The organism is Acidovorax sp. GW821-FHT10E03, from assembly GCF_059415205.1.
Genome location: NZ_JBWKMU010000001.1, coordinates 392,871 through 448,039, shown reverse-complemented (window position 1 = coordinate 448,039; position 55,169 = coordinate 392,871). Strand labels below are relative to the sequence as shown.

Annotated in this window: 50 protein-coding genes and 1 riboswitch (2 of these 51 cut by a window edge); of the genes, 13 read left to right on the top strand and 37 right to left on the bottom strand. The window is 69.4% G+C overall.

Going from position 1 to position 55,169, the window contains the following annotated elements:
* On the top strand, window positions 1-1,026 hold the 3' portion of the coding sequence (locus AC07OD_RS02090) for a DEAD/DEAH box helicase (RefSeq protein WP_494594854.1). 237 nt of this gene lie to the left of the window's left edge; the window shows 1,026 of its 1,263 coding nt (coding positions 238-1,263); its start codon lies off the left edge, out of view; its stop codon occupies window positions 1,024-1,026.
* 58 nt (window positions 1,027-1,084) lie between these two features.
* On the opposite strand, the gene AC07OD_RS02085 is transcribed toward AC07OD_RS02090, so the two are convergent.
* The gene (locus tag AC07OD_RS02085; RefSeq protein ID WP_218294190.1) at window positions 1,085-1,438 is read right to left on the bottom strand and encodes a DUF6172 family protein; all 354 of its coding nucleotides are present in this window, start codon (window positions 1,436-1,438) and stop codon (window positions 1,085-1,087) included.
* Window positions 1,439-1,527: 89 nt separating this feature from the next.
* On the opposite strand from AC07OD_RS02085, the gene AC07OD_RS02080 reads away from it, so the two are divergent.
* Window positions 1,528-2,814, top strand: a complete 1,287-nt coding sequence (locus tag AC07OD_RS02080) for a sensor domain-containing diguanylate cyclase (protein ID WP_494594852.1) — start codon at window positions 1,528-1,530, stop codon at window positions 2,812-2,814.
* Between the two features lie 36 nt (window positions 2,815-2,850).
* On the opposite strand, the gene AC07OD_RS02075 is transcribed toward AC07OD_RS02080, so the two are convergent.
* Window positions 2,851-3,054, bottom strand: a complete 204-nt coding sequence (locus AC07OD_RS02075) for a hypothetical protein (protein ID WP_218294188.1) — start codon at window positions 3,052-3,054, stop codon at window positions 2,851-2,853.
* Window positions 3,055-3,069: 15 nt separating this feature from the next.
* Window positions 3,070-4,725 (bottom strand): methyl-accepting chemotaxis protein, encoded by a 1,656-nt coding sequence (locus tag AC07OD_RS02070; RefSeq protein ID WP_255594564.1) that lies wholly within the window; start codon window positions 4,723-4,725, stop codon window positions 3,070-3,072.
* A gap of 387 nt (window positions 4,726-5,112) precedes the next feature.
* On the opposite strand from AC07OD_RS02070, the gene AC07OD_RS02065 reads away from it, so the two are divergent.
* Both AC07OD_RS02065 and AC07OD_RS02060 read left to right on the top strand, forming a co-directional pair.
* The gene (locus AC07OD_RS02065; RefSeq protein WP_218294186.1) at window positions 5,113-6,642 is read left to right on the top strand and encodes a CYTH and CHAD domain-containing protein; all 1,530 of its coding nucleotides are present in this window, start codon (window positions 5,113-5,115) and stop codon (window positions 6,640-6,642) included.
* An 82-nt stretch (window positions 6,643-6,724) separates the two neighbouring features.
* Window positions 6,725-7,411 carry a 3'-5' exonuclease gene (locus AC07OD_RS02060; protein ID WP_218294185.1) on the top strand — a complete coding sequence of 229 codons (687 nt, stop codon included), beginning with the start codon at window positions 6,725-6,727 and terminating at the stop codon, window positions 7,409-7,411.
* 63 nt (window positions 7,412-7,474) lie between these two features.
* Here the strand turns inward: AC07OD_RS02060 and AC07OD_RS02055 are convergent, their stop codons facing one another.
* Window positions 7,475-9,538, bottom strand: coding sequence for an oxidoreductase (locus tag AC07OD_RS02055; protein ID WP_494595126.1), 2,064 nt, complete (start codon window positions 9,536-9,538; stop codon window positions 7,475-7,477).
* Between the two features lie 95 nt (window positions 9,539-9,633).
* On the opposite strand from AC07OD_RS02055, the gene AC07OD_RS02050 reads away from it, so the two are divergent.
* Window positions 9,634-10,266, top strand: coding sequence for a TetR/AcrR family transcriptional regulator (locus AC07OD_RS02050; protein WP_218294184.1), 633 nt, complete (start codon window positions 9,634-9,636; stop codon window positions 10,264-10,266).
* Between the two features lie 9 nt (window positions 10,267-10,275).
* On the opposite strand, the gene AC07OD_RS02045 is transcribed toward AC07OD_RS02050, so the two are convergent.
* Together AC07OD_RS02045 and AC07OD_RS02040 are read right to left on the bottom strand one after the other, a co-directional pair.
* Window positions 10,276-10,503 carry a SlyX family protein gene (locus AC07OD_RS02045; RefSeq protein WP_218294183.1) on the bottom strand — a complete coding sequence of 76 codons (228 nt, stop codon included), beginning with the start codon at window positions 10,501-10,503 and terminating at the stop codon, window positions 10,276-10,278.
* A gap of 7 nt (window positions 10,504-10,510) precedes the next feature.
* Window positions 10,511-11,701: an aminotransferase-like domain-containing protein gene (locus AC07OD_RS02040; protein ID WP_218340824.1), complete on the bottom strand. Its 1,191-nt coding sequence runs from the start codon at window positions 11,699-11,701 to the stop codon at window positions 10,511-10,513.
* Between the two features lie 125 nt (window positions 11,702-11,826).
* Here AC07OD_RS02040 and AC07OD_RS02035 point away from each other — a divergent pair, with 125 nt between their 5' ends.
* A complete protein-coding gene (locus AC07OD_RS02035) occupies window positions 11,827-12,303 on the top strand; it encodes an AraC family transcriptional regulator (RefSeq protein WP_218340823.1) in 477 nt (158 codons plus the stop codon).
* Between the two features lie 21 nt (window positions 12,304-12,324).
* Here the strand turns inward: AC07OD_RS02035 and AC07OD_RS02030 are convergent, their stop codons facing one another.
* Window positions 12,325-13,308, bottom strand: a complete 984-nt coding sequence (locus tag AC07OD_RS02030) for a Bug family tripartite tricarboxylate transporter substrate binding protein (RefSeq protein WP_492255017.1) — start codon at window positions 13,306-13,308, stop codon at window positions 12,325-12,327.
* Window positions 13,309-13,386: 78 nt separating this feature from the next.
* A complete protein-coding gene (locus AC07OD_RS02025) occupies window positions 13,387-14,871 on the bottom strand; it encodes an amidase (RefSeq protein WP_494594848.1) in 1,485 nt (494 codons plus the stop codon).
* A gap of 95 nt (window positions 14,872-14,966) precedes the next feature.
* Between AC07OD_RS02025 and AC07OD_RS02020 the strand changes: the two genes are divergently transcribed.
* Both AC07OD_RS02020 and nth read left to right on the top strand, forming a co-directional pair.
* Window positions 14,967-15,914, top strand: a complete 948-nt coding sequence (locus AC07OD_RS02020; RefSeq protein WP_494594846.1) for a LysR family transcriptional regulator — start codon at window positions 14,967-14,969, stop codon at window positions 15,912-15,914.
* Window positions 15,911-16,549, top strand: a complete 639-nt coding sequence (gene nth / locus AC07OD_RS02015; RefSeq protein ID WP_494594845.1) for an endonuclease III — start codon at window positions 15,911-15,913, stop codon at window positions 16,547-16,549. Before AC07OD_RS02020 ends, nth begins: the two co-directional genes overlap by 4 nt.
* Before the next feature lie 78 nt (window positions 16,550-16,627).
* Here the strand turns inward: nth and AC07OD_RS02010 are convergent, their stop codons facing one another.
* The 7 genes from AC07OD_RS02010 to AC07OD_RS01980 all read right to left on the bottom strand — a co-directional run bounded on the left by AC07OD_RS02010 (window position 16,628) and on the right by AC07OD_RS01980 (window position 22,888).
* Entirely contained in the window at window positions 16,628-16,825 is a 198-nt protein-coding gene (locus AC07OD_RS02010; RefSeq protein WP_494594843.1) for a type II toxin-antitoxin system death-on-curing family toxin, read from the bottom strand.
* A 40-nt stretch (window positions 16,826-16,865) separates the two neighbouring features.
* Window positions 16,866-17,612 carry an aspartate/glutamate racemase family protein gene (locus AC07OD_RS02005; protein WP_492255013.1) on the bottom strand — a complete coding sequence of 249 codons (747 nt, stop codon included), beginning with the start codon at window positions 17,610-17,612 and terminating at the stop codon, window positions 16,866-16,868.
* Between the two features lie 16 nt (window positions 17,613-17,628).
* Window positions 17,629-18,390: a GntR family transcriptional regulator gene (locus AC07OD_RS02000; protein WP_494594841.1), complete on the bottom strand. Its 762-nt coding sequence runs from the start codon at window positions 18,388-18,390 to the stop codon at window positions 17,629-17,631.
* A 13-nt stretch (window positions 18,391-18,403) separates the two neighbouring features.
* Window positions 18,404-19,297, bottom strand: coding sequence for an ABC transporter permease (locus AC07OD_RS01995; RefSeq protein WP_494594839.1), 894 nt, complete (start codon window positions 19,295-19,297; stop codon window positions 18,404-18,406).
* A 40-nt stretch (window positions 19,298-19,337) separates the two neighbouring features.
* Entirely contained in the window at window positions 19,338-20,252 is a 915-nt protein-coding gene (locus tag AC07OD_RS01990) for an ABC transporter permease (protein WP_494594837.1), read from the bottom strand.
* Window positions 20,253-20,434: 182 nt separating this feature from the next.
* Window positions 20,435-21,730, bottom strand: coding sequence for an ABC transporter substrate-binding protein (locus AC07OD_RS01985; protein WP_494594835.1), 1,296 nt, complete (start codon window positions 21,728-21,730; stop codon window positions 20,435-20,437).
* A gap of 63 nt (window positions 21,731-21,793) precedes the next feature.
* The gene (locus AC07OD_RS01980) at window positions 21,794-22,888 is read right to left on the bottom strand and encodes an ABC transporter ATP-binding protein (protein WP_494594833.1); all 1,095 of its coding nucleotides are present in this window, start codon (window positions 22,886-22,888) and stop codon (window positions 21,794-21,796) included.
* A 261-nt stretch (window positions 22,889-23,149) separates the two neighbouring features.
* Here AC07OD_RS01980 and AC07OD_RS01975 point away from each other — a divergent pair, with 261 nt between their 5' ends.
* Window positions 23,150-24,283, top strand: a complete 1,134-nt coding sequence (locus AC07OD_RS01975; protein WP_494594831.1) for a GGDEF domain-containing protein — start codon at window positions 23,150-23,152, stop codon at window positions 24,281-24,283.
* Window positions 24,284-24,351: 68 nt separating this feature from the next.
* Here AC07OD_RS01975 and cobT read toward each other — a convergent pair whose 3' ends face one another.
* A complete protein-coding gene (cobT, locus tag AC07OD_RS01970; protein ID WP_492246017.1) occupies window positions 24,352-25,416 on the bottom strand; it encodes a nicotinate-nucleotide--dimethylbenzimidazole phosphoribosyltransferase in 1,065 nt (354 codons plus the stop codon).
* On the opposite strand from cobT, the gene AC07OD_RS01965 reads away from it, so the two are divergent.
* Window positions 25,415-26,206, top strand: a complete 792-nt coding sequence (locus tag AC07OD_RS01965; RefSeq protein WP_218294170.1) for a class I SAM-dependent methyltransferase — start codon at window positions 25,415-25,417, stop codon at window positions 26,204-26,206. The two genes, cobT and AC07OD_RS01965, sit on opposite strands and share 2 nt — an antisense overlap.
* 28 nt (window positions 26,207-26,234) lie before the next feature.
* Here the strand turns inward: AC07OD_RS01965 and AC07OD_RS01960 are convergent, their stop codons facing one another.
* The 17 genes from AC07OD_RS01960 to AC07OD_RS01880 form a co-directional block, all read right to left on the bottom strand.
* Window positions 26,235-27,701, bottom strand: coding sequence for a cobyric acid synthase (locus tag AC07OD_RS01960; protein WP_492246089.1), 1,467 nt, complete (start codon window positions 27,699-27,701; stop codon window positions 26,235-26,237).
* Window positions 27,702-27,736: 35 nt separating this feature from the next.
* Window positions 27,737-28,129, bottom strand: coding sequence for a DUF3037 domain-containing protein (locus tag AC07OD_RS01955; RefSeq protein WP_218294169.1), 393 nt, complete (start codon window positions 28,127-28,129; stop codon window positions 27,737-27,739).
* Window positions 28,116-28,901, bottom strand: coding sequence for a HipA family kinase (locus tag AC07OD_RS01950; RefSeq protein ID WP_218294168.1), 786 nt, complete (start codon window positions 28,899-28,901; stop codon window positions 28,116-28,118). The genes AC07OD_RS01955 and AC07OD_RS01950 overlap by 14 nt, the downstream gene beginning before the upstream one ends.
* 80 nt (window positions 28,902-28,981) lie before the next feature.
* On the bottom strand, window positions 28,982-30,031 hold the full coding sequence (locus tag AC07OD_RS01945; protein ID WP_494594828.1) for an aminotransferase class I/II-fold pyridoxal phosphate-dependent enzyme: 1,050 nt from the start codon (window positions 30,029-30,031) through the stop codon (window positions 28,982-28,984).
* Complete coding sequence (gene cbiB / locus AC07OD_RS01940) at window positions 30,028-31,020, bottom strand: adenosylcobinamide-phosphate synthase CbiB (protein WP_218294167.1); 993 nt, start codon at window positions 31,018-31,020, stop codon at window positions 30,028-30,030. The genes AC07OD_RS01945 and cbiB overlap by 4 nt, the downstream gene beginning before the upstream one ends.
* Window positions 31,008-32,594, bottom strand: a complete 1,587-nt coding sequence (locus tag AC07OD_RS01935) for a PepSY domain-containing protein (RefSeq protein WP_494594826.1) — start codon at window positions 32,592-32,594, stop codon at window positions 31,008-31,010. Before AC07OD_RS01935 ends, cbiB begins: the two co-directional genes overlap by 13 nt.
* A 28-nt stretch (window positions 32,595-32,622) precedes the next feature.
* The gene (locus AC07OD_RS01930; RefSeq protein ID WP_494594824.1) at window positions 32,623-34,692 is read right to left on the bottom strand and encodes a TonB-dependent receptor; all 2,070 of its coding nucleotides are present in this window, start codon (window positions 34,690-34,692) and stop codon (window positions 32,623-32,625) included.
* Between the two features lie 131 nt (window positions 34,693-34,823).
* On the bottom strand, window positions 34,824-35,393 hold the full coding sequence (gene cobO / locus AC07OD_RS01925; RefSeq protein ID WP_218294164.1) for a cob(I)yrinic acid a,c-diamide adenosyltransferase: 570 nt from the start codon (window positions 35,391-35,393) through the stop codon (window positions 34,824-34,826).
* Window positions 35,394-35,421: 28 nt separating this feature from the next.
* Window positions 35,422-39,657: a cobaltochelatase subunit CobN gene (gene cobN / locus AC07OD_RS01920; protein ID WP_494594822.1), complete on the bottom strand. Its 4,236-nt coding sequence runs from the start codon at window positions 39,655-39,657 to the stop codon at window positions 35,422-35,424.
* Window positions 39,654-40,040, bottom strand: coding sequence for a DUF2149 domain-containing protein (locus tag AC07OD_RS01915; protein ID WP_494594820.1), 387 nt, complete (start codon window positions 40,038-40,040; stop codon window positions 39,654-39,656). The genes cobN and AC07OD_RS01915 overlap by 4 nt, the downstream gene beginning before the upstream one ends.
* A 61-nt stretch (window positions 40,041-40,101) precedes the next feature.
* A complete protein-coding gene (locus tag AC07OD_RS01910) occupies window positions 40,102-40,569 on the bottom strand; it encodes a hypothetical protein (RefSeq protein WP_008906167.1) in 468 nt (155 codons plus the stop codon).
* Window positions 40,566-41,384, bottom strand: coding sequence for an ABC transporter ATP-binding protein (locus AC07OD_RS01905; RefSeq protein ID WP_494594817.1), 819 nt, complete (start codon window positions 41,382-41,384; stop codon window positions 40,566-40,568). The genes AC07OD_RS01910 and AC07OD_RS01905 overlap by 4 nt, the downstream gene beginning before the upstream one ends.
* On the bottom strand, window positions 41,381-42,415 hold the full coding sequence (locus AC07OD_RS01900; protein WP_494594816.1) for a FecCD family ABC transporter permease: 1,035 nt from the start codon (window positions 42,413-42,415) through the stop codon (window positions 41,381-41,383). Before AC07OD_RS01900 ends, AC07OD_RS01905 begins: the two co-directional genes overlap by 4 nt.
* Window positions 42,412-43,314 (bottom strand): ABC transporter substrate-binding protein, encoded by a 903-nt coding sequence (locus AC07OD_RS01895; protein WP_492246029.1) that lies wholly within the window; start codon window positions 43,312-43,314, stop codon window positions 42,412-42,414. Before AC07OD_RS01895 ends, AC07OD_RS01900 begins: the two co-directional genes overlap by 4 nt.
* A complete protein-coding gene (locus AC07OD_RS01890; RefSeq protein ID WP_494594814.1) occupies window positions 43,314-43,916 on the bottom strand; it encodes a bifunctional adenosylcobinamide kinase/adenosylcobinamide-phosphate guanylyltransferase in 603 nt (200 codons plus the stop codon). Before AC07OD_RS01890 ends, AC07OD_RS01895 begins: the two co-directional genes overlap by 1 nt.
* Window positions 43,913-45,274 carry a cobyrinic acid a,c-diamide synthase CobB gene (locus AC07OD_RS01885; RefSeq protein ID WP_494594812.1) on the bottom strand — a complete coding sequence of 454 codons (1,362 nt, stop codon included), beginning with the start codon at window positions 45,272-45,274 and terminating at the stop codon, window positions 43,913-43,915. Before AC07OD_RS01885 ends, AC07OD_RS01890 begins: the two co-directional genes overlap by 4 nt.
* A 142-nt stretch (window positions 45,275-45,416) precedes the next feature.
* Complete coding sequence (locus AC07OD_RS01880) at window positions 45,417-47,294, bottom strand: TonB-dependent receptor domain-containing protein (RefSeq protein WP_494594810.1); 1,878 nt, start codon at window positions 47,292-47,294, stop codon at window positions 45,417-45,419.
* Between the two features lie 84 nt (window positions 47,295-47,378).
* Window positions 47,379-47,616, bottom strand: a riboswitch (cobalamin riboswitch).
* Window positions 47,617-47,652: 36 nt separating this feature from the next.
* Here AC07OD_RS01880 and AC07OD_RS01875 point away from each other — a divergent pair.
* The 3 genes from AC07OD_RS01875 (at window position 47,653) to AC07OD_RS01865 (ending at window position 49,436) form a co-directional block, all read left to right on the top strand.
* On the top strand, window positions 47,653-47,877 hold the full coding sequence (locus AC07OD_RS01875; protein WP_218294155.1) for a DUF904 domain-containing protein: 225 nt from the start codon (window positions 47,653-47,655) through the stop codon (window positions 47,875-47,877).
* Window positions 47,874-48,239, top strand: coding sequence for a cell division protein ZapA (locus AC07OD_RS01870; RefSeq protein WP_218294154.1), 366 nt, complete (start codon window positions 47,874-47,876; stop codon window positions 48,237-48,239). The genes AC07OD_RS01875 and AC07OD_RS01870 overlap by 4 nt, the downstream gene beginning before the upstream one ends.
* 381 nt (window positions 48,240-48,620) lie before the next feature.
* The gene (locus tag AC07OD_RS01865) at window positions 48,621-49,436 is read left to right on the top strand and encodes a sulfite exporter TauE/SafE family protein (protein WP_218294153.1); all 816 of its coding nucleotides are present in this window, start codon (window positions 48,621-48,623) and stop codon (window positions 49,434-49,436) included.
* 86 nt (window positions 49,437-49,522) lie between these two features.
* Here AC07OD_RS01865 and AC07OD_RS01860 read toward each other — a convergent pair whose 3' ends face one another.
* The 4 genes from AC07OD_RS01860 to hemN all read right to left on the bottom strand — a co-directional run.
* A complete protein-coding gene (locus AC07OD_RS01860; protein WP_494594807.1) occupies window positions 49,523-51,970 on the bottom strand; it encodes a sensor domain-containing protein in 2,448 nt (815 codons plus the stop codon).
* Entirely contained in the window at window positions 51,967-53,265 is a 1,299-nt protein-coding gene (locus tag AC07OD_RS01855; protein WP_218294151.1) for a cyclic di-GMP phosphodiesterase, read from the bottom strand. The genes AC07OD_RS01860 and AC07OD_RS01855 overlap by 4 nt, the downstream gene beginning before the upstream one ends.
* A 210-nt stretch (window positions 53,266-53,475) precedes the next feature.
* Window positions 53,476-54,234, bottom strand: coding sequence for a sulfite exporter TauE/SafE family protein (locus AC07OD_RS01850; RefSeq protein ID WP_494594805.1), 759 nt, complete (start codon window positions 54,232-54,234; stop codon window positions 53,476-53,478).
* Window positions 54,235-54,239: 5 nt separating this feature from the next.
* On the bottom strand, window positions 54,240-55,169 hold the 3' portion of the coding sequence (gene hemN / locus AC07OD_RS01845; protein WP_218294149.1) for an oxygen-independent coproporphyrinogen III oxidase. 453 nt of this gene lie beyond the right edge of the window; only the last 930 of its 1,383 coding nucleotides appear in the window; the start codon falls outside the window, past its right edge; the stop codon is at window positions 54,240-54,242.

Genomic DNA, 55,169 nt, shown 5'->3' with positions numbered 1-55,169 from the left:
GTGCCCACGCGCGAGCTGGCCGCCCAGGTGGGCGAGGTGCTGCGCAGCCTGGCCCAGCACCTGCAGCAGCCGCTGAAGATCGCCATCGTGTTCGGCGGCGTGTCGATCAACCCGCAGATGCTGGGGCTGCGCGGCGGCGCCGACATCGTGGTGGCCACGCCGGGCCGCCTGCTGGACCTGGTGGAGCACAACGCGCTGCGGCTGTCCGCCGTGGCGCACCTGGTGCTCGACGAGGCCGACCGCCTGCTGGACCTGGGCTTCGCCGAAGAGCTGGCGCGCGTGCTGGCCCTGCTGCCCGCCCAGCGGCAGAACCTGTTCTTTTCAGCCACCTTTCCCGCCGCCGTGCAGGCGCTGGCCGACGGCCTGCTGAAAAACCCGGTGCGCGTGGAGGTGCCCCACACCCCGGGCAACGAGCCCGCCATCGAGCAGCGCGCCATCGCGGTGGATGCTGCCCGCCGCACCCAGCTGCTGCGGCACCTGGTCAAGGAGCACGGCTGGCCGCGCGTGCTGGTGTTCGTGGCCACGCAGTACGCGGCCGAGCATGTGGCCGAAAAGCTGTACAAGGCCGGCATTTTCGCCAGCCCCTTTCACGGCGGCCTGAGCCAGGGCGCGCGCAAGCAGGTGCTGCAGGAGTTCAAGGACGAACGCTGGCAGGTGGTGGTGACCACCGACCTGGCCGCGCGCGGCATCGACATCGCGCAGCTGCCGGCCGTGGTGAACTACGACCTGCCCCGCTCGGCCGTGGACTATGTGCACCGCATCGGCCGCACGGGCCGCGCGGGCGAGAGCGGTGTGGCCGTGAGCTTCGTGACGGCCGATGCCGAAGCGCACTTCCGGCTCATCGAAAAACGCCAGCACCTGAGCCTGCCGCGCGAGCAGATTGCGGGCTTTGAGCCCACCGAGGCCGAGGCCCCCGCGCCGGCCTCGGCCGCCGACCCCCAGGGCACCGGCGGCTTCAAGGGAAAGCGGCCCAGCAAGAAGGACAAGCTGCGCGCTGCGGCGGCCGCAGACAAAAAAGGCTCCTAGAAGGAGCCTGTCGAACACCCGCGGGGGCTCCTGGCCGCCCGCTCGCCACGGCCCGGGGTCAAGCCCCTTCGCCGGCCTCGTCCATTCCGCCGCCGTCCTGGCCGGACGGGGCCCCGGGCTCGCCCTCGGGCCGGGGCGTGCGCTTGCCGGGCCTGGCGACGATCTCCACATGGAACTGCGGGCCGCCTTCTGCCGCCACTTCGTTGATGAGCCCGGTCAAGGCCGACAGGTGCGCCACGGCGGCGTCTTCCCTGGTCCGGCCGAACTGGCAGTCAAAGTCCCAGAAGTCAGCGCCTTCGGGCAGCTCGCGGCGCCGTTCGCGCTTGATGTACTTGCGGATTTCGTGCTTGACGGCATCCAGAACGCGGTCGCGGTTCTTGCCTTCAACATGGAGTTGGAAAGTTTTTCTCATGGGCGATGGTACCGCCTGTGACAAACATCGATTCCCACCGGCCCACCCCGGTGCCACAATGGGGCATTACCTTTTGTTACGTCACGCCGATGTTCAACGACCTCCGTCTGCTGCAACTGCTGCCAGCGGCTGTACTGGTCACCCAGGGGGGCATCATCCGCTTTGCCAACGCCGCCGGCCTGGATCTCCTGGAGGCACCGGGCCCGGACAGCCTCATCGGCAGGCCCTCGGACGACTTCGTGCATCCCATGGACCGCGTGCGCTCCAACCACCGTGTCCAGCAGGTCACCGTGCCCGAGCAGGGAGGACGGCCCAACAAGCCGTCGGAGTTCCGCATCCGCACGCTGCGGGGCAACCTGCGCATGGTGCTGATCAGCAGCGTGGCGGTGGAGTGGCAGGGCGCCCCCGCCGTGCTGATGTGCGGCCTGGACATGACGCACCAGAGCGAGATCGAGGACCAGCTGCGCGAAAGCGAACAGAACTTCCGCCGCCTGTTCGAGAACATGCAGGACGTGTACTACCGCACGGACGCCAAGGGTGTCGTGCAGCACGTGGGCCCGGGCGTGCGGCGCGTGCTGGGCTATGAGCCCCACGAGATCGAGGGTCGCACCGCCGAGTCGTACTACCCGCACAGCTCCGACCGCGACGCGTTCAAGGCCGCCATCGTGGAAAAAGGCGAGGTGTCGGACTTTCCCGGCCAGATGGTGCGGCGCGACGGGCAGGTGATCGACATCTCCATCAGCAGCCACGCGCTGTACGACCATGCGGGCAACTTCGCGGGCGTGGAGGGCATCTACCGCGACGTGACGCAGCGCAAGAACCTGGAGCGCGAGCTGCAGCGCCTGGCCACCACCGACATGCTGACGGGGATGGCCAACCGCCGCGCGTTCCTGGAATGCGCCGAATCGGTGTACGCGCGCTCGCGCAGCAACGGCGAGCCGCTCGCGCTGCTCATGCTGGACCTGGACCACTTCAAGTCCATCAACGACCGCTTTGGCCACCTGGAGGGCGACCGCGCGCTCGTGGCGTTTGCCCAGGCCGTCAAGAGCCAGCTGCGCGCCAGCGACACGGTGGGCCGGCTGGGGGGCGAGGAGTTTGGCGTGCTGCTGCCGCTGACCGCGCTGGCCGAGGGCATGGAAGTGGCCATGCGCATTCTCCAGAGCATCCGCGCGCTGCGTCTGGCCGACGAGGCGGGCCACGGCTATGGCATCACCGCCAGCCTGGGGCTGGGCGCCTTCCGGCAAAGCGACCGCAGCCTGCGCGACATGCTGGACCGTACCGACCAGGCGCTGTACCTGGCCAAGCACCAGGGGCGCAACCAGATCGCGTCCCTCGACGTGGCCGCCCCGCAAGAGCCGCCACCGGCCCCGCGCTGAGAAGGCGCACCGGGGCAGCGCCCGCCTCCCGGTGCTTCACAGGCGCAGCCGCTCCTGCTGCAGGTTCCACAGGCAGGCGGCGCTTTTCAGCAGCATCTCCATCGCCATCTCCGAACCACTGCTGGACAGCTCCAGGCCGTCGATGACCATGGCCAGCTGCGAAATGGAGTCCTCGGGGCTCGAAGCGCCTCCCGTGCGCGCCACCTCGGCAATGGCAATCAGTACATCGGTCCTGTTCATGGAAAGGGCTCCGTCCTAGCGCGGCACCGTGGCCAGGCGCTTGTGCGCCGCCTGGGGCCGTGGCGGTGCCGCCAGAAGCTGCCGCGCACCGCCCGATGGTTGCGGCGCCGTCCCGTCCACCGCCGCGGCGGCGCCGTCGGGGGCCAGGCGGAACTGGTGGATCACTTCCAGCAGCCGCCGCACCTGGTGCTTCATGCCCGTGGACGCCGACGAGCTGTCATCCACCAGCGCCGCATTTTTCTGCGTCGCGGCGTCAAGCTGGCGCACGGCTTCACCGATCTGCGCGATGCCCCGGGACTGCTCCTGGCCGGCGTCCCGGATCTCGCTGATGAGCTCCACCACCTGATCGACATGCCACACCGTATTGGCCACGCGCTCGCCCGCCTGGCCGACCAGCGCCGAGCCCCGCTCGACCCCATCCACGCTCGCCGTGATCAGCCCCCGGATTTCGCGCGCCGCCGTGCTGCTGCGCTGCGACAGCCCCCGCACTTCCCCGGCCACGACGGCGAAGCCCCGCCCCTGCTCCCCCGCGCGGGCGGCCTCGACGGCCGCATTGAGGGCCAGCAGGTTGGTCTGGAACGCGATGTCGTCGATCACCTTGATGATGTCCGTGATCTTTTGCGACTGGACATGGATCTCCTGCATGGTGGCGATGACATTGCGCATCACGCTGCCGCCTTCGTTCGCGACCTTGCTGGCCTCCTGCGCCAGGTGGGTGGCGCGGTGGGCGTTGTCGGTGTTGTGCTGCACCGTGATGGTGAGCTGCTCCATGGAGGCAGCCGTCTCCTGCAGATTGGAGGCCTGCGTCTCCGTGCGGCGGGCCAGGTCTTCGGTGCCCCCCGCGATCAGCACGGCCTCCTGCGCCACCGACTCGGTGCTCTCGCGCACATCGGTGATGACGCGCACCAGCTGCTGGTTCATCTCGCGCAGCGCCCCCAGAAGCTCCGCCGTCTCGTCGGCACCGCGCACCTCGATCTGCGCGCTCAGGTCGCCTCCGGCCACCGTCCGCGCCAACGCCACGGCCTGCCGCAGCGGATGCGAGATCGACCGGGTGATGACCCATGCCATCGCCGTGCCCGCCAGCAGCGCCAGCACGGTGGCCGCCAGCATCCACACATGGATGGTTTCGCTCATCTGCCGGGCCGCACCGAACTCCGCGTCCGCCAGGCTGATCTGCAACGCCACCAGCTGTTCCACGGCATCCTGCACCTTCGCGGCCTGGGGCCGGATCTGGCTGATGTAGAGCTCGGAGCCATCGTCGTACTTGCCCGCCACCAGCGCCGCGGCCGCGGGAATCAGCCCCTTGTCCAGGTACGCGGCATTGGCCTGCGCGAAGGCCCGGGCCAGCGCCTGCTCCTGCTCGCCGAGGGGTTTGGCGGTGTAGGACTTCCACAGGGCCCGGATCCGCTCCACGTTCGCGGACAGCGCCGCATGGCTTGCCTGCAGATTGCTGGTGCCGGGGTCCATCAGCATGTCCATCACGAGCACGCGGTTGCGCTGGGTCAGGTGGCTGATCTCGGCCAGCACGCCCATGGGCACCGTGCGGTCCCCATACAGCGCCGCGCTGCGCTCCGTCAGGCGCTTGGCGCCACTGATGCCGCCAGCCGCCAGCGCGGAGATCAGCAGCAGAAGCACTGCAAATGCCAGGGCCAGCCTGGTGCCAATTTTCATTTTCTGAAGCATCTGGAATCCTCTTGAATGGCCACCGGAGACGACCTCGGGCACCCAGAAGATACTAATTGTTTCAAATGACAGAACCGTGACCAATCGATAATCCAAGCCGAAAGGGAAGTATTGACACATCCTCCACCGAAGAACAGGGCAATTCGAACACGGATATTCATGCCCCCCCTATAATCCGCCGAATCCCCGCCACATCCGGCAGCCAACCGGGAATTCGATGCAAGGCACGGGTACGCTTGATGCCACTGGGGTCATTCAATAAATTATCATGATGACCATTCTTGGATATTTCCGATTATCTCCACGCATTATTCACCGCTGCATTTTCTCTCTGCAAAAATAAAAACACTTCCACGCGCAGGCAAAATAGACCCCATGGAAATCGAATTCAAGTTCTGCATTCCTCCCGAGCGCCTGGCGGCCGTGCAGGCGGCCGCGCGCCGGGGCCCGTGCGCGTCCATCCGCATGGAGGCCCGCTACTTCGACACGCCCGATGGCGCGCTGGCGGCCCGCGGCATCGCGCTGCGGCTGCGCCGCGAAGGCGACCTGTGGGTGCAGACCGTCAAGGCCCTGGGTGACGGCCCCCTGGACCGGGAGGAGCACAACGTGGACCGGGGCCCGGCCCACGCCGCGGGCCCCGCCCCCGAGCCCCACCCCGCACTGCATGCCGGCACCCTGGCGGGCACCCGGCTGCTGCACGCGCTGCAGGGCGCCAGCGGCCCCCTGGCCGAAACCTATGGCACCGCCATGGACCGCGTGACGCGGGACATCGCCTTCAAGGGCGGCGTGGTGGAGCTGGCCCTGGACACCGGGCGGGTCATCGCCCACCGTGGCACGCCGCAGCAGAAAGAGGCGCGCATCTGCGAGCTGGAGCTGGAGCTCAAGACCGGGCCGGTATCAGGCCTGGCGGCCATCGCCGCCCGGTGGGCCACACGGCACGGGCTGTTTCTGAGCACGGTGTCCAAGGCGGAGCGCGGCGAGCGGCTGCTGGCCGCGCAATGGGCCCGGCCCGCCACCAAGGCCGCCCCCCTGCGTGCCAGCGGCCAGCGCAAGCATTTTTTGCAGGGGCGCGGCCTGCAGCGCATGGTGGTGGCGCACTGCCTCCAGCAGATCCTGGGCAATGCCAGCGAGATCGTGGAAGGCGGGGGCGACGAGGAACATGTGCACCAGCTGCGCATCGGCATCCGCCGGCTGCGCACGGCCTTGCGCGAGTTGGCGCCGTTGGCCCCCGGCGCGTTCGACCCCGCCTGGGAGCCACCGCTGGTGGAGGTGTTCCAGCGCCTGGGCCAGCTGCGCGACCGGGGCCAGGCGCTGCAGGCCATCGTCGCCGACATGCGCGATGCGGGCGCGCCTGCGCTGGAGGTGCGTGCGGCGGCGGACCAGGCTCCCGCCGCCGCCATCATCGTGCGCACGCCCGCGTTCCAGGCGGCACTCATCGCCCTCATGGCGTTCACGGCCCGGGGCCGCGATGACGCGTCGGCGGGCGGGGACCAAGGCCTGGAGGCCCGGGACACCCGCCGCCTGCTGCAAAAGCGATTGCACCGCCTGCACGCCAGGGTGCGCCAGGGGGCCCAGGGCTTTGCAGCCCTGCCGGTGGATGAGCAACACCGCCTGCGCAAGCGCCTCAAGCGCTTGCGCTATCTCACGGAGTTCGTGGCGCCTGCGCTGGACGCCGAAGGGGAATCTTTCCTCGACAGCCTGCAGCCCGCGCTGGCGGCCCTGGGCCGGCTGAACGATGAACGCGTGGCCAGCGTGCTGTATGGCGACATCGCCGCCACCGACCCGAAGGCCTGGTTTGGCGTGGGCTGGCTGGCTGCGCGGCAGGCACTGACCGTGGCTGCCTGCGACGAGGCCCTGGGCCACATTGCCGAAATGCCCCGCCTGCACAAGACGGGCAAGCGCTGAGAGGCCGGCACGCAGGCGGATGCGCCCGACCTCTGGGCGCGGGCACATCGGGGCTCCAGGGCCCGCACGGCACAATGGGCCCATGACGGCACCACCCCCTCCCCGGCACCCCCACCCGCCTTCGCGCGCCGCCCACCACGCCACCCCCGGCAAAGACCAGATCGCCCTGCTGGAACCCTTCGAGCGCCTGGGCACCGACCGCATCGCCCTCGTCTCCACCCCGGAGCAGGCCGACAAGGCCTGCGATGCCCTGGCGGCGGCCAGCGCGTGGGGGTTCGACACCGAATCCAAGCCCACCTTCGTGCAGGGCGAACAGTCCGACGGGCCGCACATCGTGCAGCTGGCCACGCTCGACACCGCCTGGGTCTTCCAGCTGCACGACCCCGGCTGCCGCGCGCGCGTGGCCGAGCTGCTGGCCCTGCGCGGCGTGACCAAGGCGGGCTTTGGCCTGGGGGACGACACCAAACGCATCCAGCACAAGCTGGGCGTGCAGCCGGCCGATGTGCTGGAACTCAACACCGTGTTCCGCCAGCGCGGCTATCGCAAGGACATGGGTGTGAAGGGCGCGGTGGCCGTGCTGTTCAACCGGCGCTTCGTCAAGTCCAAGAAGGCCGCCACCTCGAACTGGGCCAACGCCCGGCTGACGGAGGCCCAGCTGGTCTACGCGGCCAACGATGCGTGGGCCGCGCTGCGGGTGTTCAACGCACTCGAGAGTTCTGCCGCGCAGCGGGGGACATCGGCCGTCGGCCAGACACTATCAAAACAATAGCTGCCAGCGCTTTCCTATCCAGCGCTGGCGGCCTGTTTTGCTTAAAAACCGGCTTCACTCGCCTTACAAGCGCGCCGCCAGCCGCGCCGCCTGGTCGATGGCGCGCTTGGCATCCAGCTCGCCCGCCTCCAGCGCGCCGCCGATGCGGTGCGGCTTGCGGCCCGTGGCCTCCAGCGCCTGCGCCAGGCTGAAAAGGGGCACCTGTCCCGCGCACAGCACCACGGTGTCGCAAGGGATCCAGGTCGGGTCCTCGCGCTTGTCGCCGTAGGACACCAGCAGCCCCTCGTCGGCGATGCGCTCGTAGTTCACGCCGCTCACCATCTGCACTTCTTTCATCTTGAGCGTGGTGCGGTGGATCCAGCCCGTGGTCTTGCCCAGGCCCGCGCCCAGCTTGCCCTTCTTGCGCTGCAGCAGCGTCACCTGCCGCGCGGGGGGCGTGGCGCGCGGGCCCGAGGGGGCCAGGCCACCGCGCGCCTCGGCGGGGTCGGTGATGCCCCACTCGGCCTTCCAGGCCGGCAGGTCGAGCGTGGTGGAAGGGTGCTCGCCATGCGTGAGGTACTCGGCCACGTCAAAGCCGATGCCCCCCGCGCCGATGATGGCCACGCGCTCGCCCACCGGCTTGCCGTGGCGCAGCACGTCGATGTAGCTGAGCACCTTGGCGTGGTCCTGGCCAGGGATCTGCGGGTCGCGCGGCAGCACGCCCGTGGCGATCACCACCTCGTCGAAGCCCGCCAGGTCGCAGGCCTGCACCACGCGGTTCAGGTGCAGCTGCACGCCCGTGTCCTCCACCCGCGTGGCCAGGTAGCGCAGCATCTCGTGGAACTCCTCCTTGCCCGGCACCACCTTGGCCATGTTGAGCTGGCCGCCGATGGCGGGCGCCGCGTCGAACAGGTGCACCTCGTGCCCCCGTTCGGCCGCCACCGTGGCCGCCGTCAGGCCGGCGGGCCCGGCGCCCACCACGGCGATGCGCTTGCGTGCGGACGGTGTGGCGATGGGCCGGTAGACCAGTTCCGTCTCGTGGCAGGCGCGCGGGTTCACCAGGCAGCTGCTGGTCTTGTTCTGGAACACATGGTCCAGGCAGGCCTGGTTGCAGGCGATGCAGGTGTTGATGCGGTCGGCCCGGCCCTCTGCCGCCTTCTTCACGAAGGCGGCGTCGGCCAGCAGCGGACGCGCCATCGACACCATGTCGGCGCAGCCATCGGCCAGCACCTGCTCGGCCACCTCGGGCGTGTTGATGCGGTTGGAGGTGACCAGCGGCGTGGCAATGCCTGCCGCCGCGAACTCGGCCTTCATCTTCTGCGTGACCCAGGCGAACGCCGCGCGCGGCACGCTGGTGGCAATCGTGGGCACGCGCGCTTCGTGCCAGCCGATGCCGGTATTGACGATGTTCGCGCCACCGGTGGCCACGGCCTTGCCCAAGGTGACGATCTCGTCCCAGGCGCTGCCGCCGGGCACCAGGTCGATCATCGACAGGCGGTAGATGATGATGAAGTCCGGCCCCACGGCCTCGCGCATGCGGGCCAGGATCTCCACCGGCAGGCGCATGCGGTGGCTGTAGTCGCCGCCCCAGGCGTCGCTGCGCAGGTTGGTGGTTTGCGAGAGGAACTGGTTGATGAAGTAGCCCTCCGAGCCCATCACCTCCACGCCGTCGTAGCCTGCCTCGCGCGCCTTCACGGCACAGTTGACGAACGCGCGGATCTGACGCTCCACCCCGCGCGCCGACAGCGCGAACGGCGTGAACGGCGAGATGGGCGACTGCAGGCGCGAGGGTGCCACGGCCAGCGGGTGGTAGGCATAGCGGCCGGTGTGCAGGATCTGCAGCGCGATCTTGCCGCCGGCGCCGTGCACCGCGTCGGTCACCACCCGGTGGCGCCGGGCGGCACCCGAGGTCGCCAGCGTGCCCGCGAAGGGCTTGGCCCAGCCCGCGATGTTGGGAGCAAAGCCGCCCGTCACGATCAGTCCCACATCCCCCTCGGCCCGCTCGCGGAAGTACGCCGCCATGCGCGTGAGGTCGCGCCCGTCCTCCAGGCCGGTGTGCATGGAGCCCATCAACACGCGGTTTTTGAGGGTGGTGAAACCCAGGTCAAGCGGCGCGAGCAAGTGCGGGTACAAGGCGGCACCGGGCATGGATGCAGCGGCTGCAGGGGCGGCAATGGGGGAAGGATGCATGGAAATCGTGGACTAGAAGTATTTTCTAGAACTTTATTCTAGAATCGCATTCCATGGCAAGCCGCAATTCCCCGCCCTCCACCTCATCCCCGGCCGAGGCCGCCACCGACCGCCGCCAGGACATCCTGAACGCCGCCCTCGCCTGCGCGGCCGAAGGCGGCGTGGATGCCGTCACCATCGACGGGGTGCGCGCCCGCTGCGGGGCCAGCGTGGGCAGCATCTATCACCACTTCGGCAACCGCGACGGCATCGTGGCGGCGCTGTTCTTCGACATCTTTCACGACCAGTCGCGCAGCGTGCAGGCGCAGCTGGATGCCGCCCAGGGCGTCGAGGCGGGCGTGTCGGCCCTGGTCACGGGCTATCTGGACTGGGTGGTGGCACAACCCGAGCGGGCACGTTTCCTGTTCCAGGCGCGCGGCGCCGTGGCCGCAGGCCCGCGCACCGCCGACCTGGCCGAGGCGGCGCGGGGCCGCAACCAGGCGCTGGTGGCCTGGTTCGAGCCGCACCGCCAATCGGGCGCGCTGCGCGACCTGCCTTGCGAACTGATGCCGTCGCTGGTCATGGGCCCGGTGCAAAGCTATTGCAGGGCGTGGCTGTCGGGCAACGCTGCCCAGGGCGGCCTGCCCTCGCCCACCACGTACCGCGCGGAGTTGGCGGATGCGGCCTGGCGGTCCGTGAAAGCCTAGATCGCTAGATCAATAATGCGGCGGCAGCTCGTCGCGCAGGTTGCGCGGGCCGTTCGAGCCGCTCTCGGGCGCCTGCTGGCGCAGCTGGATGACCTCGTGCGTCAACCGGTCGATCAGTTGCTGCTGCTGGTAGATGGTCATGTTCAGCTGGTCCAGCAGGTCTTCGGTGAAGCTGGCCTTGATCTCCAGGCTTTCCAGGCGCTGGAGAATCTGGGCGAGATCGTTGGCGTCCGACATCGACGCTTCAGAGGGCCTGGCCGAGGCGCGCCACGCCTTCGCGGATCTTCTCCACGTCGGCCGTCGCGAACGACAGGCGCAGCGTGGCGTGGTCGGGGTTGGCGCAGAAGAAGGGCGTGCCGGGCACGAAGGCCACACCCTTTTCGATGGCGCGCTTTGCCAGCACGTTACCGTCGGCCACCTTGCCACCCGCGCCCGTGAGGCGCGCCCACACGAACAGGCCGCCCTGGGGCTGCACGAACTCGATGGCGCCGCCCAGCTCCTTGCGCAGCGCATCGCCCATGGCCTGGGCGCGTTCGGCATACACCTTGCGCACGTTCGCCAGCGTGCCGGGCATGCGGCCGGCCTTGAGGTACTGGGCGGCCGTGGCCTGGGCGAAGGTACTGGTGTGGGCGTCGCTGAACTGCTTGCACATGGTGGCTTTGGCCAGCAGCTCGGCCGGGGCGATCATCCAGCCCACGCGCAGGCCGGGTGACAGCACCTTGCTCAAGCTGCCGCAGTGCACCAGCAGCTCGCGGCTGCCGGGCACGCTGGCCGACAGGTTGAGCAGGCTGGGGGGCGGTGCGTCGCCGAAGTACAGGTCGCCGTAGGGGTCGTCCTCGACGATCAGGGTGCTGTGCTTCACGGCCATCTCCAGCACGGCCTTGCGGCGCTCCAGACTCAGCATGGCGCCGCTGGGGTTGCCGAAGGTGGGGATGAGGTAGACGAATTTGGGCTTGTGTTCGGCGATGAGCTTTTCCAGCTCGTCGGTCTTCACGCCGTTGCCGTCGATGGGCGCGCTGATGAGTTCGGCGCCGTACAGGCGAAAGCACTGGATGGTGGCCAGGAAGGTCGGGCCTTCCACGATGACCTTGTCGCCGGGACTGATGAGGGTCTTGCCCAGCAGGTCCAGCGCCTGCTGGCTGCCGGTGGTGACGATGAGGTTGTCGGCCGCCACGTCCTGGGCGCCCTTGCTGGCCATGAAGGCGGCCAGTTGCTCGCGCAGGGGGTTGTAGCCTTCGGTCGCGCCGTACTGCAGCGCGGCGCCGGGTTCTTCGGCCAGGGCGGCGTTGCTGGCAGCGCGGATGCCTTCCACGTCGAACATCGCGCTGTCGGGGAAGCCACCCGCGAAGCTGATGATGCCGGGCTTGCCCAGCAGCTTGAAAAGCTCACGGATGGCGGAGGTTTCTACATTGTTCAGGCGGTCGGCGAATTGCATGGCGTGGACAAAAATGGGTGGCAGAGGATTCCCGCATTGTCGCCAATTGCCGAGCAGGTTTCCTGCGGCTTAGACTGCAAGGCACAAAAGCGCCCTCCCTACCGCAACCCCATCCAGGACCACCCATGCCCCTCGACATCCGCCAGTTGCCCCCGATGCGCCTTGCCTACATGCGCCAGACCGGCCCCTACGGCCCGTCGCTCACGCAGCTGTGGGACCGCTTTGGCCAATGGTGCGCGGCCCATGGCCTCGCCGAGCCGCGCCCCAGGTACTACGGCATCAGCCTGGACAACCCCGCCTGCACACCGCCCGCGCAATGCCGCTACGACGCTTGCGTCCAGGTGGGCGTCGGGTTGCGCACGGGCACCGAGGCGCTGGTACAGGACTTTCCGGGCGGCGACTACGCCTGTTTGCAGTTCGTCGGCACCGGGCCCGAGATCGGCGCGGCCTGGGCGGGAATGATGGCCCCGGGGCAGATCCCCGCAGGCTGGGAAGTGGCCGCGCGGCCCGCCGTCGAGGTCTATGACGAGCACTTCGCCGTCAACCCCGCCACGGGCGCGTTTCCGTGCTGGCTGTGCCTGGCGGTGCAGCGCACGGCCTGAGCCAGCCCCTGCACCAGCCGATCAATCGACGCGAATGTCCGCCCGCGCCGCCACGGCGCGCATCAGCGGCAGTTCACGCTCGATGCGGGCGCGCAGCGCGTCGCCGTTGCCCCAGGCCGGGGTCATGCCGATGTCCACCAGCTTCTTCTTGAACTCGGCGGAGGCCATGGTGTCGGCCAGGGCCTTCTCCAGCTTTTTCTGCACCGGTGCGGGCAGGCCGGCGGGCGCGACGAACGCGAACCACGACCCCATGTCGAAGCCCGGGTAGCCGCTCTCGGCCACCGTGGGCACGTTGGGCAGCAGCGGCAGGCGCTGCGGGCTCAGCACGGCGATGGGCTTGATCTTGCCGGCCTTGATGAGCGGGGTGGAGGCCACCACCGTGTCCACCGCCAGCTGCACCTGCCCGCCCATCAGCGCCGTGAGGTTGGGCGAGCTGCCGTTGAAGGGCACGTGCATCATCGGAAAGCCCGCGGTGGCCTTGAGCATCTCGGCGCCGAAATGCACCGAAGAGCCCGTTCCGTAGGAGCCGTACGAGAACTTGTCCGGCGCGGCCTTGGCCTGGGCCACGATGTCCTTGAGCGTGCTGCCCTGCACATCGTTGTGGGCCACCAGCAGCAGCCCCATGTCCGCCACCATGCCGATGGGCGTGAAGCTGCGCACAGGGTCGTACGGCAGGTTGGTGCGGATGGCGGGGTTCATGGTGAGCGTGGTGTTGGCGCCCAGCAGCAGGGTGTAGCCATCGGCCGGGGCCTTGGCCACCAGCGAGGCCGCGACCACCGTGCCCGCCCCGGGACGGTTCTCCACCACCACCGGCTGGCCCAGCCGCTCGCCCATCGCCGTGGCCAGCAGGCGCCCCAGGATGTCCGTGGCGCCGCCGGGTGCGAATGGAACGACCAGCTTCACAGGGCGGTCGGGATAGGTCTGCGCCAACGCCACGGCGGGCGCGGCCAGCGCGAACGCGCTGGCCAGAAGGCACGAGATGAAGCGGGAGCGCGGCAAGGGCATGGGGAAGTTCTCCGGTCAAGAAAATGCGGGAAAGGCGGCAGGGGAAGGCATATAAAACGTGGAACGGAACGGGGCCCATCAACCCAGCAAGGGGCTCGCCACACGGGCGTAGCCACTGGCCCGGTCGTATGCGTGCCCTATCTGCAGCACGGCGGCATCGGCCTGCGCCGGGCCGATGATCTGCAGCCCGGCAGGCAGTCCACCAGGCCCGAAGCCGGCGGGTGCTGCCAGTGCAGGCAGGCCGGCCATGGTGGCGGGCACCACGGTTTCCATCCAGCGGTGGTAGGTGTCCATGGTGCGGCCGCCGACCTCGTGCGGCCAGTCCAGGTCGGCATTGAACGGAAAGACCTGCGCGGCCGGCAGCACCAGAAAGTCGAACTGCTCGAACAATCCGCGCAGCACCTGGTACCAGGCACTGCGCACGCGGGCCGCGTCGTACACCTGCAGGGCCGACAGGCGCATGCCGCGCTCGATCTCCCACACCGCCTCAGGCTTGAGCAGCGAGTGCGTGGCGGGGTTGCGGTACAGGCCTGCGTTGGCACCCGCCACGCTGAAGCTGCGCAGGTCGATCCAGGCGTTCCACAGCTGGGCCATGTCGAACGCGGGCACCACGGATTCCACCGTGCAGCCCACCGTGCGGAAGTGCGCAAGCGCCTGCTCGCAGGTGGCCTGCACGCCGGGCTCGGTGGGCAGGTGCCCGCCCAGGTCGCCCAGCCAGCCGATGCGCGCGCCGTGGAAGTCACGCTCCAGCGGCTGGCCCAGCAAGGCCACGTCCTCGTGCCGGCGGGTGAGCGGCAGCCGCGCATCGAAGCCCGCCTGCACCGACAGCAGCAGCGCCAGGTCCGGGATGTTGCGCGCCATGGGGCCGGCCACGCTGAACTGCTGGAAGAACACCTCCTCCGTCGGCCCGTGCGGCACCAGGCCGAACGAGGTGCGCAGCCCGTACACGTTGTTGAACGCCGCCGGCGTGCGCAGCGATCCCATCATGTCCGAGCCATCGGCTACCGGCAGCATGTGCAGCGCCACGGCCACCGCCGCCCCGCCGCTGCTGCCGCCCGCCGACACGGCCGGGTCGAAGGCATTGCGCGTGGTGCCATACACCGGGTTGTAGGTGTGCCCGCCCAGGCCGAACTCGGGCGAGTTGGTTCGGCCCACGAAGAGCGCGCCGCTGGCACGCATGCGCTCGAACACCACGGCGTCGGTGGCAGAGACCTGGCCCGCGAAGATGGGCGAGCCGCGTGTGGTGACCATGCCGGCGGCGGGCATGATGTCCTTGGGCGCCTGCGGAAAGCCGTGCAGCGGCCCCAGGCTCTCGCCGCGCGCCAGCTGCGCATCGCGTTCAGCAGCCAGGGTGTGCAGCGCATCGCGGTCGGCCAGGGCCACCACGGCATTGACCACCGGGTTCAGCCGGTCGATCTGGGCCAGGTAGGCATCGAGCACCTCGACGCACGACACCTCGCGGGCATGGATGGCGTGTGACAGGCCCACGGCCGTGCGGGCCACGATGCCGCCGGGCGGGGTGCTGGTCTGGGGGTGCAAGGGGGTTGCGGGCGAATGTGTCATTGGGAAGTCAGCATAAGCAGCCGCTTGCGTTTCGACAATCGACGATTTCTGAGGTTATCGTTGCGCTTTACGCAAACCACACACCCAGGCCTCCCATGCTCTCAAGCCGCCTGCAGGACACGGCCCTGCGCTACTTTCTGGAGGTGGTGCGCAGCGGCTCGGTGAGCGAAGCCGCCACGCGCCTGCATGTGTCGCCCTCGGCCGTGAGCCGGCAGGTGGCGGCGCTCGAAGACCTGCTGGGCGTGCCGCTGTTCGACCGCCGTCCGCGTGGCATGGCGCCCAGCGCGGCGGGCGAGCTGCTGGCCGCGCACGCGCGGCGCGGCGCGCTGGAGGCCGACCGCGTGGTCTCGGACATCCAGGCGCTGCAGGGGCTGCACACGGGGCGGGTGCGGCTGTGCAGTTCAGCCGGTTTTGCCATCGAATTTTTGCCACGCGTGATGGCGCAGTTCCGCACGCAGTACCCGGGTATCCAGTTCCACCTGCGCGTGGTCAGCCCGGCGGCGGTGACCACGGCCGTGCTCAACGGCGACGCGGACATCGGCCTCACCTACAGCCGCTCGGCCGAGCGGGACATCACCGTGCAGCACCGCGAGGCCTCGCCGGTCATCGCGATCATGCGGCCCGACCACACGCTGGCGCGCTTCCCCAGCGTGACGCTGGCGCAGATGCACCCCTGCCCCATCGCCCTGCCCGAACGCGACAACACCGTGCGCCAGCTGTTCGACATCGGCTGCAGCCAGCGCGGCCTGGTGTTCGAGCCCGTGTTGGTGTGCAACCACTTCGAGACGCTGACCCACTTCGTGCTGCACGGCGGCGGGCTGTCGATATCGGGCGAAGTGACGGTGCGCGACCGCGTGCGGCGCGGCGAGCTGCATGCGGCACAGATCCGCGAGCCCGGCATGAACGCACGCGCCGCCGAACTGCAGACGCTGAGCGGCCGCACCCTGCCGGCGGCCGTGCGCATGTTCCTGGAGTTCTTGCGCACACAGCTACGGGACAATGCAGAACCCACGCATTCCTCCAGAACAAACTCTCCCCCATGAAAACCGCGCAGATCGAACCCTTCTTCGCCACCCTGAAGGCGGCCAACCCCATGCCCAACACGGAGCTGGAATACACCACCCCGTTCGAGCTGCTGGCCGCCGTGCTGCTGTCGGCCCAGGCCACCGATGTGGGCGTGAACAAGGCCACGCGCAAGCTGTTCCTGGTGGCGGGCACACCCCAGGCCATCCTGGACCTGGGGCTGGAAGGGCTGGAGGGCTACATCAAGACCATCGGCCTGTACCGCACCAAGGCCAAAAACCTGCTGGAAACCTGCCGCATCCTGGTGGAGCAGCACGGCAGCGTGGTGCCCCGCACGCGCGAAGCCCTGGAAGCCCTGCCTGGCGTGGGCCGCAAGACGGCCAATGTGGTGCTGAACGTGGCTTTCGGCGAGCCCACCATGGCGGTCGACACGCACATCTTTCGCGTGAGCAACCGCACGGGCCTGGCGCCCGGCAGGAACCCGCTGGCGGTGGAATTGCAGCTGATGAAGCGCGTGCCCGCCGCCTACGCGGTGGACTCGCACCACTGGCTCATCCTGCTGGGCCGCTATGTGTGCCAGGCGCGCAAGCCGCGCTGCTGGGAATGTGTGGTGAGCGAGTATTGCGACTACCAGCCGAAGACACTGGCGCCCTGAGCTCGGACTGCTTCTGTTTTCATAGCTACGCGCGCTTTCTTGACAAGCGCTGGAGCCTGAAAATACTTCAAATTGACATCAACGAGCGGCGGCGTGGTCCCGCAGCCAGGCGGCGAAGGCCTCTTCGGTGATGTCGCCTGCGGCGACAGCGAGCATGGCGAGCACACACGATGCATCGTCGGCGGTGAGCGTCCATCCGTTCAGCCGCAGGAAAAGCTTGGCGGCCACGAAGCCCGTGCGCTTGTTACCGTCGACAAAAGGATGGTTGATCTCCAAGTAATTACAAACGTAATACCTGACTTTCCACCTACCTGCGTCAAACCATCCCCGCCACTCCCAAGGCCGCCATTTCCCCCGACACCCCCACCCACGCCACCTCAAACCCCGCCACTTTCCGCTCCGGCGGCACGGGGTGCGCACGCAGGGCCCAGGTCGCACCGGCCACCACGCTGTCGATCACCGGCACCGCCACCTGGGGTTGCACCGCAGCGGCCATGCCGGCAAGCCCTGCCCCGCCCAGGATGACAGCCTGCACCCCCATCTGCCGCACCACGTCGCGGCAGGCCTCCACCAGCAAAGCACGGGCGGCTTCGGGGTCTGCCGCCAGCTGGGCCCCCGTGGGCGCCACCGTGTGAATACCCGCGAGCCCGTGCGAATGCCCCAGCGCCTGCGCCAGGCGCTGCAGCATGGGGCCCCAGCGCTCGCCGCCGGTGACGATGGCATAGCGCCCATGGCGGGCGGCTTCGATGAAGGAGGCTTCGGCCAGGCCCGTCACAGGCACGGGGCAGCTTTCGCGCAGCGCCATCAGGCCCGGGTCGCCAAAGCAGCCGATCAGCACGGCATCGGGCCGGGGCCGGGGTTGCGCCAGCTCATGGGCCCAGGCGTCCAATGCGGCATGGGCTGCCACGGCATAGCTGGCCTCGCAGGCGATGTAGGGGGCGCCAAAACGTGCCGTGGCCGTGCGCACCGCCACATGCGAACCTGCGGCTGCCTGCACATGCCGCTGCAGCAAGGCGCTGACGCTGGCCGAGGTGTTGGGGTTGAGGACGAGCAGCTGGCGCATGGCAAGGTGTCGGGATTCAGGCGCCCAGCAATTGCGCCAGATCGGGCACATCGCTGGCCGGCGGGGTGAACTCCAGCTGCGTTTCGATGCGGGCCAGGTGCGTCAGCATGAGGCGCGCCGCCTCGCGCGCGTCGCGCAGGCGGATGGCATCGATCAACGCCCGGTGCTCGCGGCAGCCGCAGGCCGTGGCCTCCTCGCGTTCGCGGGCGTGGCTGGGGCTGTAGGTCATGAGGATCAGCGAGGTGCGCGAGACCAGCTCCCGCAGGATGCGCCCCAGCGTCTGGTGCCCGGCGGCCTGCGCGATGTGCAGATGAAAATCGCCCGACAGGCGAATGGCGCGGCGCATGTCGCCACTGGCGCGGGCTGCCTCTTCGTCGTCGATGCAGGCGCGCAGCGCGGCAATGTCGGCATCGGTCGCGTTGGCGATGAACAGCTCCACCAAGCGCGGCTCCAGCAGGCGGCGGGCCTCGAACACCTCCAGCGCCTCTTGCGGCGTGGGCTGGGCAATGGATGCGCCCCGGTTGGGCGTGAGCGTGACAACCTGTTCATTGGCCAGCCGCACCAGCACCGGCCGCACGCGCGTGCGCGACACGCCAAAGGCCGCCGCCAGCTTGTCCTCCACCAGCTTGGTGCCGGGGGGCAGCCGGTGGTCGAGGATGGCCGACACCATGCGGTCGTACATGTCGTTGTCGCTGAGCTGGCCGGTCGCGCCGGGCTGCACGGGCGGCTCGGTGACCGCAGCGCGTGTGCGCCGGGGCTTGGGGTTGATGGTCGTCATAAGGGTGCCGTTTTTAACCCGGACGGCCCTTGCGCCTGCGCCCCAAGGCCCATACCAACGCCAGCGTGATGCCCATGACGATGAACGACACCACGGTGGTCAGCGTGCCCAGCGCGTAGATGGACGGCGTGGTCACCGTGCTGGTCAGACCCTGCAGCTCCAGCGGCAGCGTGTTCACGTCGCCGATGGCCTGCGAGGTGCGGGCGATCTCATCCCAGCTCAGGGTGAAGCCGAACATGCCGATGCCCACGACCGAGGGCGCGATCAGCGGCAGCACGACATGGGCGAAGCCCTGCCAGGGCGTGGCGCCCAGGTCGCGCGCGGCTTCTTCGTAGGATGGGTTGAAGCGGTTGAACACCGCGAACATGATGAGCAGGCCGAACGGCAGCGTCCAGGTCAGGTGCGCGCCCAGGGCCGAGGTGAACAGGCCCAGCGAGGTGCCGTAGCCCTCCAGCGTGCTCTCCATGCCCAGCCATTCGAGGGCCGCCTTGAGGCCCGTGTCGACCAGACGGAACTCCAGGCCAATGCCCAGCGAGACGATGATGGACGGCATGATGAGGCTGGCCACGACGATGAAGAACAGCGTGTTGCCGCCCGCCAGCCGCTTGCGGAAGGCCAGGCCGGCCAGCACCGACAGCACCACCGTGCACAGCATCACCGCCAGGCCCAGGCCGAGCGAGCGCCACAGCGCCGCGCCGATGTCCACCACGCCCAGCCCTTCGGCCAGCTTATAGAACCAGTGCAGCGACACCCCCCGCATGGGGAAGGTCAGCCCGCCCTCGGGGCCCTGGAAGCTCAGGATGAAGATGACGAACATGGGCCCGTACATGAACAGCACGAACAGGCTGAACACGATGGCCAGCAGCCAGAAGCTGGCCGGGCGGGATTCGCGGATGCGGGCTTTCATGCGGGTGTCCTGTGCAGGTCGTCGGCAGCGTGGGGGGTCATCACAGCTCCTTGCGGATGTCGACGAGCCTGGTCAGGCCCCAGATGATCATCAGCACCACCGCGAGCAGGATCACGGCATTGGCCGCAGCCAGCGGGAACTGCAGGTAAGACGTCTGCACCTGGATGATCTTGCCGATGGAGGCGATCTGCTGCCCTCCCATCACGCCGATGGTCACGAAGTCGCCCATGACGATGGTGATCACGAAGATGGAGCCGATGATGATGCCGGTGCGCGACAGCGGGATGATCACGTTCCACAGCGTCTGCCAGCCGCTGGCGCCGCTGTCGCTGGCGGCCTCGATGAGGCTGCGGTCGATGCGCATCATGCTGTTGAAGATGGGCACGATCATGAACATGGTGTACAGGTGCACGAAGGCCAGCACCACCGAGAAGTCCGAGAACAGCAGCCATTCGATGGGCTGATCGACCAGCCCGGCCCCCACCAGGGTCTGGTTCACCAACCCGTTGCGCCCCAGCAGCGGCACCCACGAGATCATGCGGATCACGTTCGACGTCCAGAACGGAATGGTGCACAGCACGAACAACAGCGTCTGCATGCCCGAGGAGCGCACATGAAAGGCCAGGAAATAGGCCACGGTAAAGCCGATCACCAGCGTGATCAGCCACACGAGAAAGCTGAACTTGAGCGTGGAGTAATACGTCTTGAGCGTGACGCACAGGCCCTCCGACGCATCGCCACAGCCCGCAAAGATCGACACGTAGTTCTTGAACGTGAAGCCAGGCAGCAGCTCGTACTCGTTGAAGTCCCAGAAGCTGACCATCACGATCAGCGCCAGCGGAATAAGGAAGAACAGCGCGAACACCAGCGTGAACGGCGCGGCCTGCCACCAGGCGGCAATGCCGCGCCCGGGGGCGGCGCTGGCAGGCAGAGTCGGTGTGGTGGTGGTGCTCATGGTGTTTGCAAACAATTCAGGTATCCACTGCTCGGCGTTTCGTCTCAATCCTTGACACTGGCGCTGCCAAAGGCCAGTGCCCCCGTGCAAGGGCCGCCCCGCCGCACCGGGGGCGTCCCCCTCCCGACCCGCACAGCGGGTCGAGAGAGGGGGAAGGCGCGCAGCGACTCAGGGGGTGCCTCTTATGCCGCAACGAACTCGTTCCATTTCTGGACCATGTAGTTGTTCTCGTCCATCAGTGCGTTCCAGCAGGCGATGCCGCCCATGCGCGACTCGTAGCTGCCGCCGTCGCGCACCGCGCCGGACTTGGCCAGCACGTCGCCATTGGGGCTCTTGATGTCCTGCGTGGCGGGCTTGCCTTCCATCCAGTAGGCCCACTCGTAGGCTTCCATCTTGGACTTGGCGGTCTCCAGCACGGCGCTGTAGTAGCCCTGGCGGTTCAGGTAGGCACCCGCCCAGCCGTCGAGGAACCAATTGATGAACTCGTAGGCGCCGTCGAGCTTCCTGCCCGACAGCGTGGCCGGCAGGCCGAAGCCGGCGGCCCAGGCGCGGTAGCCTTCCTTGAGCGGCTGGAAGTTGCAGGCGATGCCCTTGGTGCGCACGGCGGTGACGGCCGGGCTCCACATCGACTGGATCACCACCTCGCCCGATGCCATCAGGTTGACCGACTCGTTGAAGTCCTTCCACAGCGCGCGGAACTGGCCCTGCTTCTTGGCCTCGATCAGGGTCTTGATCGTGAGATCAATCTCCTTCTTGGTCATGTTGCCCTTGTCGGGGTACTTGTAGATGCCCATGGCCTCGACCACCATGGCGGCGTCCATGATGCCGATGGAGGGGATGTTCAGGATCGCGGTCTTGCCCTTGAACTCGGGGTTGAGCAGCTCGGCCCAGGAGTTGATGGGGCGCTTGATCAGGTCGGGGCGGATGCCCAGCGTGTCAGCGTTGTAGACGGTGGGGATCAGGCTCATGAACTGCGTGGGCGCGGTCGCGAACTTCTTGGACTTTTCACCTTCCAGGTAGATCACCTTCTTGGGCGCGGTGCCCTGGTCACCCACGGCCTTGCCAGCCACCTGGCCGGTCGTGAACAGCGTGGTGATCTTGTCGGCATTCTTGATGCGCTTGGTGTCGAGGCCCTTCAGGTTGCCCGTAGGCACGATCTTCTTGAGCGAGAAGTACTCGGTGTCGATCAGATCGAAGCTGTTGGGCGCGGTCACGGCGCGCTTGGTCACGTCGTCGGTGGTCACGGCCACGTACTGGATCTCGATGCCGGTGTCGGCCTTGAACTTCTCGGCAATGGCCTTGTCCTGGTTCACCGCCGTGCCCAGGTAGCGCAGCACGATCTTTTCCTGCGAATGGACGGCCGGGAACACCCCGGCGGCCAGGATGCCCGCCGTGCCCTTGAGCAGCGAGCGGCGCTGCACGCCTGCAGCCTCGGTAACGACAACAGCGGGGGAATCGGCACGGGAATCATCGGACATGGGAAAACTCCTTGGGTTGCGGAAGGGGACGGGTGGAAAAAGGGAAGTTGCGTGGCAGCGCCGTCAGGCGGCAACGGCCACGGCTGGAGATGGCACCGCCGGTGATGCGGCAGCAGGCTTGGACAGCGGGTGCGCCTGCTCCGGCGTCCAGTGCAATTGCACCGCCTGCCCCACCTGGTAGGGCTGCGCGGCAAAGGCGGCCTCGGACACCATCACCGAGTACGCCGCCGTGGCGTTGGCCGACAGCGCCACGCCCTGCTTTTGCAGGCCCAGCAGCACATAGGTGCCCTGGTATTCCACGTCGGTCACCACGGCCTGCATGCGCTGGGCACCCCAGGGCAGCTCGGCGATGGCGGGGGTTATCTGCAGGTGGTCGGTGCGCACGCCGACCTTGCCCTCGGGCGTGTCGATCACGTTGTGGCCGCCCATGAAGCGCGCCACGAACTCACTGGCCGGGCGGTTGTAGACCTCGTGCGGCGAACCCACCTGCTCGATCACGCCGTGGTTCATCACCACCATGGTGTCGGCCAGGGCCATGGCCTCTTCCTGCGAGTGGGTCACGTGGATGAAGGTCAGGCCCAGCTCCTTCTGCCAGCGGCGCAGCTCGGCGCGCATCTGGATGCGCAGGAAGGGGTCGAGTGCCGAAAGGGGTTCGTCCAGCAGCAAGACACGCGGCTGGGTGATGAGGGCCCGCGCCAGCGCCACGCGCTGCTGCTGCCCGCCCGAGAGCTCGGCCGGCTTGCGCTCGGCCAGGTGGCCCATGGCCACGCGCTCCAGCAGATCGCGCGCCTTGGCTCGCCGCTCGGCCTTGGCGACGCCCTTCATCTTGAGGCTGAAGGCCACGTTGTCCAGCGCCGAGAGGTGCGGGAACAGCGCGAAGCTCTGGAACATCATGGCCGTGCCGCGCGCGGCGGCGGGCAGGTCGGTGATGTTGCGGTTCTCCAGCAGGATGTCGCCGCTGGTCACCGACTCGTGCCCGGCGATCATGCGCAAGGTGGTGCTCTTGCCACATCCCGAGGGGCCCAGCAGGCAGCAGTAGCTGCCGCTGGCGATGCGCAGGTTGATGGCGTCCACGGCGGGCTTGCCGCTGGCGTAGCGCTTGGTGAGCGCGACGATTTCAATGGCAACCGGGGGCTGGGCAGGGATGGGAGCTTGCATGGCACCCATGAACGCAAGGCCCATGCCAACTTTGTACACAATTTTTCATTGAGTTTGCGTACAAATTGCACCATCCTTGTGCCCGGCCTGTGCCGGCCCCCGCGCTGCGCGCACCATCCTTGCCGCTTCGGCTCCTTTTTCTGGTGCACGGAAACGTTTGCGGGGCCCATGGCACACGCCTGAAACATATTCGTATGGCTATACTGAAATCGCAGCAGAAACAATTTCTTACGTAGCGCGCCCTCTTCCCATTCACGCTGGATGACGAACCTCGACCCGCGCTCCATGATCGCCATGGCGGGCTTCATGTCCGCCGTCATGGCCATCGTCCTGCTTTTCATGAGGCGCTACTACCCGCCGTCGATCCAGGGGGTGGGCGCCTGGGCGCTGGCGCCGCTGCTGTGGCTGGCGTCCACGGTGCTTTTCAGCGCGCGCGGCTTCATCCCGGACTGGCTGAGCCTGGTGCTGGCCAACCAGCTGCTGGTGCTGGGCACCGTGACCTACTACATGGGCACGCGCAGCTTCATGGGCAGGCCCTCCACCTGGGGCACTTGGTCCTGGGTCATGGCGGGCACCACCCTCGTGTTCATCTGGCTGACCTACTGGATGCCGCACTACGGCCTGCGCGTCGGGTTCTTCACGGTGGCCATGGGCATCGTCTATGCCGCGCAATTGCGCTTCATGCTGCGGCACGGCGGGCGCAACTTCCCCGTGCGGCTGGTGGAGGTCGTCCTGGCGCTGCACATGGGCGTCCTTGCCGTGCGCCTGGGCTCCATCATGGCCGGGCGCGCCGGCGCGGACCTGATGGAACCTTCGCTGTTCCAGACCCTGTACATCGGCGCCTACGTGCTGACGGTGCTCATGCTGTCCATCGGCGCGGTGCTCATGGCCACCGACCGCCTGCGCACCGAGCTGGAACATCTGGCGACGCACGACTCGCTCACCCAGACACTGAACCGGCGCGCGCTGCTGCAGCGCTGCGAGGACGAGCTGGAGCGCGCACAGCGCTACGGCAACGGCCCCTCGATCATGATGCTGGACCTGGACAACTTCAAGTCCGTGAACGACACCCATGGACACCAGCACGGAGATGCCGTGCTCGTGCATTTCGCCGAACGGACGCGCCAGGTACTGCGCCGCGCGGACCGCCTGGGGCGGTATGGCGGAGAAGAATTCATGGTGCTGCTGCCAGGCACGCAGGGAGTGGCGGCCCGGAGCGTGGCGCAGCGCATCCACGCCGCGCTGGCGACGGGCCACCCGCTCGACTGCGAGGTCAGCATCGGGCTCACCAGCTGGGCAGGCCCCGGCGAGACGCTGGACGGCATGCTCTCGCGCGCCGATGCCGCGCTGTACCGCGCCAAGGAGCAGGGGCGCAACCAGACGGTCGAGGCCTGAGAGACAAATCGCACGCCGCCGGGCGCCAGGCGGTGGAAGGCTGCGCCGCAGGGGCACCGCCCCCTCGTTCAGGCTGTCTGGGTGGCGACCCCGGCCGACTCGAAGCTCGCCATCTCGCTGAGCACCGCGCACGCCGACTGCAGCAGCGGCCAGGCGAGCGCAGCGCCCGAGCCCTCGCCCAGGCGCAGGCCCAGGTCCAGCAGCGGCTCGGCCTGCATCTGCGCGAGCATGAGGCTGTGGCCGCGCTCGCCCGATCGGTGGGCGAACACGCAGCGCTGCAGCACGGCCGGCTGCAGGCGGCTGGCCACCAGCACGGCGGCGCTGGTGATGAAGCCATCCACCACGATCACGCGGCGCTCGGCCGCGGCCTGCAGCACCGCGCCCACCAGCGTGGCGACCTCGAAGCCGCCCAGGGCGGCCAGCGCATCCAGCGGGCCGGTGGCCCCGGCGTTCACGTCCAGCGCCTGCTGCAGCACCGCGCGCTTGCGCTCGATGCCGGCCGCATCCAGCCCCGTGCCGGCGCCCGTCACCTCGGCCAGCGGCAGGCCGGCCAGCCGTGCCAGCAGCAGCGAGGCCACGGACGTGTTGCCGATGCCCATCTCGCCCAGCAGCAGCGCATTGCCGGGCAGGCCGCGCACCACCTCCGCGCCGTTCGCCAGGGCCCCAGCGCACTGCGCCGCCGTCATCGCGGGCCCGACGGAAGCGTCCTGAGTGCCCAGCGCCACCTTGCGCAGCAGCAACTGCGGCTGGCCGGGCGCTGCCTCGCGCGCGGCGATGGGCTTGGCCACGCCGCAGTCCACCACCGTCAGGCCCAGGCCGTGCTGGCGCGCGAGCACGCTCACGGCGGCGCCACCGGCCAGGAAGTTCTCGACCATCTGCCACGTCACGTCGCTCGGAAACGCCGACACGCCCCTTGCGGCCAGCCCGTGGTCGCCCGCGCACACCAGCATCTGCGGCGCATGCAGTGCAGGCGTCTCGGTGCCCAGGATGAGCCCCAGGCGCAGCGCCAGGCGCTCCAGCAGCCCCAGGGAGCCGAGCGGCTTGGTCTTGTAATCGATCACGTGCTGCAGGCGGCTGGCCAACGCGGCATCATGGAGGTCATCAACGGGTGGAAGAATGAAAGGTGCGGTCATGGTGGTAGAGAACACGAAGAAAGATGCCGTGCACGCAGCGGCACAGCGGGGTTATGCGAATGAGGCCCAGACATACGCGCGCGGCCGGCCCGACTACCCGGCGGCGCTGTCGGCCTGGCTGGGGCAGACCCTGGGCCTGGGCCCCGGCCGCCAGGTGGCCGATGTGGGCGCGGGCACGGGCAAGTTCACCGCGCTGCTCGCGGCCACCGGGGCCGGTGTGGTGGGCGTGGAGCCCGTGGATGCGATGCGCGCCAGGATCGATGCCCTGCAATTGCCCACGGTGCGCGCCGTGGCGGGAACGGCCCAGGCCATTCCGCTGCCGTCCGGCGCGCTCGATGCCCTGGTCTGTGCGCAGGCCTTCCACTGGTTTGCCACGAACGAGTCTCTGGATGAATTCCACCGCGTGCTGCGCCCCGGCGGCCGGCTTGGCCTGGTGTGGAATGTGCGCGACGAATCGGTGGACTGGGTGGCGGAACTCACGGACATCATCACGCCCTTCGAGGGCGATGCGCCGCGCTTCTACAAGGGCGACTGGCGCCGGCCCTTCCCGCACCCCGGCTTCAGCCCACTGGCCGAGACCCGGCTGCCGCATGAGCATGTGGGGCCGCCACAGCAGGTCATCATGGACCGCTTCATGTCGGTGAGCTTCATCGCCGCCCTGCCCGACAGCGAGCGGGCCCAGGTGCGCGCACGGATCGAGGCACTCATCGCCCACCACCCCGCGCTGCGCGGGCAGGGCACCGTGCGCTTCCCGTACACCACGCTCGCATACCACTGCGAACGGGTGTAAAGCACCAAGGCCCGCCACCGCGGCAGCCCTACGCGGCCACCAGCGCATCCAGCACCCCGGGCGTGAAACAGGGGCCGATGGCGTGCGCCAGGCCGTCGAACACGCTGTCGAGCGTGGGCACCGGCGCGGCGAGCCGCGCACCGAACAGCGCCTGGAGCGCCGCCCCGTCCTCGAACAGGCCGTGCAGGTACACCCCCAGCACATTGCCCGCCGCATTGCTCCAGGCCAGGCCTGGCATCACCTCGTGTGCCACATCGCCCTTGGCCGCCATGGCCGGGTGCTGCGCGGTCTGGCCGTGGTGGATTTCATAGCCCGCCACCTCCACCCCCGACAGCGCCCCCCAGGCGCCCGGCAGCACACCGCAACGCGCGCGCGTGAGCCGCACCGTCTTGTCGCGCGCGAAGGCGGTGACCAACGGCAGCAGGCCCAGGCCGGGCGCATTGCCGTCGATGCCCTCGGTGTCGATCAGCGCCTCGCCCAGCATCTGCAGGCCGCCACACACCCCCAGCACGGCCCCGCCCCGCGCGGCATGGGCCGCGATGGACTGGTCCAGCCCCTGCGCGCGCAGCCAGGCCAGGTCGGCGGCCGTCGCCTTGGAACCGGGCAGCACCACCCAGTCCGTGGGCTTCAGGCCGCCCAGGTCGGCCGGGCTGCGCGCCCACAGCAGGCGCACGCCGGGCACGTTCTTCAGGGGCTGGAACTCGTCGAGGTTGCTGATGCGCGGATAGGCCACCACGGCCACGGTGGTGTGCACGGTGCCGGCCGAGGTGCTGCGGTCGTCGAACACGCCATCCTCCTCGGGCAGGCCATGGCGCCAGTGCATCGGCACCGTTGCCACGGTGGGCACGCCGGTCAGGTCCTGCAGCATCTGCGGCGCGGGCGCCAGCAGGCGGGCATCGCCGCGGAACTTGTTGAGCACGAATCCATGGATCAGTGCGCGCTCGTCCTCGGGCAGCAGCGCCCAGGTGCCGTACAGGTGCGCAAAGGCGCCGCCCCGGTCGATGTCGGTCACCAGCAGGCAGCGGGCGCCGGCATGGCGCGCGACGCGCATGTTCACGATGTCGCTCGCGTGCAGGTTGATCTCGGCGGGCGAGCCCGCGCCTTCGATCACCACCACGTCGTTCTCGGCGCGCAACGCATCAAGCGCGGCGGCGATCTGCGGCCACACCTTTTCGCTGCGGCCGCGCCAGGGCATAGCCGTGAGCTCCGCGCTCACCTGCCCCATCAGCACGACCTGGCTGTGCGTGTCGGCCTCGGGCTTGAGCAGCAGCGGGTTCATGCGCACCTCGGGCCCGGCGCGGGCCGCGAGGGCCTGGAAGTACTGCGCGCTGCCGATCTCGCCCAGCAACCCGCCGGGGCCGGGCACGACGCGCGCGTTGTTGCTCATGTTCTGCGCCTTGAACGGCGCGACCTTCAGGCCCAGGTTGCTGTAGTGGCGGCACAGCGCGGTGGTGAGCCAGCTCTTGCCGGCGCCGCTGGTGGTGCCCAGCACCATCACGCAGCGCGCCATGCGCGGAGAAGTGGATGCGTTCAAGGCAGGGGCCTCACCATGCGGTCCATGATGTGGTCGAGCGCCGCCGCCGCGTCGGTGCAGCGGCCGGTGTGCACGGGCGATGTCTGGATGACGGCGCTGCGCCTGGCGGTGAGCCAGTGAAAGCGCGAGCGGTAGGGCAGCCGCGCAATCGGCCCGCAGCCCTCGTCCCCGGCGCAAATGGCCACGATGGCCGCCAGGTGGCGGCGCACGGTGTCGATGTCGGCCCGCGGGTCGATGGCCAGCAGGCGCGCCTCGTCGAGCGCGATGGCGGCCTGCAGGAAGCCGCTGCGCTGGCACGAGAGGATCACGCCCGCGTTGATGAACTCCTCGCGCTCCACGCGCGGCACCACACGCACGATGGCGTAGTCGTACACCTCAGCCGCGTGCATCGATGGCCCCCTTCACCCAGGCCTCGCGCCCCGCGATGCGCGCCGCGAAATGGTCCACATAGGCCTGGCGATGGCTGGCCGGGGCCGACAGCGGGCCCTCGGCATGCTCGGCGCCGGCCAAGGCCAGGAATTCATCGGGCACATCCGCCAGGATGCCCGTGAGCACCTCGCGCGTGAGCAGCGCCGCCAGTTCGCCGTCCACCTCGCCAATGGCCGTGGCGCGGTGCAGCAGCACATGGTCGGCAATCGGCGCGAAAGGCCTGGCGGGCTGCGCCACCGCGCCATTCCACGCATGGTGGAAGGTGAGCGAGGCGCCATGGTCGATGAGCCAGGGCTTGCGGTGCCACACGAGCAGGTTGGTGTTGCGCGCCGTGCGGTCCACATTGGCCACCAGGGCATCGAACCAGACCAGGCGCGAGGCGAAGTCCTCGGACACCTCGTCCACCGCGGGGTCGAAGTTGAGCGCGCCCGACAGGTAGTCGAGCCCCACGTTGAGACCGCCGCTGGCGCGCACCAGGTCCTGGATCTCGGGGTCGGGCTCGGTCTGGGCCAGGCCCGTGTCCAGCTGGGCGAGCACGATCTCGGGCACGGGCAAGCCCAGGGCCCGCGCCAGGCCCCCGGAAATGAGCTCGGCCAGGAGGGCGCGCACGCCCTGCCCCGCCCCCCGGAACTTGAGCACGTACAGCCCGAGGTCGTCGCCTTCGACCACGGCGGGCATGGATCCGCCTTCACGCAGCGGCGTGACGTAGCGGGTGACGGTGATGGTTCGCACGGGGGCCGGGCCTCCTGAAGAGATAGGGAGAGGAAGATGCATGGATGAATCCGGCATGGTAGCGCCCGCGCGGCGCGGGATCAGCGCCCCCATGCCTGCAGCAAAGCCTGTTGCGACGCTGGCGGCAGCACCCCCAGCCGCACATGGCCCGGCAGGCCGAACGAGGTGCAGTCGCGCAGCTTGATGCCCTGGCCGCGCAGCCCGGCCAGCCGTTCGGCCAGGGACTGGGGATCGGGCCCGCCGTCAGGCCGGGCGCAGAAGTAGTTGGCCTGGCTGCCCGCCCGCACCGCCCAGCCCAGGCCCGCGCACAGCGCCAGCTGGCGCGCTTTCCAGTCGCGCAGGGTGGCAAGGCTGCCCACCACCCACTGCTGCACGGCGGGGTCCAGCCAGGCCTGCAGCAGGGCCACGCCGTGCGCGCCCAGCGGCCACGAGGGAGCCAGCGCAACCAGTGTGTCCACCTGCCCTTCGGCACCCGCGGGCGCCACGGCATAGGCCGCACGCACGCCGGTGAGGCCCAGTGCCTTGTTCGGCGTCCACACCTGCCAGCAATGGGCCGGGGTGGTGGCGGGCCGGCCGGTCCAGGCGCCCGGGCCCTCCAGCCGCAGCGGCGCATAGGCGCAGTCGAGCACGCGCAGGACGCCGGGGACGCCGCCATCGGCCGGCGCATGCCAAACATGCGCGGCAGGGTCTGGCCGGCCCAGGGGACTGGAAGGGTCGCAGGCCCACTGCAAGCCCGCCAGGCCCGCGCCCGCTTCGCCTGCGCGCGCCAGTGCCAGGCCCCGCGCCTGCGCGGCCTGGGCGTAGTCGCCATAGCTGTGCGCGGGCAACGCGACCTGCACGCAGCCCTGCTGCACGGCCAGCGCAGTGATGCGGTGGATGAACTCGCTGGCGCCGCCCGCCAGCACGATGCGCCGGGGGGCCACGCCGTGGAATGCCCCCAGGCCCTCGCGCAGGGCGGTGTAGGCCGGGTCGGGGTAGCGGGTGGCATCGGCCGCCCGCACGGCATGCAGCGCCCCCGGGCATGGCCCGCAGGCATTGCTGTTGGTGGAGAAGTCATGGAGCGCGGCGCCCATCGCATCCGGTCCGCCGTGCTCGGGGGCGGCCGCGCTCCAGCGCAGGGGCCCGCTCATGCCGTGCACACCATCACCAGCAGCAACTGGGCGGCCGCCAGCAGCGGAACCAGCGCCAGCACCGCGTTGCCGCCCAGGCGCGCCGCGCGCCGCGTATCCAGCGGACCGGCCGCGCGGCCCGCTCCATGCAGCGTGTACACGCCGGGCTTGGCCAGCCGCACCCCGAGCGCCAGCGCCATGGCCGCCATCGGCCAGCCGCTGTTGGGCGAAGGCGTCTTGCGGGCCTGGCGCGCCAGCGTGCGCAGCCGCATGCCGCGTGCGCCGGCCACCAGCAGCAAGGCGGTGATGCGCGCCGGCAGCCACGACAGGACATCATCGGCATGCGCGGCCCATTTGCCCGCCCACTGCCAGTAGCGTCCCCCGCGCATGCCGGGGTAGCCCCACATGGCATCGGCCGTGTTGGCAAAGCGGTACAGCGCGGCACCGGGCAGGCCCAGCAGCACGAACCAGAACAGGGGCGCCACCACCGAATCGTTGAGGTTCTCGGCCAGCGATTCGATGGCCGATTCACGCACCTCGACAGCGCTTAGGGCGCTCACGTCCCGGCTCACCAGCCGCGACAGGCGCGCGCGCCCTTCGGGCAGCGACTGGCCCAGCGCCACCTCCACCGCCAGCACCTCGTCGCGCAGCATGCGCCAGGCGAGCAAGGGCTTGAGCAGAAAGGCCAGCACGGCCGCGGCAAGCAGTTCATGCAGTGCGAACGCCGCATGCTGCAACACCGCGGAAACTATCAAAACAATAGCTGCCAACGCACACCAGACAAGCGCTGCAAGCCAAAAACATCTCCAATCCTGCGCCACGGGCACCGTGGGGGCCAGCCGCTCGCCCCCGCGCTGCAGCGCCTTGCCCATCCACACCACGGGGTGCCAGGCCGCGGGCGGCTCGCCCAGCCACCAGTCGATCACCAGGGCCAACGCGGGTACCCACACCAGCACGCGCCATGCGGCCCAGCCCGCGCCGGGAACCAGCCCCGCGACTACGCCGTCCATGCGCCTCCCGCATCGCGGGCCGGCCCCTGGGCGCGGGCGGCGCGCCGCCGTGGCACCAGCACCCGCCACGCGATCACGCACGAAGTGGCACACAGCGCGACACCCAGCAGCGAAAGCCCGACGATCAGCCAGGTGCGCAGCACAGGGCGCGCGAGCAGCGGCGCGAAATCCAGGCTGTGCAGGCCGTGGTACAGCACGCGCTGCCACGCCGTGCCCGCGTCGGTGCGCAGCACGATGCGGCCCGACGCCGGGTCGGCATACACCGCCACCCCGTCATCGGCCCAGCGCGCGCGCCACACCGGCAGCGGCCGCGTGTGCAGGGCAGCGCCGTCCTGGCGCCGCGCATAGTAAAGGTCGTCGTAGTGCTCCATCTTCTCCACGGCAGGTGCCGGTGCTTCGGGGCGCAGCATCTGCAGCCGCGCGCGCAGCATGGCGTCGGGCAGTGCCCGCGCCATGGTGGCAGACGGACCATCCGCCCGCACCAGCCATTGTGAAGGAATGCCCGCGGATTCCCGGCCACGCACCCGGTACCAGGCCTGGCCCGCGATGCGCAGCAGATCCAGCTCCTGCACGACCATGCCCTGCGCCGCCGCCAGCACCACCGCATCCCGTGGCCCCCGGCTGAGCGGGGCGGGCTCACCGGCCCACTGCGCCCGCGCCTGGGGCCCCACGGCCGCGCCGCCGAACACGCCAAACGGGTTCATCGACATCAACCCCGAGAACATCCAGGTGAGCGTGAACACCGCGGCCACCAGGCCCAGGATGTGGTGCCAGCGCATCCAGAACCTGCGGTACGGAATCCACCGCTGGCGGTTCAGGAACAGCTGCCAGACGCCGAGCACGATGCCCGTGGCGGCCAGCAGCACCCCGGGGATGGAAAGCCACACCACCACGTGGTGCCAGGCCCTGGGGAACTGCCGCAGCACGGTGGGGTAGATCCAGTGCGGCACGGCGCCCACCCAGTTCCAGAAGCGTTCGGCGCGGCGCGTGTCGCGCACCACCTCTGCCGCGCCGGGCGAGACGTACAGCTGCAGTCCGTCATCGCCGTCCAGCAGCACCTTGATGAGGGGACGGTGCACATCCAGGCCCTGCGGCACCGTCCACTGGTCGCGCTCGACCCACTCGGTGCCCGTGGCGCGGCGGCCGCTGAAGGCCTCGGCCACCCGGGCGGCCGCGTCCGGCGACAGCGGCGCGAGCAGCGTCCCGCTGCGCGCGTCCACGGTGCGCCAGCGCGGCCTGGCATCGGGCTGCGGCGCACGCGCCACGGCGCGTGCCGGCACCGCGTCTTCCGTGGCCAGCAGGCGCCACACCGGCGCATCGCCCAGCATGCCCAGGCGCGCCTCGCCGCCCACCGCAGGCCGCAGCCCCGCGCGCTGGGCGGCATCCTGCGCCGCAAGGCAGCATCCCGGGCCTTCCAGCGTCAGGGCGGGCAAGGCGGCCAGCCGCTCCGCCGCCGTGAGGCTGGGGAACGGCACGAAGTACAGCACCACCCCGCTCACGAACCACATGAGGAAGAACAGCGCCAGCACCACGCCCAGCCACTTGTGCACGAAGATGACGAGCTTCTTCAGCATGCGCCGCGCCTTGCCCGGTTCGCCGCGATCAGAACGTTGCGCGCGCGGTCAGCTGCACGGTGCGCGGCGCACCCAGCAGCCAGCGCGCGTTGGCCGTGCCGGCCAGCGCATAGTCGCGGTCGGCCAGGTTCTTCACGGCCAGGCCGAGCTTGAGGTTGCGCGAATGGTCGTAGGCCAGCGAGGCATCCAGCACCACATACGACGGCAGTTGCGTGGTGTTGGCGGTGTTGCCCTGGCGCGCACCCACGTAGCGCGCGCCAAAACCCGCCTGCCACTGCGGCAGGAAGCGGTAGGTGGTCCAGATGCTGGCGGTGCGCTCGGGCACGCCGGTGGGCGTGTTGCCATCGCGCGAGACCAGGGCGCCGGAGACCAGTTCCTTGAATGCGTCGTAACGCGCACGCAGCAAGGCGGCATTGGCGTCGATGGTCCAGCCGCGCACGGGCTCGGCCGCGAAGGCCAGCTCGATGCCGGTGGAGGACTGCTGGCCCACCTGCTGCGAGAGGTTGGGGTTGCCGGCGTCGCGCGACAGCAGGTTGCGTTTTTCGATCTTGTACAGCGCCACGGTCCACTCCCCGCGCACGGCGGGCACCGCGCCCTTGGCGCCAACCTCGACCTGGCGGCCCTTGGTGAGGTCGAAGGTGTTGCCGCCGCCCGGCAGCGACAGCGCGCCGGACAGCGGGTCGGTGCCGGTGCCGAACTGGCCGTAGAGCGACAGCGCCTCGCTGGGCGACCACACGGCGCCCAGGCGGCCGGTGACGGGCGAATACTTCTTGACCAGGTTCACGCCCGTGCGCAGGTCGGTGGTGTCAAGCTCCATGCGGTCGCTGCGCAGGCCGGCCACGAGCTTCCATTCCTTGGTGAGGTCGAGCGCGTTCTCGGCGAACAGCGCGGTGGTCTGGAGTTCGGACGCGCGGCCCGGGAGGGTGGGCACGGGGCTGATGAAGCCGCCCGGGGCGAAATTGAACGGGTCCACCGTGCTCGCCCCGCCGTACGGGGAGTTGTTGGTGTGCAGCAGCCTGGTGCGGTACCAGTCCAGGCCCACGATGAAGCGGTTCTTCATGCCGCCGAGGTGGCCGTCGAACGCGGTGTCGAGGCGGTTGCCGGTCTGCTGCTGGTCGTGCAGGATCTCCAGGTAGTCGCTGCGGTTCACGGCCGTGCCGGCGGCGTTGAAGGCATAGGCCTCGGCATTGCGCCAGTGGCGGTCGGTGGTCAGGTGGTAGGTCTCGTTGCGCAGGCGCACGCCGGCGGCGGCCTGCCAGTCGACCTTGGCGCGCCAGATGCGGTCGTCGTACTGGACCACCGAGTCGGCCACGTTGAAATTGGTGCGGCGCAGGCGCTCGTCGAGCACGCCATTGCGCAGCGGGGTGCCGAAGTAGCGCGCATCGTCGTTCACGCCACCGTCCAGCGACAGGGTCACATTCAGATCGGGGCTGGCGCGCACGGCCAGGGCCAGCGCGTAGTTGTGGCGCTGCGTGTCCATGAACTGGCGGTAGCCGTCGCTCTTTTCGGCATCGAGGTAGACCGAGTAGGCCAGCACATCGTTGATGGGGCCGCGCAGGCCCACGCCGCCCTGCACGCTGCCGAACGAACCCACGCTCAGGAACGCCTCGCGCTGCGGCGTTCCGAAGACCGGGCGCTTGGTCACGTAGTTCACGGCCGCGCCGATCGCCCCGTCGCCATAGAGCACCGAGGCCGGGCCGCGCAGCACCTCGACCGACTCCATGGGCCAGGTCGAGAACGGGTAGGTGATGGTGCCCGAGGCCACGATGAGGCGCGTGCCGTCCACCATCTGCGCCACCGAGCTGTGGCCCGCAAAGCCGCGCGCCACCAGGCTGGTGCCGCCGTTGCCGGGGGCCGGCGCCTCGGTGATGCCGGGCATGCGCACGGCCACGTCCTGCGCGCGGGTCAGGCTGCGCTCGGCGATGTCGGTCGCGCCCAGGCTGCTCACGCTGGCGGGCGTCTCGCGTGCGGTGAGGCCCAGGCGTGAGCCGGTGGTGCCAGGCAGGTCGAGCCCCAGTGTGCTGCCGGCCGTTTCACGCGGCGCCGTCACCTCCACCGGCAACAGGGTGGCTGACTCGGCCGCAGCCGGTGACTGCATGCCAACAGACCAGAGGCACAGGGAAATGGAAGTCAGGGAAACGCGCATGGAACAGGACCTTGGAAAAGCGGAAGGGCGAAAGCATAACGCAACCAAGTTGCATTATCGACGCAAAGCGACTTTGAACGTGCTCAGTCCTCGATGCCACGCTGCGCGGGAATGCCCGCCTTGAATGCGTGCTTGACCATCTGCATCTCGGTCACCGTGTCGGCCAGCTCGATGATCTCGGGCGGGCAGCGGCGGCCGGTGAGGCACACATGCACCTCCTTGGGCCGCTCGCGCAGCGTCTGCAGCACACCCTCCAGCGGGAGCCAGCCGTAGATCAGCGGGTAGGTGATCTCGTCGAGCACCACCAGGAAGTGCTCACCCGACAGGATGGCGGCGCGCGCCTTCTCCCAGCCGTCGCGCGCCAGCTGGGCCGAGTGCTCCAGGTCCTTGCTCTTCCAGCTGAAGCCGTCGCCCAGGCCCTCGATGGGCAGGCCGAGCTGCTCGAACATGCGGTGCTCGCCGAAGCGCGCGGTGGGCACCTTCATGAACTGGAAGATTTTCACGGCCTTGCCCCGGCCGTGGGCGCGCAGCGCCAGGCCAAAGGCCGCCGTGCTTTTGCCCTTGCCATCGCCGGTGTTGACGATGACGATGCCGCGGCGCTCGCCCTCGGGCTTTTCATAGCGCTTCTCGGTGGGTGGGGTTTCGATCTGCATGGTGGGGGTGCTTTCAAGAAGGGTCGATTCACGCGCGGGCCAGGCCGGGCGCGGCGGACAGTGAGAACGGACGGCGCGCCTGCCACGCAGCGCCCGCCAGCACCACCAGGGCCATGACCAGCAGGGCCACGATGCCGGCCATGCGCTCCACGGGGCTGGGTTCTTGGGCGGTGTCGGGGGCATCGCGCTCGGGCTGGCGCTCCAGTAGCACGCCCATGGCGGGCACGGTGGGTGCGGCGGGCGGGGCTTCTGCCTGGGCGGGTGGCGCAGGCAGGTCGGCAGCAGGCGGCACGGGCCGCGGCGCCGGCGCGGCAGGCGACTGCGGCGTGGCCACGGCCATCCCGGCGGGCACGGACTCTACTGCTTGCACATCCTGTGCGGCCTGCTCCACCCAGCGCCGCACGCTGGGCAGCTCGGCCGCCAGCGGGGCCGCGCGCGTGAGCTCCTGGTACATCTGCGCGAGTTGCTTTTGCGTGGCGGCATCGGCCTGCCAATAGCCCTGGCGCTGCGCCTGCACCAGGCGCTCCAGCGACTGGGCATAGGCCTGCGGATGCTCCTTCAGCCATTCGGGCAGGCCCAGCTGGTGCTTGTCGCGCACCAGCACGTCGTAGAAACTCTGCCAATGGTCGCTGCGCACCGTGTCGGGCGCCACGGCCTGCCAGCCCCAGGCGAACTGCACGGCCTTGAGCACCTGCAGCGTGCCCGAATAGCCCTCGGCCTTCTGCGCCTTGAGCCAGCCCGGGTGCAGGTAGCGCGACTGCATCTCCAGCGCAATGGCGCGCTGCGCGGTTTCGGTGGTGGGCTCGCTCACGTCCTGCAGCTGGGCCACGTGCAGCTCCAGCCCCTGCGACCGGCCGGCCACGCGGGCTGCGGCCGACAGGCCGCCCAGGTACTGGAACGGGTCGTCCGAGCTGACCATGGCGTACAGGTTCGAGCTGCGCGACAGGATGGCGGCGTCGGTACGGCGCAGGTGGGCCCCCAGCGCCTTCGCGGCCGTGCCGCCCGCAACCCCCGTCACCGGCTCGCCCTCCAGATAGGGCTGGCTCATGCGTTCGAGGAACATCTGGCCCAGGCGCGCATCGTTGGTTTGCAGGCCGTCGCTCTGCACCGCGTCGGACAGGCCGGTGCCATAGTCGCCCACCGCGTTGCCGAACGAGCGCACGCGCGCCAGTTGCTCGGCCTGCGCGCGGGGCACACCCTGCTTGCGCAGCTCCTGGCCGATCTGCTCGGTGTTGCGCGCAATCACATTGCCGGGCTCGGCCGTCGCGGCCTGGGCCACGGCGCGGTCGAGGAGCGCCATCAGCGCGGGGAACTGGTCGCGGTACGAGCCGGTGATGCTCATGAGCACATCGACGCGCGGGCGTTTGAGTTCTTCTGCGGCAATGGCCTCCACACGCACCGGGCGGCCCGAGTCGTCCCACACCGGGCGCATGCCCAACGCCACGAGGGCCTGCGCTTCCATGATCCCCTGGTGGCGCAGTGTTTCGCCCGCCCACAGCGACAACGCCATGCGCTGCGGCACCTGGCCGCCATGGCGCGCCTGGTAGTCCTTGAACCAGTCGTTGAACAGCGTCTGCGCCACGGCATAGGCCTGGCGCGTGGGCAGGCGGCTCGGGTCCAGCCCCGTGAGGTTGCGGCCCGTGGGCAGGCTCTCGGGGTTGCGGATCGGGTCGCCGCCGTACGCAGCGGTGAGGAAACGGCCCTCCAGCCCCGCCAGCAGGCCGGGCATCTCGCCTTCGGTGGCCAGCAGGCGCTCCAGCTCCTGTGCGCGCTGGGCCAGTTGCAGCAGCGCGGGCGTGTCGATGGGCTTGCGCGCGGCGCGGTTGGGCACATGGTCTTCGGCGCGCACCACGTCGGATGCGCCCGCCGCACCCGGCGTTGCAGCTTGCGCTGGCAGCACGGGGCGCAGGTCCAGCACGCTGGCGGCCTGCGCGTCGGTCAGCGCCACTTCCAGCCAGCGTGCGGGGCGCGCGGCCAGCACGGCATCGTGCTTGATGAGGAAGGCCTCGTCGATGTCTTCGCCCAGTGCCTCGATCAGCGGCTTGCGCAGCGCCTGCAGGATGGTCTCGCGCCGCTGCTCGGGAGCGGGCACGCGGCCGAACACGGCCAGGCCCTTGGGCTGCGAGCTTTGTGCGAGCTGGTCCAGGTAGGGGTGCAGGATTTCCAGGAAGCCGCTGAAGTCGGCCGCGATGCGCTCGGCGCTCCAGCCCAGGTCGCGGTGCAGCTGGTGCTCCACAAACTGCGCCACCAGCTGCTTTTCGAGCGCGCGGCGCGTGGGGCCTTCGTCCACGGTTTCCCATTCGTGCATCACCTCGTGCATGTGGGCCATGCGCGCCTCGAAGCCTGCAGGCGCGAACACGGGCGTGCGGTGGCTTACCAGCACGGCGCGGCCCCGGCGCTTGGCCGTGAGGGCCTCGCCGAGGTTGTCCACGATGTAGGGGTAGACCACGGGCAGGTCACCGAGTGGCAGCAGCGCGTCGTCGTGCACATCCAGCGCACGCGCCTTGCCACCGGCCCATTCCTGCGTGCCGTGCGTGCCGAAGTGGATGAGCGCATCGGCCTCCAGCTGCGCCCACAGGTACACCGCCAGGTAATGGTGCGACAGCGGCGCCTTGCTCTTGTGCATGAAGGGGTTCTGGCCCAGGCGCAGGGTTTCCTCACGCGGGGGCTGGGGCAGCACGGCCAGCTGGCCCACCTGCAGGCGTGGGATGGCGAACACTTTTTCGCCCTGCCACTCGACCACGTAGCGGCTCTTTTCGGGCGCGCCCCAGTGCGCGTTCATGCGCTCGCGCACGGCCTTCGGCAGCGTGGCCAGGTGCTGCTCATAGCGCGCCAGCGGCAGCGCGGCGGCCTGGCCGTTTTGCAGCAGCGCGCGCACATCGGCGCCGGGGTAATAGGCGGCCAGCAGCGGCTTGAGCCCGTCGATCCAGCCCTGTTCGGGCACCGGCTGCGTGCGGTAGCCCGCCTGGGCCAGGCCGCCAGAGACCTGCTCCAGGCTGCGCGGCACGTTGAGGAACGATGCGCCGAAGTTGGTGCCGCCCGGTGGGTAGTTGTAGACCATGGCCACCAGGCGCTTGTCGGCGGCGGGTTGGGTCTGCAGCGCGATCAGGCGCCGCGCCTTGGCCGCCACGGCCTGGGCCTGGCGCTCGATGAGGCGAAAGTCGCGGCCCTCGGCGCCGTGGGCGGCGACCAGGACCGGGTCGATGGCACCCGCCGCCTCGGGCTGCGCCAGATAGAACGGCACATCGGACAGCGACAGGCCCGTGTCGCTGGCCTCCCACGCAGCGGCATCGCCCGCGCGGTAAGGCTGCGTGCCCAGCAGGGGTGCGCCCCAGCGGGCCAGCAGCGGCTGCAGCGCAGCGGCCTGGGGCACGAGCTGGTGCAGCACCAGGGCAGAGGCATGCAGGCGGCCGGGTCCGGTGCCGCTCTCGGGGGGCAGCTCCAGCACCTCGGCCAGGGTCTGCGCCGTGACCTGCTGGCCGAACGCCGCATAGGCGAACAGGCCTTGCTGGCGGAAGCTGCGCAGCCAGGCATCGAGCCATTCGGTGCTGCCATCGACAAAATGGTGGCGGTGCACCAGCACGGCCACCGCCGGCAGGCCGCGCAGCGACGCGGGCTGGCCCTGGCGCCATGCCTCGAGCGCCATGGCGTTGGGCAGCAGCCGGGGCGCGTCGGGGTGGTAGATACCCCGGGTGGGCAGGATGTCGGGCGCGTGCAAGGCGGGCATGGCAGCACCCGCCACGGTGGCACGCGCCAGGGCGATGGCGCCCTTCAGGTTGCGCGGGCCACCCGCCTGCAGGTAGGCCACCATGCGGGCGGGCGTATCGAGCGCGATCAGGTCGGCGGCGGGCGTGCCCGCAGGCACCCAGACCACACGGCCGGGTGAACGTGTGGCACGGGCATCGAGCTGCGCCCCGGCCATGCGGCGCAGGCGTGCCTCCACGCTGGCATGTGGCGCGTCCACCCACACCAGCGCAGCGCCCGCCAGCGCGCGCTCCAGCGTCCGGGCCTGTGCTGCGTCGAGCACCGCCGGCCCGGCGAGCGGGTAGTCGATGTGCGCAAAGCCCAGGCCTGCCTCGGTGGCCAGGCGCTGCACCATGGCCGTGCGCGTGGCCGTGGTGATGTCGGAGGTGAGCCACAGCAGCACGGGTGCGGCCTTGTTGGCGCCAGCTGCGCCCTGGGCCTTGTCCGCCTGCACGGCATGCACCAGCGGCGCAGCCAGCAGCAGGCACCAGAGTGCCGCGCGCAGGATCAGCGCCTTCATGGCTTGGCGAGTGCCGGCGTGGCGGAACCACCCGCGCCACCGGCCGAAGCGCCGGCAGGAGCAGCGCCCGTTTCAGGGATGTAGACGATGTTGCCGTCTTCGAGTTGGTAGGCCACGCCCGCGCGCACGCCCTGCCCTTGCGCCGCGCTGCCCGCGCCCTTGAAGCGCACCTCCTTGCCCTGCTCGCGCACCACCACTTCCATGTCGGGCTGGCCGGGGTTGCGGATGATGGTGACGCTCTCGTTGGCGCTGGTCTGGGTCTGCACGGCCACGGCCGTGAGCAGCGCTACCACGAGCACCAGGAACACGTCCACCAGGTTCACGGCCGACAGCATTGGGTCGTCGTCGTCTTCGGCCAGCACATTGAGGTGGCGAAGGCTCATAAGACACCTCCGCGCTGCGCGCTGCGTTGTACCGCTTGCTTGGGGCGGCCCGGCGCGGCGCTCATTGCGCCACCCCACGCTCCTTGCGCACCACCAGCAGCTCGGCCAGCAGCCAGCGGCGGCGCACCGAGTACACCACCAGGCCCACCGACGCGGCGGCCAGCGCCAGCACCACGCCCGCAAACGCGCCGCTGAACACCGCCAGCGCCTGCTGGCCGTTGCCCGCCGCCACGCTCTGCAGCGCGGGGCCCAGCGGGATCATCGTGGCGATCAGCCCCAGCATGGGCGACAGACGGCTGAGCAGGCGCACGGGCTCCACCTGGCGCACCAGTTGCAACTCCAGTTCTTCCATCGACAAGCCAGGGGCCACCCGCAGCGAGCGGTACTGCGGCTGGCGCCAGCGCTGCCAGGCTTCCATCAGCGTGGCGCCGCCCGACCACAGCGCGTAGACAAACGCCAGCCCCACCAGCACCAGCACCGGCCACAGCAGCGACTGCGCGACCTGCGAAAAACCCGATTCGATGTTCATGCTTGCACTTCCTTCATTCCTTGGTTGTTGTTCTTGCGTTGCAGGGACGGCAGCGCCATCCACATGCCATCCAGATGCCGCACGTGGATGCGGTGGTCAAACACGCTCTCCAGCGCCGCGTGCGTGGCGGGGGCATCGCAGGCGCCCTGGTGCAGCACGCGGCCATCGGCCATCACCACCATGTCGTCGGCCTGCAGCGCGAGCGACACCTCGTGCAGCACGCTGACCACTGTGCCGCCCGCATCGACCAGCGCGCGCATGGTGTGCAGCCAGTCGGTCTGGTGGGGCGGGTCGAGGTTGGCCAGGGGCTCGTCCATCAGCAGCACCTGTGCCTGCACGGCCAGGGCGCGGGCCAGCAACACGCGCTGGCGCTCGCCGCCCGACAGCTGCGCCAGCGGGCGGTGGCGCCAGTCCCAGGCCTGCGTGGTGCGCAGCGCCTGCTCGACCGCTGCGTGGTCGGCCGCACCCGGCGGTGCCAGCCAGGCCTGGTGCGGCAGGCGGCCCAGCATGGCCACGTCGTAGCTCGTGAGGTCGTCGGCCGAGCCTTCGTTCTGCCCCAGCCAGGCGAGCTGCCGGGCACGTTCGCGTGCGGGGATCTGCGCGAGTGGGCGGCCCAGCAGCAACACTTCGCCCCGCACCGCAGCGCGCGGCAGCAGGCCCGCCAGCACCTTGAGCAAGGTGGACTTGCCCGCGCCGTTGGGGCCGACGATGCTGGTCCAGCGCCCGGCAGGCAGTTGCAGGTCAATGCCCTGCAATATCAAGCGATTTCCGATGCTGGCGCTTATCTGGAAAGCGCTGATAGCTACTGAATTCATAGCGAACCACCTTGCGACGTCCGCCGGTGCATGAGCCACAGCAGGTAGGTACCGCCCAGCGCCGCCGTGAGCACGCCCACGGGCAGCTCCTGCGGTGCCAGCAGCCAGCGCGCCAGGATGTCGGCCGCCAGCAGCAGCACGGCGCCCATCAGGCTTGCGAGCACGATGTGCCGCTCGTGCGTCACGCGCACGATGGAGCGCACCAGGTGTGGCGCGGCCAGCCCCACAAACGCGATGAGCCCTGTTTGCGCCACGGCCGTGCCCGTGGCCAGCGCCATGGCGGCCACCAGCCCGACGCGCATGGGCATGAGCGGCAGGCCCAGGCTGGCCGCCGTGGCCTCGCCCAGCGTGAGGCCGTCGAGCGCGCGCGCCAGCATCCAGGCGACCACCGAGCACAGCCCCCAGGCCACGGCCATCAGCACACAAGCCATCCAGCCCACAAAGGCGGTGCTGCCCAGCGTGAACGCCTGCATGGCCTGCAGGATGTCGGGCGAGGCCAGCTCCACCAGGTCACGCAGGGCCCCCAGCACCACGCCCACGATCACCCCCGCCAGCAGCAGGCGCAACGTGTGCTGCACGCCCTTGGCGAGCAGCAGCGTGAGCACCACCGCCCCCGCCGCGCCCAGGAAAGCCATGCCCGTGATGCCGATGCGGGCCATCCACTGCGCGGCCACCGGCGACACCCCGAACAGCGCCATGGCGACGGCCCCGCCCAGTGCCGCCCCCGAGGCGCTGCCCAGCAAATACGGGTCGGCCAGCGGGTTGCGGAACAGCCCCTGCGCCACAGCACCCGACAGGCCCAGCAGCGCACCCGCCAGCCACGCGCCCAGCGTGCGCGGCAGGCGAATGTCCCACACGATCTGCCAGGCGACGGGGTCGCCGTGCATGCGCAGCACGCTGTCAAAACCCGTGCTGCCCACGCTGGCGCCACACACGGCCAGGATCACACTCGCAAGCAGTAGCCAGGCGGCACACCATGCCGCGCGGCGGCTGGCGGAACCGGTTGGCAGGTCCATCGGGACGCTGGTCATGGGGCCTTGTCCACCAGGCAGCGCGCCATGATGCGCGCGGCCTCGGCCATGCGCGGGCCAGGTCGCACCACCACGTCCGAATCACCGGGGCCGAACACGCACAGCCGGTTGTCGCGGATGGCACGCATGCTGGCCCAGCCGGGGTACGGCACCATGGCCTGCATGCTGCGGTTGCCGATCATGATGATGTCGGGGTTGGCGCGCACCACAAATTCGGGGTTCAGGCGCGGGAACGGACCGAGCGACGCCGGCACCACGTTGCGCACGCCCAGCCGGGTGAGCGATTCCCCGATGAACGACGCCTCGCCCGCCGCGTAAGGCCCCCGGCTCACCTCGAAGTACACACGCGCATTTTTGGCCTTGGGTGGCAGGGACTGCGCCGCCGCCAGCACGCCCGCATCGATCACGCGCCAGAGGCGGTCTGAGCCTTGCGCGCGGGGCACGCCCAGCAGGTCGCTCACGGTGCCCAGCACGCGGCGCACGTCGGCATGGGTCTTGGGCTCCAGCTGCACGACGGTGAGGCCCAGCGCCTCCAGCCGGTCGCTGGCGCGCGAGCTGACGGACATGAGCACCAGGTCCGGCTTGAGCGCGACGATGGCCTCGATGCTGGGATCTATGCCGCCGCCCATCTTGGGCAGCTTGCCGACCACGGCCTCGGGCCAGTTGGAATAGCGGTCCACCCCCACGAGCCGGTGGCACTGCTCCAGCTCGCACACGCTTTCGGTCAGCGAGGGCAGCAGGCTCACGATGCGCTCGGGCGGGCGGGGCAACGCGATCTTGCGGCCCTTGTCGTCGGTGATCTGCACAGGCTGCGCCCGCGCCAGCCCGGCCATGAGCAGGCCCAGCAGCAACAGGATGGCGATCACCCACAGGATGCGGCGCACGGGGGTGGGTTTCATCAGCGAGGTTCTTTCAAAGTGAGGGGCAGCCCGGCGGCCATCAGCGTGACGCGCGGGCACACCTGGGCCACCTGCTGGTTCAGCGTGCCCAGCGCATCCACGAAGGCGCGCACCTCGCGCCCCATCGGGATGACCCCCAGGCCAATTTCGTTGCCCACCAGAACAACGGGGCCGGGGGATTTCCGAACCGCTATCAAAAACATAGCTGCCTGCGCTTGCCAATCAAGCGCTAGAGCCTGTTTTTGTTCAAAACTCATGGTTTCCACACCCATGGGCATGGTCCAGTGGGTGAGCCACAGCGTGAGGCAGTCCACCACCAGCAGGGTCTGCGATGTGCTGTGCAACGCCACGGCAGCGGCCACATCGTGTGGCTCTTCCACCGTCTGCAGACCCGGCACCCGTTCGGCGCGGTCCCGCTGGTGGCGGGCGATGCGCTCACGCATCTCGTCGTCCCAGGCTTGCCCCGTGGCGATGAGCACGGCGCGGTGGTCGCTGGACTGCGCCAGCCAGTCGCGCGCCAGCAGCTCGGCGCGGCGCGACTTGCCGCTTTTCTGGCCACCCAGGATGAGTTCGCTGGTGATGGGGTGCGGGGTGGGAGTCATGCCGAGACGCCTCCCAGCAGATGCGCCACGGCCTCGGGGCTGGACGGAAACCACGCATGGAAGTAGCTGGCGTGGAGGCTGCCCTGCTGGTACAGCGCCTCGCCCGCATCCGGCGCAACCGCTTCATGGGGGCGGGCCGTGCGGGCCACCACGGGGGCGCTGCTGTCGCTGGTCGAGTAGTGGAAGGTGTGGCCGCGCAGGGTGTGCCCCGCCACCGCCAGTTGCTGCGGCCCGAGCGCCGCCAGGCGTTTTTGCATGGTCACGCGGCCGGGCAGCAGGCCCCACAGCGGGGCCGTGCCACCGTCGGCCAGCGTGATGGAATCAAACAGCGCCATCATGCCGCCGCACTCGGCCCACAGGGGTTTGCCCGCGGCCCCGTGGGCGCGCAGGCTGGCCTGCATGCCGGTGTTGGCCGCTATCTGCGCGGTGTGCAGCTCGGGGTAGCCGCCGGGCAGCCACACGGCATCGCAGTCGGGCAGCGCGGCATCGTGCAGCGGCGAGAAGAACACCACGCGCGCGCCCATCTGTTCAAGGCATTGCACATTGGCGGCGTAGATGAAACAGAACGCGGCGTCGCGCCCCACGGCCACAGTGCGGCCGGCCAGCAGCGGCGGCACCGTGTCTGCCACTGCGGGAGCCGGAAACTCCACGGCCCAGCGCTGCAGATCCTCCAGCGTCATCTGGCCCAGGGGCGTGGCCGCCAGGGCATCGGCGGCGGCGTCCAGACGCTGCAGACTGTCGGGCAGCTCATGCGCCGCGACCAGACCCAGGTGGCGTTCGGGCAGCAGCGCCGCACCGGCCTTACCGGTGGCGAGCGCAGTGCCTGTGGCCTGCACGCGCATCAGCGCCCCCATCCAGTCCTCCGCATCGTGCAAGCCACCCTGCAGCATGTCGGCGTGGCGGGCACTGCCCACGCGGTTGGCCAGCACACCGGCCCAGGGCAGGCCCGGTCGGTAGTGGCGCAAGCCGTAGGCCAGCGCGCCAAAGGTGCCCGCCATGGCCGAGGCATCGACCACGGCCAGCACGGGCACACCAAAGTGCCGGGCCAGGTCGGCCGCGCTGGGGGTGCCATCAAACAGCCCCATCACCCCTTCGACCAGGATCAGGTCCGACGCGCGCGCCGCGTCATGCAAACGCTGCGCGCAGTCCGCCTCGCCATTCATCCACAGGTCGAGCTGGTGCACCGGCGCTCCGCTGGCCAGCTGGTGCCAGTGCGGGTCCAGAAAATCCGGCCCGCACTTGAACACCCGCACCCGCCGGCCCTGCCGCGCATGCAGGCGCGCCAGGGCCGCGGTGACGGTGGTCTTGCCCTGGCCGGAGGCCGGGGCGGCAATCAGCAGCGCGGGGCACCTGGTCATTTCAGCAACCCTGTGGGACACATTCCCGGCATGCCGATGAAACTGGCACGCACGAAGCCAGTGCCACCGTGGAACTGGCTCCGCCAGGCCCCGGGTGGCATCCCCCCGTGGGGGGAAGGCGCGCAGCGCCTCAGGGGGTGCTTCACTGCGGGGCCCACTTCACGCCGACGTAGGCGGTGCGGCCCGCGGTGGCGTAGGTGCGGGCCAGCTCATAGTGCTTGTCGGCCAGGTTGTCCACGCGCGCCACCAGGGTGAAATCGCGAGCAACCCGCGTGCTGGCATACAGGCTGACCAGCGTGTAGCCGCCCAGCACCGTGGTGTTGGCGGCGTTGTCGAAGCGGCGGCCAGAGGCTTGCACCTCGGCGCCCACCGTCCAGCCAGCGAGTTGCGTGTCGGCTCCGAGCGTCCCGTGGCGCTTGGAGCGGCGGGCCAGCAGCTTGCCCGTGGCCAGGTCGCGCGGGTTCTGCAGATCGAGCGAGCCGCGCAGCTGCACGCCGCCGAGGCGGTACGAACCCGCCAGCGTCACTCCCTTGTACTCGGCCCGCGCGGTGTTCACGTAGCAGCCGAAATCCGACGGACAAGGCCCTGCGGCCCCGAACGTGATCAGATCCTGCACCCGGTTGCGGTAGGCGGTGGCGGAGAAGCTGCTGCCGCCCTCGGCCCAGCGCAGACCCACCTCGACATTGCGGCTGCTCTCGGGATTGAGCGACCCCGTGCCGTACTCGCTGAAGCGGTGGTACAGCGTGGGGGCCCGGAAGGCCGTGCCCACCGATGCCGTCGCGCGCCACTGGGGCGCAAAGGCGTAGCCGTAGGCCAGGCTGCCCGTGCCCTTGCCGCCGAACTCGCTGTCCGCGTCGTGCCGCACATTGGCCTGCACCGTGTGGCCGCCCGCGCTGTAGCCATAGCCCAGCGCAACGGCGTCCTGCGAGCGCTTGCGGTCGATGGGCTTGTTTTCCAGGTTGTCTTCGCGGCGCTCCAGCGCGGCGGTCAGCAGGTGCGCACCCTCGCGCCATTCATTCTGGAACAGGTAGCCGCGCAGGTGGGTATCGCTCAGGTACACCGAGGGCTTGGTTTCGTACCTGTCGCGCGAATCGGTCAGCTGCAGGCGCGTCTTGTACTGCGGGGTCCATTGCGCCTGCCAGTTCAGGCCCAGGGCATGCAGCCTGTGCTTGTTGCGGTCATCCTTGCCCAGGCCGCTGTCGTAGCCGCTGTCGAGGTCGTTGACCAGCAGCGTGCCTTCCAGCCGGTGCATGGCGTTGACCTGCAGGCCCACCCGCGCGTTGGCAGAGGTGCTTTCATACCCGTCGCGGTCGGGGTTCTGCGTGGCGACGGTGCGCGCGTTGAAGCCCTTGCTTTCCTCGCGTGCAATGCCCAGCGCGTAGTCGATCGTGCCGCTGGCACCGCTCACACCGGCTTCGATCTTGCGCGTGCCGTGGCTGCCGAACCCCACGCCCACATAGGGCGCGGTACCGTTTTCGCCGCGCTTGGTGAAGATCTGCACCACCCCACCCATGGCGTCGGAGCCATAGACCGCGCCCGCCGGGCCGCGCAGCACTTCGATGCGGTCGATCTGCGCCAGCGGGATCGACTCCCATGCCGCACCGCCGGTGGATTGGGAATCGATGCGCACGCCGTCGATGTACACGGCCGTGAAGCGCGACTCAGCGCCGCGCAGGAACACGCCCGTGGTCGTGCCGGGGCCGCCGTTGCGCGAGAACTCGATGCCGGGGACACGGGCGAGCACGTCGGCCAGGCCGGTGGCGCCACTGGTTTCGATGGTCTCGCGATCCAGGACGGTCACATCGGCCACCAGGTCGGACAAGGGCTGGGGCGTGCGCGTGGCGGTCACCACGGTTTCGGTCAGCGAGGGCGCGCGCAGGTTCTGCGCCAGCAGCACGGGGCCGCCGGCATCGGCCTGCTGGGCCTGCACGGAGCAGGCGCCCACAACGGCCAGCGCCACCAGCGCGGGACGCAGGCACAGCGGCGCAGCAAGGCGCGCACGAGAGGTACGGATTTTCATGGGGAACATCGTCAACAAACAAAACCCGCGCCGGCCTCCCCGCCAGCAAATGGGTGATACGGCTGCGCGCACCCTGATCGGGCGCGTGCAACCACCGTGTTGGCCGGTATCCGGGCTGGCGGAACACCCTTCAAAGCCTTCCCAGGGGCTTGTTCAAGGCACCCAGTGGCATGTGTATGAAGGGGGAATCGGAACGATTCGTCCGCTGACCGTTGCGGGGGCAGCGCAGGCTGGGCGCACCATGGTTGGCGGCACCTCCCTGCTTCCCGTTGAACTGCGGCATGTGAACCACACCGCGAGCACCAACAACGGGATTTTACGACCGTTTACAACCGCCAACCCTACAATCGACAGCTGTATGGCAACACCGTCCACCACCGACCAGATCGCCGAGCGCGTCGAACGCCTGCTGCTGCGGCACGCGGAACTGCAACGCACCAACGCGCTGCTCGCCGATCAGGTGGCCGCCCTCGCGCAGGAGCGGGATTCGCTCAAATCGCGCCTGAGCGCGGCCCGCGCCCGGGTTGACGCGCTGCTGGAGCGGCTGCCCGCGGCGGCCCCTGTCACGAAAGAATCCGAATGAAGCAAATCGAGGTGCAGATCCTGCAGCAAAGCTACCTGCTGACCTGCCCCGAGGGGCATGAAAGCCGCCTGCTGGATGCCGTTGAACGCGTCGACACGGCCATGACCCGCATCCGCGACGCCGGCAAGGTGCGCGCCCGTGAACGCATCGCGGTGCTGGCCGCGCTGAACCTGGCTTTCGAGATTGCGGACCGCGAGGCGGCCGACCTGGCGGCGGGCGCGGCCGCCAAGTCCTCCCCGCCGCCTGCGGCACAGCCCGGAGCACAGGCCGCCTTGCCCCTGCCCGAGCGGGACGAGGACCACCTCAAGGTCCTGGTCCAGCGGCTCGACGAGGCATTGGGCGAGGACGGGCGCCTGCTCTGACACGGCGCCCCCCGGCACCTCTGAACCCGGCGCGCCGCCCTGCGGTCTTTACATGTCCTGGCGCCGGCGTCGGACTCCGCCAGCGCCTACAATCAGGCTGTCTGCGATGCTGTCGGGCTTTATATTTCCTTGAACCAATGCTCAACGAGCTCGGGCTTGGTACATTGCCCGGTGAGCGTGATCATCTCGCGTCAGATGAACCCAACGCTTGGCTGCCCTCGCCCACCTGAACCCCCGGTTCAGGATGAGAGTCCGGTGGCAATCGCAGACACCTTCTTCCTTCCCCATGCCGCTGTCGCCGCCGCCTCACCTTCCCGCTGAACGGCCGACCGGGCGCCGCCTCCCCGTCCCTTGTTCCCTCCCCTTCTCCCTTTTTGCCCCATGCTGGATCCTCTCCTGATCGTTGAACTCGGTGTACTGGGCCTGGCAACCGGCTTTCTGGCCGGCCTGCTCGGCATCGGCGGCGGCATGCTGCTGGTGCCGTTCATGACGTACATCCTGGGTGCCCAGAAGGTGGCACCGGACCTCGCGGTGAAGATGGCCATCGCGACCTCCATGGCGACGATCATGTTCACCTCGATCTCCAGCGTGCGCGCGCACCACCAGCGTGGGGCGGTGCGCTGGGACATCGTCAAGCGCCTGGCGCCCGGCATCGTGCTCGGTGGATTCATCGCCAGCCTGGGCGTGTTCGCGCTCCTCAAGGGCTCGTTCCTGGCGATCTTCTTCGCGCTGTTCGTGAGTTTTTCGGCCTCTCAGATGTTCCTGGACAAGAAGCCCGCCCCCTCGCGCCAGATGCCTGCCGGCGCGGGGCAGGTGGCGGCGGGCGGCGTGATCGGGTTCCTGTCGGGGCTGGTGGGTGCCGGCGGCGGCTTCGTGAGCGTGCCGTTCATGACGTGGTGCAACGTGCCCATCCACAACGCCGTGGCCACCAGCGCCGCGCTCGGCTTTCCCATCGCCCTCGCCAACGTGGTGGGCTACGTGATTGGCGGCCAGAACGTGAGCGGATTGCCCCCGGCATCGCTGGGCTACATCTGGCTTCCCGCCCTGGCGGTGATCGCGACCTGCAGCGTGCTCACCGCGCCCCTGGGCGCCAGGGCGGCGCACAGCCTGCCGGTCAAGCAACTCAAGCGCGTGTTCGCATCCCTGCTCTTCGGCCTGGCGGCCTACATGCTCTGGAAGGGCATCGCGGCCTCCTGATCCTGAGGCTCTGCCGTGGGGTTACGGCGCAAGGGCAGCGGAGATGGTGGCCAAGGCGGTGGTGCGAAGCCCTTGGCCTCGCGCGCCTAGGTCTGGACGGAATTGCGCCGGCCCTGCGCCTTCAAGGGCAGCGGCTTGCCCAGCAGGGCACGAAACTCGTGGGCAGGAAGCCCGGGCGCGCACAGAAAACCCTGGTAGTGGTCACATTGCATCTGAAGCAGCACCGCCTGCTGGGTTTCGGTTTCCACGCCCTCCGCCACCACCTCCACATGCATGGCGCGCCCCATGCTGATGATCGCGCTCACGATGGCCCGGTCGCCATCGTCGTCGGGCAGCCCGCGCACGAACGACTGGTCGATCTTGAGCTTGTGGATCGGCAGCTTCTTCAGGTACGCCAGGCTGGAATAGCCCGTGCCGAAATCATCGATGGCGAGGCCAATGCCCAGGCCGGCCAGCACGCGCAGGCGCTGCTCCATCTCCTGCGCATCCTGCAGCAGGATGGTTTCGGTCAGCTCCAGCTCCAGCAGCGTGGGCGGCAGCTGGTGCACCGCCAGCAGGCGCGTGATCCGGTCCACGAAATCGGGCTGGCGAAACTCCAGCGCGGACACGTTCACCGAGATCATGATGGGCATGCCGCTGTGCATCCACACCGCCGCCTCGCGCACGGCCTGCTCCATGACCCAGGCACCCAGCGTGACGATGTAGCCGGACTCCTCCGCGAGGGGGATGAACTGCCCGGGCGAGACCGCGCCGAATTCAGGGTCGGTCCAGCGGATCAGGGCCTCGGCGCCCGTGATGCGCCCCGTGGCCATGTTGACCTGCGGCTGGTAGTGCACCGCCATGCGGTCCAGCCCCAGCGCCTGGCGCATCGCATGCTCCATCTGCATGCGCGACAGCAGGTTGGCGTTCATTTGCGGCTGGTAGAAGCCATAGCTGCCCCGGCCGCGCTCCTTGACGCGGTACATGGCGGTATCGGCCTGCTTGATGAGGTCGTCCAGCGTGGCCCCGTCCTGCGGGTACAGCGCCATGCCGATGCTGCACTGGATGGAGAAACCCATGCCGTCGAGCATGAAGGGCTTGAGCATGTCGTCCAGGATGCGGCGCGCCACGCTCTCGGCCACCACGGCATCCCCACCGTGCAGATAGATGACGAACTCATCCCCGCCCAGCCGGCACAGCATGTCCGTCTGGCGCAGGCAGGCCTGCAATCGCTCGGCCACCAGCTGCAGCACCCGGTCGCCAAAGGGATGGCCCAGCGAGTCATTGATGATCTTGAAACGGTCGAGGTCCAGGAACAGGATCGCGAAACCGGTGTCGCTCTGGCGGGCGCCCTGGATGGCCGTGTCTACCCGCTGCGACAGAAGCAGCCGGTTGGGCAGCCCTGTGAGCACATCGCTGTACGCCAGCTCTTCGATGCGCTTCTGGGCCGCGTGCTGCAGCGTCAGGTCGCGCATGAAGCCGATGCTCTGCACCAGCCGCCCCTCGTCGTCGCGCAACGCCACCCACGACAGCTGCACCGCGCAATAGGTCCCGTTGTCCCGGGGAAGCCACAGCTCGCCTTCCCAGAAGCCTTCGCTGGACCAGCCTTGCAGCACCTGTTCCATGAACGCCGCATCGGGGCCGCCGCCAAAGAGAGAGGCCGCCGTGTTGCCTTCGAACGACTTGGCCGACGGGCCCACGAGGCGCTCGCATCCCGGGTTCATGCGCAGGACCCGGTGCTGGCTGTCGGCGATGAAGATCGCGTCCAGGCTGGATTCGAACACCCTGGCGGCAAGGCGCAGGCTGGCTTGTATCTCGGTCTGCCGGGTGATGTCCCGGAACGAGTACACACGCCCCACCGGCCGACCCTGGCTGAACTGGGGGACCGTGCGCAGCTCCAGCACCGCGCCGTTGCGCAGCACCAGGATGTCGGTGCTCTCCTGCATCGGCTCGCGCGCAATCGCGGCCAGGCGCTCCGAATAGGCCGCCGCATCGTTCACCTGCGTGGCCATGTGGGCATACACCGCCCCGTCGTCACGCTCAAGGAGCAGGTCGCGCGGAATGCTCCACAGCTGTGCAAGGCGCTGATTGAACGCCCGCACCCGGCCATCAAGGCTGCAGACGAGCATGCCGTCGGCCGCGGAGTCCAGCGTGGCGCGCAGTTCGGACAGCAGGGTTTCCAGTTCGCGCTCGGTGGCCTCCTGGGCACTGCGGTCCAGCATGGTCAGCATGTACACCGTATCGCCCCCCGCTGCGCCCCAGGGCACGCGGCTTACCTGCCGGTCCACGGGCACCAGCGTGCCATCCGCACGCAGAAGACGGGTGTGGGAATGGATGCCGCCCGCCACCACCTCGGCGGGCTCCCCCCAGAACGCCTGGTCCTGCGGCGTGGTGGCCAGGCCAAGCACCGATGCACCGACCATGGCGGACACGGGGGTCCCTACCAGCCGCTGCGCGGCGGCATTCGCGTGCAGGATGAGCAGGCTGGCCTCATCGACAAGCCAGACGGCTTCCTGCAGCGCGTCCAGCCAGCCGTGGGATTGCGAAACCCTCACGAACCTGCCTCTTCATTGCCGGGACTGACCGCACGCTCGAAAAAGTAACAGATGCGCTGACGGGGAGAGAGATAGTCCAGCGCATCGCGTGGCAGCTGCGCGGGCTTGAGGCTGCGCCGGATGCCCAGCTCGGGCACCGTTTCCAGGTCCAGGATCGGTGCTTCGTCCTTGGGCACACGGGAATCGTGCACGATGACCTTGGGCCGCAGGGGCCGCGACGAGTTGACCGAGGCAACGATCGCATAGCGGTCATTGACCAACTGGACAATGGAGCCCGGCGGGTACACCCCCATCATGCGGATGAATGCCCCCAGAACCACGGAATCGAAGCGCGCCTTGAGCTGCGCGAAGATGACGGACAACGCCTCATGGGGCGTGAGCGCATCCACGCCGTTGGCCGGGTTGCACATGCGGTCGTACCGGTTGACCAGCGCCAGCACCTGCCCCGCCCGTCCCAGGTCAGGCCCCGACAGCCGCAGGGGGAACCCGCTGCCATCGGCCATTTCGTGATGCCGCGCAATGGCCGTCAGCACCGCTTCGGGCAGTCCCATGCGCGTGGCGAATGCCACGGACTCGCCCACGTGGGACTCGTAGCGCGTTCGCTCCATGGGGATCATCGAGGGCGTGGGCTGGCGCAGGTTCGGCGGCAGCTTGAGCTTGCCCAGGTCATGGATCAGGGCCGCGATGCCGAGATCATGCAACTCGGAGCTCTTCATGCCCAGGGCACGGCCCAGCAGCAGGGAGATCACCATCACGTTGATGGGGTGCAGGGCATTGCGCTCCCCAACGCCCTCCGACAGCAACCGGATGACGGAGTCACCGTTCTCGAGGAGTTCCGATACGCAGCCAGCCACCAGCGCATCGCCCTTGGTGCGGGCCTGGTCCGGGTGCTCGGACGCAACGCGTTCGAGTGCCTGGTACTGTCGGGTGGCCTCTCCGAACCGCTGGTTGCAGGCCGCCAAGGTGCGGTTCTGCGCCTCCAGCAATTCGCGCCGGCGCTGCGCCTCCGGGTCCACGGTGGCCGTGGCGCCGGGGGCATCCGGTCCCTGGGCCGAGGGCACCGTCATCTCCGGCACGCTCCAGGCGGCCGGAACCAGCTCCCTTTGCTCAGGATCGCTTTTCTTGGGGACGTATCGAACCTCGGTGAGACCCAGTTCCCGCAACGTCGCGATCTGGTCCGCCGATGCCACCCGGAAACTGCTCACCGGGAACGGATGGTGCATCCAGCCCACATCGAGCTGGATGTACATGCCGACGCGCAGTTGGCTGATGTCAATGAGGATGGAGGAGTTCACTTCGGGGCGCGCGAAACATGGAGACGTGAATGCCACCAATAGTTACACAGATTATCGCCAGTTCGAAGGCCTTGTCGAAGGAGCCCACCCGCGCCGCGGCGGCACGGCAACACTTGCCTGCCCGAAGACGCGGGGCGGGGCAATCCCCCTCATGGGGATGTGGATTACCGAAACCGCCTCGCCCTCAGGCCGCCGCGGCCCGAATGCACGCTAGCGGCACCACAGCGAGGGTTTGTAGACGAGGTCCATCCACAGTGCCCAGCTTGCCACCGCGCAGAGCAGGCCACCGGCGGCGCGCGTCCCCCAGTCCGCGCGCACGGTGTTGAGCCGGGCCCGCAACCGCGTCCAGGCCCAGGGCCCGCCGACCAGCCAGACGCCGCTGCCAATGCCAAAAAGCGCCATGGACAATGCGCCCTCCAGGGGCCCTCCGCTCAAGGCAGCCACCAGCAGCGCCGAATACAGCAAGCCACAGGGCATCAGCGCCCAGAGAAACCCCGCGGCAAGAATGCCCCCCGGTGCACGGACCAGAGGCCGCACGCGCTCCCACACGCCACGGCCCGCCTGCTCCACCCAGAGCGGCTGCCGCGCCTGGACCATCAGCATCAGCCCCCACGCCATCACCGCGACGTGCATCAAGGTCCACGCCGGGCGCAGTGCCATGGACTGCTGAGTGATCCACGCCAGGCTGTCCATGGCCAGGGCGGCCAGCCCGCCCGCCAGCGCATATCCTGTCAGGCGGCCCGCATGAAAGGCCACGGCCCGCCGGGCCACGCCACCGCGCGGTGCCCACCGCACCGCCTGCACCTTCGGGGGAGCCCCCTCCGCCGGCGCCCCGGCGCCCGGGGCGGATGCGCAGCCCGCGCTCCCCTGCCCCACCACGGCGCCACAAGGTGCCGAGCACATGGCCAGGCAATGGGACCCGCCAACGAGCCCCATCAACAAGGCAGTCGAGGCAACCGTTGCAAGCATGGGATTCAGATGATGCGTGAAAAACGCGCGCGGTTGCGGTCTGCCTGCAGATATCGGTCGAAAACCATGGCGATGCCGCGCACGAAGAACCAGCCCATGGCCGTGACCTCGACACCGTCGGGCCTCACCTTGACCAGCCCCTGCTCGGCCATGGTGTCGAGCTGCGCCAGTTCGGCGGAGAAATAGTGCCGAAAATCGAGGAGCCAGGCCTGTTCCATGGGCTCGAACAGCAGTTCTCCCTGGCACATCAAGGACATGATGACGGCGCGGCGCACGAGGTCGTCCCGCGTCAGGGCCAGGCCACGCACCACGGGCAGACGCCCCTGGTTCAGCAGGTCGTAGTACTCATCCAGGGTCTTGGCGTTCTGGCTGTAGGTGGCGCCGACCCTGCCAATGGCCGACACGCCCAGGCCGATCAGGTCGCAGTCGGGCTGGGTGCTGTAGCCCTGGAAGTTGCGGTGCAGGCGGCCCTGCCGCTTGGCGACGGCCAGCGAGTCCTCCGGCAGCGCGAAGTGGTCCATCCCCACATACACATAGCCGGCGCCCATGAACGCGTCGAGCGAACGGGAGAGCATCGACACCTTGCCGGAGGCTGCGGGCAGTTCGGCGGAGAGGATGCGGCGCTGGGGCTTGAACCGCTCCGGCAGGTGGGCATAGGCATACAGCGCAATGCGATCAGGCCGCAACTGAACCACCTGCGCCAGCGTACGGTCGAACGACTCCGGCGTCTGGCGCGGCAACCCGTAGATCAGGTCCACATTGATCGATTCGAAGCCGAGCGAGCGCGCGGATTCCACCAGCGAAAACACCTGTTCGGCGGGCTGGATGCGGTGCACCGCCTTCTGGACCTCGGGGTCAAAATCCTGCACGCCAAAACTCAGCCGGTTGAATCCAAGCTCCGCGAGCACGGCAAGCCGGTCGGCATTGACGGTACG

Coding starts and splice junctions, on each gene's coding strand:
- AC07OD_RS02085 (WP_218294190.1), bottom strand. CDS start 1,438: ATGAGAAAAACTTTCCAACTCCATGTTGAAGGCAAGAACCGCGACCGC.
- AC07OD_RS02080 (WP_494594852.1), top strand. CDS start 1,528: ATGTTCAACGACCTCCGTCTGCTGCAACTGCTGCCAGCGGCTGTACTG.
- AC07OD_RS02075 (WP_218294188.1), bottom strand. CDS start 3,054: ATGAACAGGACCGATGTACTGATTGCCATTGCCGAGGTGGCGCGCACG.
- AC07OD_RS02070 (WP_255594564.1), bottom strand. CDS start 4,725: ATGAAAATTGGCACCAGGCTGGCCCTGGCATTTGCAGTGCTTCTGCTG.
- AC07OD_RS02065 (WP_218294186.1), top strand. CDS start 5,113: ATGGAAATCGAATTCAAGTTCTGCATTCCTCCCGAGCGCCTGGCGGCC.
- AC07OD_RS02060 (WP_218294185.1), top strand. CDS start 6,725: ATGACGGCACCACCCCCTCCCCGGCACCCCCACCCGCCTTCGCGCGCC.
- AC07OD_RS02055 (WP_494595126.1), bottom strand. CDS start 9,538: ATGCCCGGTGCCGCCTTGTACCCGCACTTGCTCGCGCCGCTTGACCTG.
- AC07OD_RS02050 (WP_218294184.1), top strand. CDS start 9,634: ATGGCAAGCCGCAATTCCCCGCCCTCCACCTCATCCCCGGCCGAGGCC.
- AC07OD_RS02045 (WP_218294183.1), bottom strand. CDS start 10,503: ATGTCGGACGCCAACGATCTCGCCCAGATTCTCCAGCGCCTGGAAAGC.
- AC07OD_RS02040 (WP_218340824.1), bottom strand. CDS start 11,701: ATGCAATTCGCCGACCGCCTGAACAATGTAGAAACCTCCGCCATCCGT.
- AC07OD_RS02035 (WP_218340823.1), top strand. CDS start 11,827: ATGCCCCTCGACATCCGCCAGTTGCCCCCGATGCGCCTTGCCTACATG.
- AC07OD_RS02030 (WP_492255017.1), bottom strand. CDS start 13,308: ATGCCCTTGCCGCGCTCCCGCTTCATCTCGTGCCTTCTGGCCAGCGCG.
- AC07OD_RS02025 (WP_494594848.1), bottom strand. CDS start 14,871: ATGACACATTCGCCCGCAACCCCCTTGCACCCCCAGACCAGCACCCCG.
- AC07OD_RS02020 (WP_494594846.1), top strand. CDS start 14,967: ATGCTCTCAAGCCGCCTGCAGGACACGGCCCTGCGCTACTTTCTGGAG.
- nth (WP_494594845.1), top strand. CDS start 15,911: ATGAAAACCGCGCAGATCGAACCCTTCTTCGCCACCCTGAAGGCGGCC.
- AC07OD_RS02005 (WP_492255013.1), bottom strand. CDS start 17,612: ATGCGCCAGCTGCTCGTCCTCAACCCCAACACCTCGGCCAGCGTCAGC.
- AC07OD_RS02000 (WP_494594841.1), bottom strand. CDS start 18,390: ATGACGACCATCAACCCCAAGCCCCGGCGCACACGCGCTGCGGTCACC.
- AC07OD_RS01995 (WP_494594839.1), bottom strand. CDS start 19,297: ATGAAAGCCCGCATCCGCGAATCCCGCCCGGCCAGCTTCTGGCTGCTG.
- AC07OD_RS01990 (WP_494594837.1), bottom strand. CDS start 20,252: ATGAGCACCACCACCACACCGACTCTGCCTGCCAGCGCCGCCCCCGGG.
- AC07OD_RS01985 (WP_494594835.1), bottom strand. CDS start 21,730: ATGTCCGATGATTCCCGTGCCGATTCCCCCGCTGTTGTCGTTACCGAG.
- AC07OD_RS01980 (WP_494594833.1), bottom strand. CDS start 22,888: ATGCAAGCTCCCATCCCTGCCCAGCCCCCGGTTGCCATTGAAATCGTC.
- AC07OD_RS01975 (WP_494594831.1), top strand. CDS start 23,150: ATGACGAACCTCGACCCGCGCTCCATGATCGCCATGGCGGGCTTCATG.
- AC07OD_RS01965 (WP_218294170.1), top strand. CDS start 25,415: ATGGTGGTAGAGAACACGAAGAAAGATGCCGTGCACGCAGCGGCACAG.
- cobT (WP_492246017.1), bottom strand. CDS start 25,416: ATGACCGCACCTTTCATTCTTCCACCCGTTGATGACCTCCATGATGCC.
- AC07OD_RS01960 (WP_492246089.1), bottom strand. CDS start 27,701: ATGGTGCTGGGCACCACCAGCGGCGCCGGCAAGAGCTGGCTCACCACC.
- AC07OD_RS01955 (WP_218294169.1), bottom strand. CDS start 28,129: ATGCACGCGGCTGAGGTGTACGACTACGCCATCGTGCGTGTGGTGCCG.
- AC07OD_RS01945 (WP_494594828.1), bottom strand. CDS start 30,031: ATGAGCGGGCCCCTGCGCTGGAGCGCGGCCGCCCCCGAGCACGGCGGA.
- cbiB (WP_218294167.1), bottom strand. CDS start 31,020: ATGGACGGCGTAGTCGCGGGGCTGGTTCCCGGCGCGGGCTGGGCCGCA.
- AC07OD_RS01935 (WP_494594826.1), bottom strand. CDS start 32,594: ATGCTGAAGAAGCTCGTCATCTTCGTGCACAAGTGGCTGGGCGTGGTG.
- AC07OD_RS01930 (WP_494594824.1), bottom strand. CDS start 34,692: ATGCAGTCACCGGCTGCGGCCGAGTCAGCCACCCTGTTGCCGGTGGAG.
- cobO (WP_218294164.1), bottom strand. CDS start 35,393: ATGCAGATCGAAACCCCACCCACCGAGAAGCGCTATGAAAAGCCCGAG.
- cobN (WP_494594822.1), bottom strand. CDS start 39,657: ATGAAGGCGCTGATCCTGCGCGCGGCACTCTGGTGCCTGCTGCTGGCT.
- AC07OD_RS01915 (WP_494594820.1), bottom strand. CDS start 40,040: ATGAGCCTTCGCCACCTCAATGTGCTGGCCGAAGACGACGACGACCCA.
- AC07OD_RS01910 (WP_008906167.1), bottom strand. CDS start 40,569: ATGAACATCGAATCGGGTTTTTCGCAGGTCGCGCAGTCGCTGCTGTGG.
- AC07OD_RS01905 (WP_494594817.1), bottom strand. CDS start 41,384: ATGAATTCAGTAGCTATCAGCGCTTTCCAGATAAGCGCCAGCATCGGA.
- AC07OD_RS01900 (WP_494594816.1), bottom strand. CDS start 42,415: ATGACCAGCGTCCCGATGGACCTGCCAACCGGTTCCGCCAGCCGCCGC.
- AC07OD_RS01895 (WP_492246029.1), bottom strand. CDS start 43,314: ATGAAACCCACCCCCGTGCGCCGCATCCTGTGGGTGATCGCCATCCTG.
- AC07OD_RS01890 (WP_494594814.1), bottom strand. CDS start 43,916: ATGACTCCCACCCCGCACCCCATCACCAGCGAACTCATCCTGGGTGGC.
- AC07OD_RS01885 (WP_494594812.1), bottom strand. CDS start 45,274: ATGACCAGGTGCCCCGCGCTGCTGATTGCCGCCCCGGCCTCCGGCCAG.
- AC07OD_RS01880 (WP_494594810.1), bottom strand. CDS start 47,294: ATGAAAATCCGTACCTCTCGTGCGCGCCTTGCTGCGCCGCTGTGCCTG.
- AC07OD_RS01875 (WP_218294155.1), top strand. CDS start 47,653: ATGGCAACACCGTCCACCACCGACCAGATCGCCGAGCGCGTCGAACGC.
- AC07OD_RS01870 (WP_218294154.1), top strand. CDS start 47,874: ATGAAGCAAATCGAGGTGCAGATCCTGCAGCAAAGCTACCTGCTGACC.
- AC07OD_RS01865 (WP_218294153.1), top strand. CDS start 48,621: ATGCTGGATCCTCTCCTGATCGTTGAACTCGGTGTACTGGGCCTGGCA.
- AC07OD_RS01850 (WP_494594805.1), bottom strand. CDS start 54,234: ATGCTTGCAACGGTTGCCTCGACTGCCTTGTTGATGGGGCTCGTTGGC.